Raw genomic sequence first — 56,310 nt, forward strand, 5'->3', positions numbered from 1 at the left:
ATATGAACACATTATCTAGTTTTGAAGGATCAACCTTCAACTGAATATGTCTGGTAATGATGGCGAAGAGGTCACACCCGTTCCCATACCGAACACGGAAGTTAAGCTCTTCAGCGCCGATGGTAGTTGGGGGATCTCCCCCTGTGAGAGTAGGACGTTGCCAGGCAAATTTATGGAAGACCAGTGCTTATTGCGCTGGTTTTTTTGTGCTTTCTTTGTTGGAGGTGAGGTGCCGTTTTTGTATATTTGTGTCGAATAACGGTTAAATCGTCTAACTTAGCGGATAAATCGAAAAGTTCGTGGATAAACCAAAAAGATAGCGGATAAATCGAAAAGTTCGTGGATAAACCAAAAAGATAGCGGATAAAACAAAAAGTTCGCGGATAAACCAAAACTTGAACTATAATTTTGAAACGCCCCCCTTCAACCACCCGTCCCCCCTCTAAAACTTCTTTTGAACAATTTTGACCAATTGACGTTTAAACACCTCCCAAAAGTGGAATTCTGTTTGAGAGAGGCTTCTCTGCAAGAAACTCTGCCCTCAACTTTCACCCTACATAAAGGACGCACTAAAACCAAACCACACAGAATGACAGTTTTTAGCGAAAGGTTATCTATTGAATTTTTTCGGAAGGTCTTATATATTTTACATATAGTCAAAGATAGTCAAGGTCAGATAGGAGGATAGCATGAGAAACATATCTGATGTCATTGAGCAATATTTGAAACAGGTGTTGGAGGGGAGCAGGGAGAATTCTGCTGAGATCAAACGTAGTGAGATTGCAGATAAGTTTGAATGTGTGCCCTCTCAAATTAATTATGTGATAAATACTAGATTTACGATTGAACGAGGATATTTGGTGGAGAGCAAGCGTGGGGGCGGCGGCTATATTAGGATTATTAAGATTAAGCCGCATGACCATTTGCATTTGATCGACCAGCTTATAGAACTAATAGATGTGAGAGTTTCCCAGGCTAGTGCGGAGGATGTTATCTTTCGGTTGGTGGAAGAGAAGGTGATTTCCGCTAGGGAAGCGAAGATAATGGTTAGTGTCATGGACCGCTCTGTCTTATATTTGGGCTTGCCTGAAAGAGATGAACTGCGGGCAAGGATGTTAACGGCCATGCTGACTACACTGAAGTATCGGTAGGGGGGATGAAAATGGTATGTCAAGAATGTAATGAGCGCCCAGCTGCTTTGCATTTTACAAAGATTATTAATGGTGAAAAATCCGAGATTCATATATGTGAGCAATGTGCTCAAGAAAAAGGCAGTATGTCGATGTTTACTGGTGGATCCGGTTTTTCCATCAATAACCTGATTGCCGGGTTGTTGAATACGGAACAGACAATTCCTAATCCACAACAGGAAGAACTTAATCCGCCAAAAATTTTGCAGTGCGAGCGTTGTAAGATGACGTTTCAGCAGTTTACGAAAATTGGCCGGTTTGGTTGTTCGGAGTGTTATCATACTTTTTCCGACAAAATGCAGCCCATTTTAAAAAGATTGCATAGTGGAAACACGGTGCATGCCGGGAAGATTCCGAAACGAATCGGCGGGAGCATGCATGTGAGGAAAGAAATTGATGCGCTTAGAGAAGAATTGCAAGAACTTATTTTACAGGAAGAATTCGAGAGTGCGGCGAATACTAGAGATAGAATCAGAGAATTGGAAAGGCAACTGAGTGAAAAAAGAGAGGGGGAGCAGTAAATGTCTCTTGAACACTTTTTGAATAATGCGGTCAGTTCCTGGATGAAACAGGAGGGACCTGATTCAGATATCGTCCTTAGTAGCAGAGTAAGGCTTGCCAGGAACCTTGAAAAGGTGCAGTTTCCGACAGTGTCGAGCAACGAGGAAGCGCAGCAGATTGTTGCTATTATGAAACAGCATTTTGGGGAAAAGAAGTTTCAGGATCTCGGGGAGCTGGAGTTTCTTCTTATGGAGGAATTGAATGCCCTAGAGAAGCGGGTGTTAGTAGAAAAGCACTTAATCAGTCCACAACTGGCGGAGGATTCGGCATTTGGAGCATGTTTGTTATCACCGAATGAAGAAGTGAGCATTATGATAAATGAGGAGGATCATATCAGGATTCAATGCTTGTTTCCCGGCCTGCAGTTAAATGAAGCGTTGCAGGTAGCCAATTCATTGGATGATTGGATAGAAGAAAAGATTGATTATGCGTTTGATGAAAAACGAGGATACTTAACGAGTTGCCCGACAAATGTGGGGACGGGGCTCAGAGCTTCTGTCATGATGCACTTGCCCGCACTGGTGCTGACGCAGCAGATGAACAGAATTGTTCCGGCAATTAACCAATTGGGATTAGTTGTTAGAGGAATTTATGGGGAAGGCAGCGAAGCTTTAGGGAACATCTTTCAAATTTCCAACCAAATGACACTCGGCAAGTCAGAAGAAGATATTGTTCAGGACCTTATGGGTGTGGTACAACAACTTATTTCACAAGAGCGCTCTGCCAGAGAAGCATTAGTCAAAACTTCAAACATACAATTAGAAGATAGGGTATTTCGCTCATACGGATTGTTGGCACACAGTCGTATAATGGAAACGAAAGAGGCGGCAAAATGTTTGTCGAATGTGCGGCTTGGTATAGATTTAGGCTATATCACCGACATATCTAGATCCATTTTAAATGAATTAATGATATTAACTCAACCGGGCTTCTTGCAGCAATATGCAGGAGGGCCATTAAAGCCTAATGAAAGAGATGTTCGCAGGGCCAGCTTGATTCGGGAAAGAATGCGATTAAATAGATAAAATATTCGGGAGGCGAATGGATATGATGTTTGGTCGATTTACAGAAAGAGCGCAAAAAGTATTGGCATTGGCACAGGAAGAGGCATTGCGCCTAGGCCATAATAATATTGGAACAGAGCATATCTTACTTGGACTGGTAAGAGAAGGGGAAGGAATTGCTGCAAAAGCATTGATTGCCCTTGGCTTGGGACCGGAAAAAATTCAAAAAGAAGTAGAAAACCTGATTGGAAGAGGGCAGGACAGTGGCCAATCGATTCCTCACTATACACCAAGAGCGAAGAAGGTCATTGAGCTTTCCATGGATGAAGCCCGTAAACTTGGTCATTCCTACGTAGGAACAGAGCACGTGCTGCTTGGTTTGATCCGTGAGGGAGAAGGGGTTGCGGCACGAGTATTGAACAACTTGGGAGTGAGCTTGAACAAGGCTCGCCAGCAAGTGTTGCAGTTGCTTGGAAGCAATGAGTCTTCCGGAGGACATTCAGGTGGAGCTTCTGCCAATGTAAATACCCCTACGCTTGATAGCCTGGCAAGGGACCTGACAGCGGTCGCACGTGAAGGCAGCTTGGATCCTGTTATCGGACGAAGCAAAGAAATTCAGCGTGTAATTGAAGTGCTTAGCCGCAGAACGAAAAATAACCCGGTATTGATCGGGGAGCCGGGTGTGGGTAAAACGGCCATTGCAGAAGGACTTGCACAGCAAATCGTGAGCAATGAAGTGCCGGAAATCCTTCGAGATAAGCGTGTAATGACACTTGACATGGGTACGGTTGTAGCTGGTACGAAATATCGTGGGGAGTTTGAGGACCGCTTGAAGAAGGTGATGGATGAGATCCGTCAAGCCGGTAACATCATTCTTTTCATTGACGAACTTCATACATTAATTGGTGCCGGTGGAGCTGAGGGTGCCATAGACGCATCCAATATCTTAAAACCATCCTTAGCTCGTGGAGAGTTGCAATGTATCGGTGCTACAACGCTCGATGAGTACCGTAAATATATCGAAAAAGATGCAGCACTTGAGCGCCGTTTCCAGCCGATTACAGTGGATGAGCCGACAACAGCGGAGTCCATTCAGATTCTGAGAGGACTGCGCGACCGTTATGAAGCGCACCATCGTGTATCCATCACAGATGAAGCGATTGAGCAGGCGGTTAAGCTTTCCGACCGTTACATTTCTGACCGCTTCCTGCCGGATAAAGCGATCGACTTAATTGATGAGGCAGGATCAAAAGTACGCCTTCGTTCTTTCACCACTCCTCCTAACTTGAAAGAGTTGGAAGTGAAGCTGGAGTCTGTTCGAAACGAGAAGGATGCTGCGGTGCAGAGCCAAGAGTTTGAAAAGGCTGCCTCTTTAAGAGATACAGAACAGCGTCTTCGTGAACAATTAGAAGAAACGAAGAAAACGTGGAAAGAAAAGCAGGGCCAAGAGAATTCTGAAGTGACAGTGGAAGATATTGCGATGGTTGTATCGAGCTGGACGGGAATTCCGGTTTCAAAACTTGCACAAACAGAAACAGATAAACTGTTAAACATGGAATCTTTATTGCACTCCCGTGTTATCGGACAGGATGAAGCGGTAAAAGCAGTATCAAAAGCCGTTCGTCGTGCACGTGCCGGCTTGAAAGATCCGAAGCGTCCAATTGGTTCCTTCATATTCCTTGGGCCGACTGGGGTAGGTAAAACGGAGCTTGCAAGAGCACTGGCGGAATCTATTTTCGGTGATGAGGATGCTATGATCCGTATTGATATGTCTGAGTATATGGAGAAGCATTCGACTTCCCGTCTTGTAGGTTCCCCTCCAGGATATGTCGGGTATGATGAAGGCGGCCAGTTGACGGAGAAGGTTCGCCGCAAACCGTATTCTGTTATTCTTTTAGACGAAATTGAAAAGGCACATCCTGATGTGTTCAATATTTTATTACAAGTGTTAGAGGATGGCCGTCTGACAGATTCGAAAGGTCGTACAGTGGACTTCCGCAACACGCTTGTCATTATGACATCAAACGTTGGGGCAGATGCATTGAAGCGCAACAAATACGTCGGCTTTAATGTACAGGATGAGAACCAGAACTATAAAGACATGAAAGGGAAAGTGATGGAAGAGCTGAAAAAGGCGTTCCGTCCGGAGTTCCTGAACCGTGTCGATGAAATGATTGTGTTCCACTCTTTAGAGAAAACACACTTAAAAGAAATCGTTACCTTGCTTTCCGAGCAGTTAACGAAACGTCTGAAAGAACAAGATATCGATCTGGAGCTGACAGAAGCTGCAAAAGAGAAGATATCAGAAGAAGGCTACGATCCGGAGTACGGTGCAAGACCGTTACGCCGTGCCATTCAAAAGCATGTGGAGGATAAGCTTTCGGAAGAGCTGTTAAGAGGAAACATTGAGAAAGGCAAGAAAATCTCCTTGGATGTTGTAGACGGGGAATTTGTTGTTCGTGATGTGGAAATAGTAAAATAAGGTTGCTGGTCGTTTGCATGGCTGTATAGAAGTGGAGGTAAGCTCTTGATATAAGGGCTTTCCTCCTTTCTTGTATTTTCCAATGGTTTAGATTAGCGTAATTTATGTGAAATAAGGTATCATAAAAGAAGGAAAACAATGGTATTTTTATAACACTCTTTTCATAAAGATTATTGTTCATATAGAGAGGGTTTTTGGATGGCAAAGCGTAAGACAAAGTTTATGTGTAAGGAATGCGGGTATGAGTCACCTAAGTGGATGGGGAAGTGTCCTGGGTGCAACGCGTGGAATACGATGGTGGAGGAATTAGAAGAGTCCAGGACGCCAAGGCGCGGAGGTTTTACGACATCTTCCTCAACATTGGCAAGAAAAGCAGAATCCATCACAAAAGTAGAGAATATTAAGCAGTCAAGGATTTATACAGATATGGAAGAGTGTAATAGAGTGCTTGGAGGCGGGTTGGTTCAAGGATCACTTGTACTGATCGGGGGAGATCCCGGCATTGGAAAGTCTACATTATTGCTGCAGGTGTGCAGTCAACTGGCATTAAAAAAACATCGTGTCCTATACATATCTGGAGAAGAATCTGTTCAGCAAACAAAATTGCGGGCAGATCGTTTAGGTGTACAGGCAGAAGAGTTGTTTGTTTTGTCAGAAACGGACTTTGAACTCGTTGCAAAAGCGGTGGACGATGTACAACCGACCTTGCTTGTTGTCGATTCCATCCAAACCGTTTACCATCCTGCTGTTACCTCCGCTCCTGGGAGTGTGTCACAGGTCAGAGAATGTACGGCTGAGTTGATGCGTATCGCTAAGACAAAGAATATTGCTGTCTTCATCGTAGGTCATGTCACCAAAGAAGGCTCTATTGCAGGACCCCGTCTTTTAGAACATATGGTGGATACGGTGTTATATTTTGAAGGAGAAAGACACCATACGTATCGTATTTTACGTTCGGTTAAAAATAGATTCGGTTCAACAAATGAGATTGGGATTTTTGAAATGAAAGAAGAAGGTTTGACGGAAGTGAAGAACCCGTCCGAAATCTTTTTAGAAGAACGATCAAAAGGAGCTGCAGGTTCCACCGTTGTAGCATCCATGGAAGGTACAAGACCCGTATTAGTGGAAATCCAGGCATTGATTTCTCCAACAGGGTACGGAAATCCAAGAAGAATGGCTACAGGAATCGATCACAACAGGGTATCGCTCATTATGGCGGTACTTGAAAAAAGAGTTGGGCTGTTGCTGCAAAACCAAGATGCCTATTTGAAAGTGGCAGGAGGGGTAAAACTCGATGAGCCGGCCATTGACCTTGCTGTAGCAGTCAGCATTGCCTCTAGCTTCCGTAACCAAACGTCTGAACCAACAGATGTGGTGATTGGAGAAGTGGGACTGACAGGCGAAATCAGACGGGTGTCCCGGATTGAACAACGTGTCCAAGAAGCGGCAAAGCTTGGGTTCAAACGAGTCATCATACCGGCGAAAAACCTGGGAGGATGGACCATTCCGAAAGAGGTTAATGTGATTGGTGTCAACACCATCGAACAGGCTCTTCAATATACTCTAGGGGGATAGAGATGGAAGAACAACGGCAGAAAGAAAAAATAATGGCAGATACCTTACAGTTTATCGCACCCGGAACACCTATTCGGGAAGGGATTAACAATATTCTTCGTTCTCAAACCGGCGGACTTGTGGTCGTGGGTTTTAATGATAAAGTGAAAGATATGGTAGACGGAGGCTTTTCGATCAATTGTCCATTCAGCCCGGCTTACGTATATGAATTGGCCAAAATGGATGGTGCCATCATCTTGAATGAAAAAGGAACGAAAATACTCTATGCCAACGCGCAACTAACACCTAATTCCACCATTATTTCTACGGAAACAGGAATGAGGCATCGGACGGCAGAACGTGTGGCTAAGCAGACTGGCTGTCTTGTTGTCGCCATCTCCCAGCGCCGTAATGTCATTACCTTGTATAAAGGCGACTTCCGTTATGCACTGCGGGATATCGGGGTTATTTTTACAAAGGCGAACCAAGCAATTCAAACTCTGGAAAAATATAAAACCGTGCTAGATCAAGGGATTACCAATCTTGGTGCTTTAGAATTTGAAGAACAAGTATCATTATCGGAACTTTTACAGGTGATACATCGTATAGAAATGGTACTACGCATTAAAAACGAAATACTAAGCTATATCAATGAGCTTGGAACGGAAGGCAGGCTAATCCGACTGCAAATGACGGAACTTCTTGCCCATATTGAAGAAGAAGCTATTCTCCTCATCAAAGATTATTGCGTGGATAAAGAGATGGATGCATTCATGATTTTAAGGCGTTTGCAGGAGTTGGCAAATACCGACCTATTAGACGATGCTGTTATCTTAAAGATGCTTGGGTATTCAGGGTTTATGAATCCTGACGAAATTGTCCTGCCAAGAGGATATAGAGTATTGCATAAGATTCCAAGACTTCCACCACTTGTCATCGAAAACCTTGTCTGTAGGTTCTGGAACTTAAAGCAGATTCTGAATGCGACAGTGGAGGAACTAGATGATGTAGATGGGATTGGTGAAGTACGAGCCCGGAAAATCAAAGAGGGATTGAAACGGATACAAGATCAACTACAAATAGACCGACAAATGTAAGCCGTAAAATCAGGAATGTGACAAAATCCTTACAAAAGTAAATTAAAAGTTTTTTCGACGTTTTATTTAAAGGAAACTGTTTATAATGATTAAAAGGAGGTGAGGCAATGTTAAGGCGTACGGTTCAACTATTCTTTTTAATTCTTGGCGGAACATTGGGGATCTTTTTTATTCCCGAGCTGTTTTCTCTCTTGGATCTAGGGGATATCCCTTTTCTTACGAAGCCTTATACTGTTGCTATTCTAGGAGCAATTATATTTTTCATCCTTACTTTTTGGTTAGTGGATTATGTTGTAGGATTCATTAAATGGATTGAAGAATCTTTAGTGAAAGCGCCTGTTACCGATGTGTTATTTGGTAGTTTAGGACTGATTTTTGGACTTATTGTCGCTTATCTGGCAGTTATTCCTTTAGAGAGAATCCCTTTTGTCAGCGCCATATTCCCTATTTTCATTACCATTCTATTAGGATATCTTGGTTTTCAAGTAGGTTTCAAAAAACGAGATGAATTGGTGAGTTTATTTTCTATCTCCTCAAAATTCGGGAAGAAAAAATCAGTAGAAGATGACGAGTTGGATTTATCGTCAAAGAAGCTGAAAATCTTGGATACGAGCGTTATTATTGATGGGCGGGTTGCGGATATTTGCCAAACCGGTTTTCTAGAAGGGACAATCGTCATTCCGCGATTTGTTCTGGAAGAGCTTCAGCATATCGCCGATTCTTCAGATGTATTAAAACGTAATCGTGGTCGACGCGGGTTAGATATACTAAACAGGATCCAAAAAGAATTAGCGATAAAAGTAGAGATATATGAAGGCAATTTTGAAGATATCCAGGAAGTGGATTCCAAGCTTGTGAAGCTGGCAAAATTGACCTCTGGTGTAGTCGTTACCAATGACTTTAACTTAAACAAAGTATGTGAGCTTCAAAGTGTGGAAGTGCTGAATATAAACGATCTTGCCAATGCGGTAAAGCCTGTCGTGCTTCCTGGCGAAGAGCTGACTGTACAAGTCATTAAAGACGGAAAAGAACATAATCAAGGTGTTGCGTACCTTGATGACGGAACTATGATTGTAGTAGAAGAAGGCCGTGATTACATCGGCAAGCACATCCAAGTTCTAGTCACAAGCGTCCTCCAGACATCTGCTGGACGAATGATCTTTGCCAAGCCCAAACAACTGGAACGGGCAGCGTTATAAGTAAATAGTAGTAACCTTTACCCTCTTAAGCTTTGCTTAGAGGGTATAAGTTATTTTGTGCTAAAATTCAACACTCACGGGAGAGTATATAATGAACTATCAAGTAATCGTACTAGCAGCAGGACAGGGGAAGCGGATGAAGGCAGGAAAAAACAAGCAGTTCATCGAGCTTGAGGGGAAACCTGTCATCATACATACCCTCTCCGTCTTTGAAGCGGATCCTTGGTGCAGTGAAATTAAACTAGTCATCAATGAAAAAGAAAAAGATATATTCAAAGAACTTCTACACCAATATCCCGTACAAAAAATAAAAGAAATAGTCATTGGTGGAGAAGAGCGGCAGGATAGCGTGTATAATGGGCTTACATCGCTTCAATCAGCAGAAATTGTACTTGTTCATGATGGAGCAAGGCCTTTTATTTCTCAAGAAGTCATTCATAATCTAGTGGAAAAAGCGTCCAAAGAAGGGGCAGCTATTGTAGGGGTTCCTGTTAAAGATACGATCAAACGTATCAGCAAGGCGGGAGTGGTGGAACAAACAGTGGAGCGGTCTAGCTTATGGTCCATCCAAACACCACAAGCTTTTCGTTATCCAATCCTAAAAGAAGCGCATGATAAGGCAAAAACAGAGAACTACCTAGGAACCGACGAAGCAAGCCTTGTAGAACGTATCCATGTGCCAGTACACATAGTACAAGGCGAATACGAAAACTTCAAACTCACCACACCCGAAGACCTAATCCTTGCAAAAGCTTTTCTACAAAAATAATATTCTGAAAATGTAACAGATCATATCAAACTGTAAACCCCTGTAGATTGGAGTGCAAGGTGTGAGACTCCGGAGGGAGGTAGCGGTAGGTTGAGACCCCGCAACGAAGTGAGGAGGCTCAAGCACCGCCCCTCGGAAAGCGAACACCTGGAACGGAAATCTACAGGAGTTAATCAGACTAAATACATATAAATGGAGAGGTGCACTATGTTTCGAATTGGACAAGGTTTTGACGTACATCAGTTTGCAGAAGGCAGACCACTAATAATCGGAGGCATCACCATTCCTTACGAAAAAGGGCTACTTGGACACTCCGATGCCGACGTACTTTTACATACAATCTCTGATGCATGCCTAGGCGCAATCGGAGAAGGGGATATCGGAAAACACTTCCCAGACACCGACCCGGCATTCAAAAATGCAGACTCCGCTGTTTTAATGGAACAGGTATGGGCAATAGTAAAAGAAAAAGGCTATACACTTGGAAATGTGGACTGTACCATCATTGCACAAAAACCAAAAATGGCCCCACATATCGAACCGATGCGCAAACGAATTGCGGAATTACTAGAAGCAGACATGGAACAGGTCAACGTGAAAGCGACCACCACCGAAAAACTAGGCTTCACCGGCAGAGAAGAAGGAATCGCCGCCCAAGCAGCTGTCCTTTTGATAAAGAGATAGTTTTAGTAAGATGTGATATCTAGCTGTTGATTGGAGCAAAAGGCGAAGACTCCCTTGTCCTGAGGGAGATAGCGCTAGGTGGAGACCCCGCAGGCGTAAGCCGAAGGAGGCTCACGTCAGCCCCTAGGAAAGCGAAGCCATTTGCGGAAATCAACAGCGGGGTTATAACAAAGCCATAGAAAGAAATAGCTACGGGCTTCAGCACTTTTATGTTAAAATAATGCTTAGTTTTAAAAACCGTCCGGGCCCGAAAGCCGACGGAAAATGGAGGTAACAAAACATGACAGTTCGTGTACGATATGCCCCAAGTCCAACAGGGCACTTACATATAGGAAACGCCAGAACCGCACTATTCAACTACCTGTTTGCACGCAGCCAAAACGGGAAATTCATTATCCGCATTGAAGATACAGACAAAAAGCGTAATATCGCAGGTGGAGAAGAAAGCCAGCTGAAATATTTAAAGTGGCTTGGAATGGACTGGGATGAAAGCGTCGATGTAGGTGGCGAGTATGGACCATACCGCCAATCAGAACGTAATGAAATCTACACCAAATTTTATAATGAGCTTTTAGAAAAAAATCTTGCCTATAAATGCTATTGTACGGAAGAGGAGCTGGAAGCGGAGCGGGAAGAGCAAATTGCCCGCGGAGAGAACCCGAATTACTCCGGCAAGCACAGCAACTTAACTGTAGAAGAGCAAAAAGCATTTGAAGCAGAAGGAAGAGAACCAAGCATTCGCTTCCGCGTACCAAAGGGAAAAGAAATTAAGTTCAACGACATGGTTAAAGGAGACGTATCCTTTGAATCCGATGGCATTGGTGACTTTGTTATCGTGAAAAAGGACGGAACCCCTACTTACAATTTCGCCGTGGCAGTTGATGATCATTTGATGCAGATTTCCCACGTTCTTCGTGGAGATGATCATATCTCGAACACGCCAAAACAAATCATGATCTTTGAAGCTCTAGGCTGGGATGTTCCTGTGTTCGGTCACATGACATTGATTGTGAACGAAAGCCGCAAGAAATTAAGTAAACGTGATGAGTCCATCATCCAGTTTATTGAGCAATATGAGGAGCTTGGCTATCTGCCTGAAGCTTTGTTTAACTTTATTGCCTTGCTTGGCTGGTCTCCGGTCGGCGAAGAGGAAGTCTTCTCCAAGGATCAATTCATTGAGATCTTTGATACGGCTCGTTTATCCAAATCACCAGCTGTATTTGATACAAACAAATTAACGTGGATGAACAACCAATACATCAAAACGATGGAACTGGATCGACTTGTTGATATGTCCTTGCCGCACCTAGTAAAAGCAGGTCGTCTGGAAGAGACAATGACAGAGGATCAGAAGGTTTGGGCAAAAGAACTTATCGGACTTTACCAAGAGCAGATGAGTTTCGGAGCAGAAATAGTGGAACTGACGGAAATGTTCTTCCAAACGCACATCGAATACGATGAAGAGGCAAAAGCTGTCTTAGCTGAGGAACAAGTACCGGAAGTAATGGCTGCCTTCCATCACGAATTGGAAACGATGGAGGACTTCTCTGTAGACCACATCAAAGCTGCAACGAAGGCCGTTCAAAAAGCAACCGGACATAAAGGGAAAAAGCTTTTCATGCCAATACGCGTGGCAACGACTGGCCAAACACATGGTCGTGACCTGCCGCAAACGATCCATCTATTAGGGAAAGAAACAGTTTTAGCGAGATTGTCGAAGCTAATTGGTTAACATTTTCCGTAAAACATAATATGATAGAACTACCATCTTTAAAAACGAGATAACCATTAATGAATGTTGAAGAGGAGAGTAGAAAAAGTACATCCTTTCCAGAGAGAATCGCCATGGCTGCAAGCGATTCATGTGATGCCTTTTTTGAAATGCACCTCAGAGTCTGTTACTAAAAGGCCTTATAGCCGAGTAAGTTACAGCGGCAACCTCCCGTTACGAGGCTTAAGTGGGGGTGTGGGTCCTATTATTAGCAACCCATATCCAAACAGAGTGGAACCGCGCCAAAAGCGTCTCTGTGTCAATGACACGGAGGCGTTTTTATTTTGAGAAAGTGGTGATCAAAATAGTATCACCTAATCCCCTGTTGACTGAAGAGCAGGGAGTGAGGCTCCGGCGGTAGGTAGCGGTAGGTTGAGACCCCGCAATGAAATGAGGAGGATCAAGCACCGCCCCGCGGAAAGCGAACTCCCGGAGCGAAAGGAAACAGGATGTTAATCAAATTAATAATGAATAGGAAAAAAGAAAGGAGGTTCACTCCATGTTTCGCAAACTAAAGGAAGACATTGAAGTGGTATTTGAACAAGATCCCGCTGCAAGAAATTACTTCGAAGTAATCTTAACTTACTCGGGGCTACATGCTGTATGGGCCCACCGGATCGCGCACGCTTTTTTTAAACGGAAAATGTTTTTCATCGCAAGAGCCATCTCCCAAGTGAGCCGGTTTTTCACCGGAATTGAAATACATCCAGGTGCCAAAATCGGCCGCAGATTTTTTATTGACCACGGAATGGGAGTTGTCATAGGAGAAACCTGTGAAATTGGGAATAATGTTACTGTCTTCCAAGGAGTAACCCTCGGCGGTACCGGGAAAGAAAAAGGAAAACGCCACCCAACCATTCAGGACAACGCACTGATTGCAACAGGAGCCAAAGTATTGGGATCCATTACGATTGGTGAAAACTCTAAGGTTGGAGCGGGTTCGGTTGTATTAAAAGATGTACCTGCCAACTCCACTGTTGTCGGCATTCCAGGCAAAATCGTCATTCAAGACGGAGTAAAGGTGAAAAGGGATTTAAATCATCACGAAATGCCAGATCCGACAGGTGATCGGTTTGTGGAATTGGAAAATCAGATAGCCCGCCTGCAAAATGAACTGCTACTTATAAAAGAGAGGAAGAAAATAGATGACCATTCATCTTTATAATACATTAACGCGTCAAAAGGAAAAGTTTGTCCCGCTTGAAGAGGGAAAGGTAAAGATGTATGTGTGCGGACCGACCGTATATAACTACATTCATATCGGAAATGCAAGGCCGCCAATCGTGTTTGATACGGTTAGAAGATACTTAGAATACCGTGGCTTTGAAGTTAACTATGTATCTAATTTTACAGATGTGGATGATAAGCTGATTAAGGCTGCCAAGGAATTAGGAGAAGATGTGCCGACCATTGCAGAACGTTTTATCGCGGCGTACCATGAAGATGTCTCTGCCCTGGGTTGCAAACAAGCAACTGTCCACCCAAGAGTAACGGAAAGCATGGACATTATCATTGAGTTTATTGAGGCATTGATTGAAAAAGGATATGCCTATGAGTCCGATGGAGATGTTTATTACAGAACTCGCGAGTTTAAGGAGTATGGAAAGCTTTCACATCAACCGATAGAGGACCTTCAGCTTGGAACTCGTATTGAAGTGGGAGATAAGAAACAAGATGCGCTTGATTTTGTCCTTTGGAAAGCGGCAAAAGAGGGAGAAATCCATTGGGAAAGTCCATGGGGGAAAGGTAGACCAGGCTGGCATATCGAGTGCTCGGCAATGGCGCGCAAATACCTTGGGGACACCATTGATATCCACGCAGGCGGACAGGACTTGTCCTTCCCGCATCATGAAAATGAAATCGCCCAATCCGAGGCGTTGACAGGCAAGACATTTGCTAAGTATTGGCTGCATAATGGGTATATTAATATTGATAACGAAAAAATGTCCAAATCGCTCGGTAACTTCGTGCTGGTTCATGACATTATCAAAAAGCATGACCCGCAATTATTGCGTTTCTTTATGCTTTCGGTTCACTATCGTCATCCCATCAACTATAACGAAGAGTTGCTTCAAAGCACCAATAACGGCCTTGAACGTATCCGAACAGCTTATGCTAACTTAAAGCATCGTTTGGACAATACAGTAGACCTTGCAACAGATGATACGGAGTGGGTACAAAAGGTAGAAGAGTTTAAAAATGAATTCATCAAAGTAATGGATGATGATTTTAATACAGCCAATGCGATTTCCGTTCTATTTGATATGGCGAAGCAAGCCAACCTTTACTTAAACGGGAAGAATACTTCTGAAAAAGTGTTAAAGGCTTTCATTGCACAGTTTGAAGAATTATTTTCCGTCATCGGTGTATCCCTTACTGCAGAGGAAGAACTATTGGATGAGGAAATCGAAAGCTTAATCCAGCAGCGCATTGATGCAAGGAAAAACCGTGACTTTGCAAGAGCGGATGAGATTCGTGACGAATTAAAAGCGAAAAATATCATCCTCGAAGATACTGCACAAGGCACACGATGGAAAAGAGGATAATAGTAACAATGAGCAATACACAAGTAGATGCAAAGCAATTAAACAGTCTCGCGCTTGCCTATATGGGGGATGCGGTGTATGAAGGATACATCCGCCATCACCTTTTAAAATCCGGGAAGATCCGTCCAAATCAGCTACATCGGGCTGCAACAAACTATGTGTCTGCGAAATCGCAGGCACATCTACTTCACCAGCTGATGGATCGTGAATTTTTCACGGAAGAAGAACAAGGTGTGATTAGACGGGGACGCAATGCGAAGTCCGGTTCGGTACCAAAGAATACGGACGTGCAGACATACCGCTACTCCACCGCATTTGAAGCACTGATCGGCTATCATTATTTAAGCGAAGACATAGACCGCATGGAAGAAATCGTGTTTACCTGCATAGAACTGGTAGACAGCAAGAGAGGTGAATAGAGATGACAAAAGAAAAAGAATTTATTATGGGGCGTAACCCAGTGCTAGAGGCACTAAAATCAAATCGTGAAATAAACAAGCTATGGATAGCAGAAGGTGGTCAAAAAGGCTCTATCCAACAGGTAATCGCTATGGCGAAGGAAGCGAATGTCCTCGTACAATTCGTTCCTCGGAAAAAGATTGACCAGATGGTAGAGGGAAATCATCAAGGAGTAGTCGCTTCTGTCGCTGCCTATGATTATGCAGAGCTTGACGACCTGTATAAGGCTGCAGAACAGCGAAACGAAGATCCATTCTTTCTCATTCTGGATGAGATAGAAGATCCGCATAACCTAGGTTCCATTATGCGTACAGCAGACGCAGTAGGGGCACACGGCATCATCATTCCTAAGCGCAGAGCGGTAGGTTTGACTGCAACAGTTGCTAAATCCTCCACAGGCGCCATTGAGCATATCCCGGTGGTGCGAGTAACTAATCTTGCCAGAACGGTGGACGAGCTGAAAGAGCGCGGACTTTGGATCTTCGGAACTGACGCCAAAGGAACAGTTGATTATACGAAAATGGACGGTTCCTTGCCACTTGGGCTTATTATCGGCAGTGAAGGAAAAGGAATGGCTAGACTTTTAAAAGAAAAATGCGATTTCCTTGTCTCTTTACCAATGGTAGGAAAAGTTACGTCACTAAATGCATCTGTAGCAGCAAGTCTATTAATGTATGAGGTTTTTCGTAAAAGATTGTCGGCAGGAGAGTAAGGAAGAATGGATATTCTACTGGTAGATGGATATAACATTATCGGTGCGTGGCCGGAGCTTAGGGTCCTGAAAGATCAGGATCTCGCAATGGCCCGTGATATCCTTATTTCGAGAATGGCAGAGTACCAGGCATATACAGGTTACAAGGTGATCATTGTCTTTGACGCGCATATGTCACAGGGAATAGAGACAAAGTACAAAAATCATCGAGTGGAAGTCATTTATACTCGTGAAAACGAAACAGCCGATGAAAGAATCGAAAAACTCGCCATCAGTTTAAGTGACATTCGCACACAAATCCATGTGGCAACTTCTGACTTTACAGAACAATGGGCCATTTTCGGGCAGGGGGCATTGCGAAAATCAGCTCGTGAACTTCTGAACGAGTCAGATGCTATTGAAGCAAGAATAAAAAAACGCGTAACAAAATTTACCAACGAAAAGCCATCAAAACGCATTGAACTGGACAATGAAATTTCAGCAATTTTCGAAAAATGGCGCCGAGGACAGCGATGAGTGGTTGACGGTCAATTTATGACTACTGTATAATATTTCTATCTACTGATTCAGTCGGAGGGATAGGTGTGATAGTGAGCGATCCAAGAAATGCTAACAGGATATTAGAGCTTATGGAAGACGAACAGATGGTAGAACTTGTGCATTTAGGTGACAGTGAAGCGCTGGATTATTTAATCAACAAGTATAAGAACTTCGTTCGCGCGAAGGCTAGATCCTATTTTCTTATTGGTGCAGATCGCGAGGATATCGTGCAAGAAGGGATGATAGGTCTATACAAGGCAATTCGGGACTTTAAAGAGGACAAGTTGACTTCTTTCAAGGCATTTGCTGAACTTTGTATCACAAGACAAATCATTACTGCGATTAAGACTGCTACAAGACAGAAGCATATTCCATTGAATTCGTACGTTTCATTGGACAAGCCTATCTATGACGAGGAATCAGACCGTACATTAATGGATGTCATTTCGGGGGCTAAAGTCATGGACCCTGAAGAATTGATCATAAATCAAGAGGAATTTGATGATATAGAAGTTAAGATGGGAGAGTTGCTGAGCGACCTTGAGAGAAAGGTTCTCGCTCTTTACCTGGACGGACGTTCCTATCAAGAAATTTCAGAAGATTTAAACCGGCATGTAAAATCCATCGATAACGCATTGCAAAGAGTAAAACGCAAGTTAGAAAGATACTTGGAACTGAGAGAGATTACTTTATAAGCTGTTAATTCTCTTGTGTTTATGTAAGATGGTTGCGCCTTCAAATCACATTGACTAATTATTACGCCTATGTTACATTTTTAGGGACATCTATGTTTTGGTGGTGTAACACATGCAAAGTAAGGTAGCACTTGCTTGCGCGACGTGCTCTTCCCGTAACTACTCAACAGTTAAAGGAAAGTCACAAAGCGCTGAGCGATTAGAGATAAAGAAGTTTTGTAAGGTTTGTAATGCTCACACCGTTCATCGGGAGACAAAATAGATCAGTATTTGGGGTTGGAGGTTACATGGATGGGACGTTTGACTAATTTTTTTCGTGATGTAGCTCGCGAAATGAAAAAAGTAAGCTGGCCAAAACGCCAGGAACTTACTCGCTACACAATTACAGTAGTAACAACAGTATTGTTTGTAGCAGTGTTCTTCTGGGTTATTGACTTAGGTATTTCCGAGTTAATCCGTGCTTTGATTAACTAATCATTTTAGAGCGAACAATAATTTTCACCTTATTCTTTTTGCTCTTGAATAAGTAATGTTATATCATGGTATAATGTAAATAATACTTTCTGACAAAAAGCCCGTTCAACGGGTTTTTTCATTTGGAAAAAAACACCCCGGTGTTTTGCTAGTTTCACTGATTTTAATAGGCAGTATTCTTGGTGATTAGCCAAACTTGCCCTGTTGATTGTAGTGAAGGGTGTGAGACTCCTCGAAAATGCTAACGCATTTTCTTCGTGCGATGAAATCGCTGCTGTAGCGTTCCTTGTCCTGAGGGAGATAGCGGTAGCTTGAGACCCCCGAGCGTTGTGAGGAGGCTCAAGCACCGCCCAAAGGATAAGCGAACACCCATAACGGAAATCAACAGGGAGTCCAACGGAATACTAATATTTATAGTCTCAAAAATAAAATGCTAGAAAAGGGAGGGACGGACACAAGTCCTAAACAATGGAGAAAAACTGGTACGTTGTTCATACTTATTCCGGATACGAGAATAAAGTAAAAGCAAACTTAGAAAAACGAGTAGAATCAATGGGGATGCAAGACAAGATCTTCCGTGTCGTAGTTCCTGAAGAAGAAGAAACAGACATCAAAAACGGCAAAAAGAAAGTAACCAAGAAAAAAGTATTCCCAGGTTACGTTCTAGTTGAAATCGTCATGACAGACGACTCTTGGTATGTCGTACGTAACACACCTGGCGTAACAGGTTTCGTAGGATCAAGCGGTTCCGGCTCCAAACCAACACCTCTATTGGATGATGAAATTGCATTTATCCTGAAGAGAATGGGCATGATGGAGAAGCAAGTAGAAGTAGACTTCGATCTCAAAGAATCCGTAAAAGTAACAGAAGGACCTTTTGCAAACTTCACTGGACACATTGTAGAGATGGACAAAGACAAGCATAAAGTGAAAGTTCTTGTAAATATGTTCGGCCGTGAAACCCCTGTGGAGCTTGACTTTACACAGATTGAAAAATTATAATGTAAAAAAACTTGAAATAGTTTCGTAAAAATGATATTATTTCAAAGGTCAGTATGTCTCTGAAATAGAGACTATTAATAAAAAAATATTCTTTATTAAATATATAAAGAATGAGTTGAGTGGGAGGGAGAAATCCCAGATACCACATCACGGACTTAAGGAGGTGTGTCTCGTGGCTAAAAAAAGTAATTAAAATGGTAAAGCTACAAATTCCAGCAGCGAAAGCTAACCCAGCACCACCAGTTGGACCAGCACTAGGTCAAGCAGGTGTTAACATCATGGGTTTCTGTAAAGAGTTTAACGCTCGTACAGCAGATCAAGCTGGATTGATTATCCCTGTTGAAATCACGGTTTTTGAAGACCGTTCATTTACATTTATTACGAAAACTCCACCTGCTGCAGTTTTACTTAAAAAAGCAGCTGGTATTGAGTCTGGTTCTGGTGAACCAAACCGTAATAAAGTTGCAACAGTTAAGCGTGATAAAGTACGCGAAATTGCGGAGACGAAAATGCCAGATCTAAACGCTGCAAGCGTAGAAGCTGCAATGCGCATGGTTGAAGGTACTGCTCGTAGCATGGGTATCACTATCGAAGACTAATCCCATTGCTTTTGATTTAACTGCTGTTCAGGGTTGCGGATTTTGGTTTACGGCCAATTCGCAACCTTTATTCGTGGGAGGTTATTCCGCTAAAACCACATAAGGAGGACGTTTAAAATGGCTAAAAGAGGTAAAAAGTACATCGAAGCTGCGAAACTTGTAGACCGTCAAACGGCTTACTCTGTTAACGAAGCTATCGAATTAGTAAAGAAAACAAACACTGCGAAGTTCGACGCTACTGTGGAAGTTGCATTCCGTCTTGGAGTTGACCCTCGTAAAAATGACCAACAGATCCGTGGAGCAGTAGTGCTTCCTCATGGAACTGGTAAAACTCAAAAAGTCCTAGTTTTCGCTAAAGGCGAAAAAGCGAAAGAAGCAGAAGCTGCTGGAGCTGACTATGTTGGGGATGCTGACATGATCGCGAAAATCAACCAAGGTTGGTTCGATTTCGACGTAATCGTTGCTACACCGGACATGATGGGTGAAGTTGGTAAACTAGGACGCGTATTAGGACCTAAAGGCCTAATGCCAAACCCTAAAACTGGTACAGTTACATTTGATGTAACAAAAGCTGTTAACGAGATCAAAGCTGGTAAAGTTGAATACCGCCTTGATAAATCCGGTAACATCCACGTGCCAGTAGGTAAAATCTCTTTCGAAGATGCGAAGCTTGTTGAAAACTTCACAACTATCTACGAGACTTTACTAAAAGCTAAACCGGCTGCTGCAAAAGGTACATTCATGAAGAACGTTGCCGTTACTTCTACAATGGGCCCTGGAGTAAAAGTTGACACTTCTACTTTCGTAGCTACCAAAAACTAACATATTGACACAAGATAACTAGACGGTTATAATAATCGTTGTGTTTATAAAATGATATTGTTTGTACCGTAGACAGTAGGTGCCGAATGGCTTAATTTCCTACCGAGGTGTGAATTTTTACGATTTAAAGCCTTGTGCTTTTAACGATAAAACTTCTGCCTCCACCTGCGTGGAGGCATTCTTTATGTACACCGGTCGGTATAAGTGGTAACCAACTTTTTAGGAGGTGTAACGATGAGCAAAGCAGTTGAAGTAAAAAAACAAGCTGTTGGAGAAATCGCTGACAAGTTTAAAGGTTCTGTATCTACTATCGTAGTTGACTACCGTGGACTTAACGTTGCGGAAGTAACTGAACTTCGTAAACAACTTCGTGAAGCAGGTGTTGAGTTCAAGGTTTACAAAAACTCTTTAACTCGCCGTGCGGCTGAAGCAGCAGATATCAACGGACTTAACGACGCATTAACAGGACCTAACGCTATCGCATTCTCTACTGAAGATGTAGTAGCTCCTGCTAAGATCCTTAATGACTTCGCGAAAAAACACGAAGCATTAGAAATCAAAGCTGGTGTAATCGAAGGAAATGTTGCAACGGTTGAAGAAGTGAAAGCTCTTGCTGAACTTCCATCCCGCGAAGGTCTTCTTTCCATGTTGCTTAGCGTCCTTCAAGCTCCAATCCGCAACTTGGCTCTTGTTACGAAAGCAGTTGCAGATCAAAAAGAAGAGCAAGGCGCTTAATTTCAATCTAGCAAGTTAAGTAAGAAAAACAAAAAACTTATAATATCTAAGGAGGAAATTAACAATGACACACGAACAAATCATTGAAGCGGTTAAAAATATGACTGTTTTAGAATTAAACGACCTAGTAAAAGCAATCGAAGAAGAATTTGGTGTAACTGCTGCTGCTCCTGTAGCTGCTGCTGGTGTAGCTACTGAAGCTGCTGCTGAGCAAACTGAATTCGACGTAATCCTAGCTAGCGCTGGCGGAACAAAAAATCAAGGTTATCAAAGTAGTACGTGAAATCACTGGCCTTGGTCTTAAAGAAGCTAAAGAAGTTGTAGACAACGCTCCTAAAGCTCTTAAAGAAGGTATTGCTAAAGAAGAAGCTGAAGAAATCAAAGCTAAACTTGAAGAAGTTGGAGCTTCTGTAGAAGTTAAGTAATTACAGGCTCTTAAAAAAGGAAAGCTCGCTACGTGTTAGCGGGCTTTTTTTAAACGGTGCCATACTTGATGTAAGGATCGTTTGGTTACTGTCTTTTTCAAGGGTACTAATATATGAAGTTGATTTGTTGAAAAGCAAAAGGTAGCTTTTCAGATAAGGAGACTAAATATGACGAATCATTATTATACAAACAAGCCATCTGTGGAAAGCAACCGTCAAACAATGGAAATTTGATTTAAAAAGGTAACAACTTTTCTTTCATAACGGATAGCGGTGTTTTTTCAAAAAAAGAAGTGGACTTTGGGTCAAGAGTGCTGATAGAGGCTTTTGAAGAACCGGAAGTGGAAGGTCGCATTCTAGATGTTGGCTGTGGATATGGTCCGATTGGATTGTCTCTTGCTAAATTCTATCCACATCGTCACGTGGATATGATTGATGTCAATGAAAGAGCTGTCGAGCTTGCCAAGGAAAACGGTTCTATTAACAAAGTGGAGAATATCACTGTTTTTACTAGTGATATCTATGAGAATGTCACTTCCACCGATTATGCGGCAATACTTTCTAATCCACCGATACGCGCTGGCAAAAAAAGTTGTTCATGAAATTTTTAGAAAAAGCATGGACGCACTTGGCGCCAAAAAGGTGAGCTGTGGATTGTGATCCAAAAAGAAACAGGGAGCTCCTTCTGCAATGGAGAAATTGGAATCATTGTTTGAGGAAGTGGAAGTTGTGACAAAAGAAAAAAGGCTACTCCATCATCAAATCAAAAAAGGGTTGACTTTGGTTTTTTTGTTATGGTAGCATTGTTTAATGCCAATATGTATTTTTCTGAGCACTAATAATTTTATGTATTTTGCATGTATAAAATTAGTACGCTTGGAAAAGATAGTAAAATCAATAGAGCGATTGTAAAAACGTGGTTTTCTGTATTGAAACCATTTTTTTATTTTTAACATGGATTCTTTTAGCAGTATTGTTTCCATGTTGAATGTTTTTTTATGTTTGGCTTTGAGTGGTTTATATTTTTTGAACTACTATTTAATAACGCTTGATACGAGGGGTGAATCAGTTGACAGGTCAACTAGTTCAATACGGACGACACCGCCAACGCAGAAGTTATGCTCGCATTAGTGAAGTATTAGATTTACCAAATCTAATAGAGATTCAAACATCTTCTTATCAATGGTTCCTTGATGAAGGATTAAGAGAAATGTTTCATGACATTTCCCCAATTGAAGACTTCACAGGAAATCTATCTTTAGAATTCATCGATTATAGCTTAGGGGAACCTAAATATTCTGTTGAAGAATCAAAGGAAAGAGATGTTACATACTCAGCTCCTTTACGTGTGAAGGTTCGTCTCATTAACAAAGAAACTGGTGAAGTAAAAGACCAGGATGTATTTATGGGTGATTTCCCGTTGATGACGGATACTGGTACGTTCGTTATTAATGGTGCAGAACGTGTTATTGTATCTCAGTTAGTGCGTTCTCCAAGTGTGTATTACAGCGGAAAAGTAGATAAAAATGGTAAAAAAGGCTTTTCGGCTACTGTTATTCCAAACCGTGGTGCATGGTTAGAATACGAGACTGACGCTAAAGATGTTGTATATGTTCGTATAGATCGTACTCGTAAACTACCAGTAACGGTTCTTTTGCGTGCTCTTGGATTCGGTTCCGACCAGGAAATCATTGATCTTCTGGGCGAAAACGAGTACCTTCGCAATACTTTAGATAAGGATAACACAGAAAGCACTGAAAAGGCATTACTAGAAATATATGAGCGTCTACGCCCTGGTGAACCACCAACGGTTGAAAACGCGAAAAGTTTATTAGAGTCTAGATTTTTCGATCCTAAACGCTATGATTTAGCAAGTGTTGGAAGATACAAGATTAATAAAAAGCTTCATATCAAGAACAGACTTTTCAATCAACGTATCGCTGAAACACTTGTAGACCCTGAAACTGGGGAAATCATTGTAGAAAAAGGTACACTGTTAGATCGTAGAACTTTAGACCGCATTCTACCTAACATTGAAGACGGCATCGGCCTGACTTCTTTCCATCCGCATGGTGGAGTAGTGGAAGATGAAGTGCCTATGCAATCTATTAAGATATATGCACCGAATGATGCAGAAGGTGAAAAAGAAATCGTTGTTTTAGGCAACGGTTTTATAGAAGAAAAAGTAAAGCATATCGCTCCGGCGGACATCATTGCTTCTATTAGTTACTTCTTTGACCTTTTACACGGTGTAGGCGATACAGATGATATCGATCACCTTGGTAACCGTCGTTTACGTTCTGTTGGAGAACTTCTTCAAAATCAGTTCCGTATCGGTCTATCCAGAATGGAGCGTGTGGTTCGTGAAAGAATGTCCATCCAGGACACTAACACGATCACTCCGCAACAATTGATCAATATCAGACCTGTTATTGCATCTATTAAAGAGTTCTTCGGAAGCTCTCAGTTATCTCAGTTCATGGATCAAACGAATCCATTAGCTGAATTAACACATAAACGTAGATTGTCTGCGCTTGGACCTGGTGGTTTGACGCGTGAGCGTGCCGGCTTTGAAGTGCGTGACGTTCACTACTCTCACTATGGCCGTATGTGTCCGATTGAGACTCCTGAGGGACCAAACATTGGTTTGATCAACTCCCTTTCTTCTTTTGCGAAAGTAAATAAATTTGGTTTTATCGAAACTCCTTACAGAAGAGTTGACCCTGAAACGGGCCGTGTGACAGACCAAATTGATTACTTGACTGCAGATGAAGAAGATAACTATGTAGTAGCCCAAGCGAACGCACGCCTTGGTGAAGATGGAACTTTCCTTGATGAGAATGTAGTTTCCCGTTTCCGCGGGGAGAACACGGTTGTTGTAAGTGAGAGAATCGACTATATGGACGTTTCTCCTAAGCAGGTTGTATCTGCTGCGACAGCTTGTATTCCTTTCTTGGAAAACGATGACTCCAACCGTGCCCTAATGGGAGCGAACATGCAACGTCAAGCTGTACCTTTATTACAACCGGAATCCCCGATTGTTGGTACTGGGATGGAGCACGTTTCCGCTAAAGACTCCGGAGCTGCCGTTATCTGTAAACACCCTGGTGTTGTAGAACGTGTAGAAGCCCGCGAAGTTTGGGTGCGTCGTATGGAAGAAGTCGACGGACAACAGGTAAAAGGCAACCTTGATAAGTACAGAATGCTTAAGTTCATTCGTTCTAACCAAGGAACTTGCTATAACCAACGTCCAATCGTTTCTGTCGGTGACGTTGTAACAAAAGGAGAAATCCTTGCAGACGGACCATCCATGGAAAAAGGTGAATTGGCACTTGGCCGTAACGTAATGGTCGGTTTCATGACATGGGACGGATATAACTATGAGGATGCTATCATCATGAGTGAGCGTCTGGTAAAAGATGATGTGTACACTTCCATTCATATTGAAGAATATGAGTCAGAAGCACGTGACACTAAACTTGGACCAGAAGAAATCACACGTGATATCCCGAATGTCGGGGAAGAAGCACTTAAAAACCTTGACGACCGCGGAATTATCCGAGTGGGTGCGGAAGTAAAAGACGGAGACCTATTAGTAGGAAAAGTAACACCTAAAGGGGTTACGGAACTTACTGCAGAAGAACGTCTATTACACGCAATCTTCGGTGAGAAAGCAAGAGAAGTACGTGATACATCACTAAGAGTTCCACATGGTGGTGGCGGTATCGTACTTGATGTAAAAGTATTCAACCGTGAAGATGGTGACGAATTGCCACCAGGAGTTAACCAATTGGTTCGTGCATACATCGTTCAGAAACGAAAAATCTCTGAAGGTGACAAAATGGCCGGACGACATGGTAACAAAGGGGTAATCTCTCGTATCTTACCGGAAGAAGATATGCCTTACTTGCCAGATGGAACACCAATTGACATCATGTTAAACCCACTAGGGGTACCTTCTCGTATGAACATCGGGCAGGTATTGGAGCTTCACCTAGGAATGGCAGCAAGAACATTGGGCATCCACGTTGCTTCCGCCGTATTTGATGGCGCGCGTGAAGAAGACGTTTGGAGCACGCTTGAAGAGGCTGGCATGGCAAGAGATGCAAAAACAGTATTGTATGACGGAAGAACGGGTGAGCCGTTCGACAGCCGTGTATCTGTAGGGATCATGTATATGATTAAACTTGCGCACATGGTTGATGATAAGCTTCACGCACGTTCCACTGGACCATACTCACTTGTTACGCAACAACCACTTGGTGGTAAAGCGCAATTTGGTGGACAACGTTTCGGTGAGATGGAGGTTTGGGCACTTGAGGCTTACGGTGCCGCTTATACACTACAAGAAATCCTTACAGTTAAATCTGATGACGTAGTAGGACGTGTGAAAACGTACGAGGCGATCGTTAAAGGTGAAAATGTACCTGAACCAGGTGTACCTGAATCCTTCAAAGTATTGATCAAAGAACTTCAAAGTTTAGGTATGGATGTAAAAATCCTATCAGGCGATGAAGAAGAGATCGAAATGAGAGATCTTGAGGAAGATGAAGAACAAGCTTCCGAAGGTATTTCCATTGATTCAGATAAAGTAGAAGAAGTAAAAGAAACTGTCGCTAAAGACTGATGGCCAACAGTACTTTAAAGATAAGCATTTGGGTAGAACCTGTAGATTATAAGGGAGGTAGGCCCCTTGCTAGATGTTAATAATTTTGAATATATGAAAATAGGCCTTGCTTCACCCGACAAGATCAGATCCTGGTCTTTCGGGGAAGTCAAGAAGCCTGAGACAATTAACTATCGTACATTAAAGCCAGAAAAAGATGGGTTATTCTGCGAAAGAATTTTCGGTCCTACAAAGGACTGGGAATGTCACTGTGGTAAATACAAGCGCGTCCGTTATAAGGGCGTTGTCTGTGACCGCTGTGGTGTAGAAGTAACAAGGGCGAAAGTACGTCGTGAACGCATGGGTCACATCGAGCTTGCTGCTCCTGTATCCCACATCTGGTACTTCAAAGGAATCCCAAGCCGCATGGGTCTTGTTCTTGACATGTCCCCACGTGCGCTTGAGGAAGTAATTTATTTTGCATCTTACGTGGTAACAGAAACAGGCGATACTCCTTTGGAGAAGAAGCAACTGCTTTCTGAAAAGGAATTCCGTGCATACCGTGAAAAGTATGGTCAAACATTCCAAGCAGCCATGGGTGCAGAAGCAATCAAGAAACTTCTTTTTGACATCGACTTGGAAAAAGAAGTAGATACGCTAAAAGAAGAGCTAAAAACTGCTCAAGGTCAACGCCGTACAAGAGCAATTAAGCGTCTGGAAGTATTGGAATCCTTCAGAGGATCCGGCAATGAACCATCTTGGATGATCCTTGATGTGCTACCGGTTATCCCTCCTGAATTACGTCCAATGGTTCAATTGGACGGTGGTCGTTTTGCGACTTCCGACTTAAATGACTTGTATCGCCGTGTAATCAACCGTAACAACCGTTTAAAACGCCTTCTTGACCTTGGTGCTCCAAGCATCATCGTACAGAACGAAAAACGTATGTTACAAGAAGCTGTTGACGCACTTATCGACAATGGTCGCCGTGGCCGTCCGGTAACAGGACCTGGTAACCGTCCATTGAAATCTCTTTCTCATATGCTGAAAGGGAAGCAAGGTCGTTTCCGTCAGAACTTACTAGGAAAACGTGTTGACTACTCTGGTCGTTCCGTTATCGTAGTAGGACCTAACCTGAAAATGTATCAATGTGGATTACCGAAAGAAATGGCCCTTGAGCTATTCAAGCCTTTCGTCATGAAAGAACTTGTAGAACGCGGGCTTGCACATAACATTAAGAGTGCGAAGCGTAAGATCGAACGCGTACAACCAGAGGTTTGGGACGTATTGGAATCCGTTATCAGGGAACATCCGGTATTACTAAACCGCGCACCAACTCTACACAGACTAGGTATTCAAGCATTTGAACCTACACTTGTAGAAGGCCGTGCTATCCGCCTTCACCCACTTGTATGTACTGCATACAACGCGGACTTTGACGGAGACCAAATGGCTGTTCACGTACCTCTTTCTGCTGAAGCACAGGCTGAAGCACGCATCTTGATGCTTGCTGCACAAAACATCCTTAACCCTAAGGATGGAAAACCTGTAGTAACACCTTCCCAGGATATGGTGCTTGGTAACTACTACTTAACACTAGAGCGAGAAAATGCTGTAGGTGAAGGAATGGTATTCAAGGATACGAATGAAGCGCTAATCGCTTATTCAAATGGCTATGTACATCTGCACACTCGTGTAGCGGTATATGCAGGATCCTTAAATAACGAAACATTTACCGAAGAGCAGAAACAAAAGCTTCTAATTACGACAGTAGGAAAGTTGATCTTCAACGAAATCCTGCCGCCGTCATTCCCTTACATTAACGAACCGACGAAGTTCAACTTAGAAGTAAACACTCCTGAGAAGTACTTTGTGGAAAAAGGTGCGAATGTAAGAGAAGCGATACAAGCACAAGAACTAATCGATCCATTTAAGAAGAAAATCCTTGGTAACATCATTGCAGAAGTGTTCAAACGCTTCAAGATCACGCAAACATCCGAAATGCTTGACCGCATGAAAAACCTTGGATTCCGTTACTCTACTAAAGCTGGTATCACAGTTGGTGTAGCAGACATCGTAGTTCTTAAAGAGAAAGATGAAATCTTGGTAGAAGCACAAACAAAAGTTGATACCGTTCTTAAGCAGTTCCGCCGTGGTCTAATCACAGAGGAAGAACGTTATGACCGCGTTATCTCCATCTGGAGTGCTGCTAAGGATAAGATCCAAGGGTTGCTAATGGAGTCCTTGCCACGCCTGAACCACATCTTCATGATGAGTGATTCCGGTGCCCGTGGTAACGCATCTAACTTTACACAGTTAGCTGGTATGCGTGGACTAATGGCGAATCCATCTGGACGTATCATTGAATTACCGATCAAATCCAGTTTCCGTGAAGGTCTTACGGTATTGGAATACTTTATCTCTACTCACGGTGCGCGTAAAGGTCTTGCCGATACAGCACTGAAAACTGCCGATTCCGGTTACTTGACTCGTCGTCTTGTAGACGTGGCACAAGATGTTATCGTTCGTGAGATAGATTGTGGAACAGACCGCGGTCTACACATCACTGCTCTGAAAGATGGCACAGAAGTGGTAGAGAAATTAGAAGAACGTTTAATCGGCCGTTATGCAAGAAAAGCTGTGAAGCACCCTGAAACTGGGGAAGTTCTTGTTGCGGGTAACGATTTAATTACTGAAGACCTTGCTACAACCATTGTAGAAGCAGGCGTGGAAGATGTTTGGATTCGCTCTGTATTTACATGTGACACTCGTCATGGTGTATGTAAAAAATGTTACGGCCGCAACCTTGCGACTGGCTTAGAAGTAGAAGTGGGAGAAGCAGTTGGTATTATTGCTGCCCAATCTATTGGTGAGCCGGGAACTCAGTTGACGATGCGTACATTCCATACAGGTGGGGTTGCAGGAGACGATATTACACAAGGTTTACCGCGTATCCAAGAGATCTTTGAAGCGCGTAATCCTAAAGGTCAAGCGGTCATCTCTGAAATTGATGGTGTTGTTACTTCCATCAACGAAGGTCGCGATCGTCAGCAAGAAATCACTGTCCAAGGTGAAGTGGAAACGAGAAACTACACAGTACCATACACTGGCCGCCTTAAAGTCGGCGTAAATTCAGAAGTTTTACGTGGTCAGGAACTAACAGAAGGTTCCATCGATCCGAAAGAACTACTGAAAGTCAAAGATATGGTATCTGTACAGGAGTATCTATTGCTTGAAGTTCAAAAAGTATACCGTATGCAAGGGGTAGAAATCGGTGACAAGCACGTAGAGGTTATGGTTCGCCAGATGCTACGTAAGGTACGTGTTATTGATGCTGGTGATACAGATGTACTACCAGGAACACTGCTTGATGTTCACCAATTCACTGATGCAAACGAACGTGTACTTCTTGATGGCAGAACACCTGCAACTGGACGTCCAGTATTACTAGGTATCACGAAAGCTTCTCTTGAAACGGATTCCTTCTTATCTGCAGCTTCCTTCCAGGAAACAACTAGAGTCCTGACAGACGCTGCGATTAAAGGAAAACGCGACGAGTTACTAGGTCTGAAAGAGAATGTTATCATCGGTAAACTAGTTCCAGCTGGTACAGGTATGAACCGCTACCGCAAATTCGATCTAACGAAAGAAGTGGGCAAGGAAGAGCCTGTAACGGTAGAATAAAAGAAAGATTGTCGGGTATCCCCCGACAATCTTTTCAATGTTATTCGATAAAGTGTTGACATTCAAAAATAGAGATGGTAATATAGCAAAGGTGCTTATATAACCTGTTGCTTTGGAGGATATGTTAATGTCTTATGAAAAAGTGATGCAGGCAAACACCTTCATTGTTGGTACAAAACAAACGGTGAAGGCGCTGAAATCCGGAACAGTAAAAGAGGTTGTCATTGCAGAGGACGCAGATGTGATTGTCACACAGAAAGTTGTCCAAACTGCCAATGAGCACAACATACCAGTCTTAAAAGTAGATTCGATGAAAAAACTCGGAAAAGCTTGCGGGATTGAAGTGGGTGCCTCCGCTGTTGCGATCATTCATTAAAAACTGTTTTTGTGAGTGCAGATTCGCAAAGACTTTGTTTTTTACCTAAAAATGAACCACCTGGATATGTGGTCTTAAAACATTAGGAAGGAGGAAATATTAATGCCTACTATTAACCAGTTAGTCCGCAAAGGACGTACAAGTAAAGTTGTAAAGTCAAAATCTCCAGCTTTGAACAAAGGTTATAACAGTTTCAAGAAGGCTCAAACTGATGTGTCTTCACCTCAAAAACGTGGTGTGTGTACTCGTGTTGGTACAATGACTCCAAAGAAACCGAACTCCGCATTACGTAAATATGCTCGTGTTCGTTTAACTAACCAAATTGAGGTAACTGCTTATATCCCAGGTATCGGTCACAACCTACAAGAGCACAGCGTAGTATTAATTCGCGGCGGTCGTGTAAAAGATTTACCAGGGGTACGTTACCACATCGTTCGTGGAGCTCTTGATACGGCGGGAGTTAACAACCGTATGCAAGGTCGTTCTAAATATGGTACTAAGAGACCAAAAGCACCTAAGAAGTAATAAACTTCAAACTGCTTAACATTAAGTTACCCGAAAGGAGGAAAATATTATGCCACGTAAAGGCCCTGTTGCAAAAAGAGACGTATTACCAGATCCGTTATACAACTCTAAATTAGTAACTCGTCTTGTAAATAAATTAATGATCGATGGTAAGAGAGGAAAATCTCAAGCTATCATCTATAACGCATTCAAACTAGTTGGTGAGCGTTCCGGACAAGAACCTATGGAAGTGTTCGAACAAGCTATGAAAAACATCATGCCTGTTCTTGAAGTTAGAGCACGCCGTGTAGGTGGAGCAAACTACCAAGTACCTGTAGAGGTGCGCCCAGATCGTCGTACAACTCTTGGACTTCGCTATTTAGTTAACTACTCTCGTCTTCGTGGAGAGAAAACGATGGAAGAGCGTTTAGCTAACGAAATCCTTGATGCTGCTAACAACACTGGAGCTTCAGTTAAGAAGCGTGAAGATATGCACAAAATGGCAGAAGCAAACAAAGCGTTTGCTCACTACCGCTGGTAAGATCACATACTATCTGGAGCTGTTAAGACAAGTACTTAACAGCTTTAGGTATAAATTAAATCTAGTTACTTAGGAAGGAGAAATACACTATGGCAAGAGAGTTCTCCTTAGATAAAACACGTAATATCGGTATCATGGCTCACATCGATGCTGGTAAAACAACGACAACTGAGCGTGTTTTGTTCTACACAGGACGTATTCACAAAATTGGTGAAACTCACGAAGGTGCTTCTCAAATGGACTGGATGGAGCAGGAGCAAGAGCGTGGAATCACGATCACATCTGCTGCGACAACAGCTCAATGGAAAGGCCACCGCGTAAACATTATCGATACACCTGGTCACGTAGACTTCACTGTTGAAGTTGAACGTTCCCTACGTGTACTTGATGGTGCGGTAGCAGTTCTTGATGCACAATCTGGAGTTGAGCCTCAAACTGAAACAGTTTGGCGCCAAGCTACAACTTATGGTGTTCCACGTATCGTGTTCGTTAACAAAATGGACAAGATCGGTGCAGACTTCTTATACTCTGTAGGAACTATCCATGACCGCCTTCAAGCTAACGCTCATCCAATTCAACTTCCTATCGGAAGTGAAGATGAGTTTGAAGGTATCATCGACCTAGTAGAAATGCAAGCTTACTTCTACGAGGACGACCTAGGTACTCGTTCTGAAGCGAAAGAAATTCCGGCTGAGTACAAAGACCAAGCTGACGAATATCGTCAACGCTTAGTTGAAGCAGTAGCAGAATTAGATGAAGAATTAATGATGAAATACCTAGAAGGAGAAGAGCTAACTACTGAAGAGTTAAAAGCTACTATCCGTAAAGGTACTTGTGATGTTAACTTCTACCCAGTAATCTGTGGTTCTGCTTTCAAAAACAAAGGTGTTCAGTTAATGCTTGACGCTGTTATCGACTACCTTCCAGCGCCAACAGATGTACCTTCAATCAAAGGTACTATTCCTGACACTGAAGAAGAAGTAACTCGTGAACCTGGAGACGACAACCCGTTTGCTGCTCTAGCGTTTAAAGTTATGACAGACCCTTATGTAGGAAAATTAACGTTCTTCCGTGTGTACTCTGGTACATTAAACTCGGGTTCTTACGTTATCAACTCTACAAAAGGTAAGCGTGAGCGTGTAGGACGTATCCTGCAAATGCACGCAAACAGCCGTGAAGAGATTCCTGTTGTATATTCTGGAGATATCGCTGCTGCAGTTGGTCTTAAAGACACAACTACTGGTGACACTCTATGTGACGACAAAAACCAAGTTATCTTGGAGTCCATGGAATTCCCAGAGCCGGTTATCCAACTATCTGTTGAGCCTAAATCTAAGGCTGACCAAGACAAAATGACAACTGCTCTTCAAAAATTGCAAGAAGAAGATCCTACTTTCCGTGCACATACAGATCAGGAAACTGGTCAAACAATCATCGCAGGTATGGGTGAGCTTCACCTTGATATCCTAGTTGACCGTATGAAGCGCGAATTCAAAGTAGAAGCAAACGTTGGTGCACCTCAGGTTGCTTACCGTGAAACGTTCCGCGGATCTGCTAAGGTTGAAGGTAAATTTGCTCGTCAATCTGGTGGACGTGGTCAATTCGGACACGTTTGGATCGAATTCGAACCAAACGAAGAAGGAAAAGGCTTCGAATTTGAAAACAAAATCGTAGGTGGAGTAGTACCTCGTGAATACGTACCTGCTGTTCAAGCTGGTCTGGAAGATTCCATGAAAAACGGTGTACTTGCTGGTTACCAATTAATTGATGTTAAAGCTGCATTGGTTGATGGTTCTTACCATGACGTTGACTCCTCGGAGATGGCGTTTAAAGTAGCTGCATCTTTAGCTCTTAAAAATGCAGTATCCAAATGTAACCCTGTAATCCTTGAGCCTGTCATGAAAGTTGAAGTAGTGACACCTGAAGAGTACATGGGAGACATCATGGGTGGTATCACTTCCCGTCGTGGTCGTGTAGAAGGTATGGAAGCTCGCGGTAACGCTCAAGTTGTTCGCGCTATGGTTCCACTATCTGAAATGTTTGGTTATGCAACATCCCTACGTTCTAACACACAAGGACGCGGAGTGTTCACAATGCATTTCGATCACTATGAAGAAGTACCAAAGTCAATTTCTGAAGAAATCATCAAAAAAAATAAAGGTGAATAATTGATTTTCACCTAATCTTGTTTTATAAATAGTATGTAGGTTAATAAGTGGAAATCACTTATTAATAACATATAAAATAAAAACTAATGAAATTCCAAGGAGGATATAACAATGGGTAAAGAGAAATTCGATAGATCCAAGACTCATGCTAATATCGGTACAATCGGTCACGTTGACCACGGTAAAACAACTTTAACAGCTGCAATCACAACTGTTCTTGCTAAGAAGAGCGGTAAAGGTGCTGCAATGGCATACGACATGATCGATGCTGCTCCAGAAGAAAGAGAGCGTGGAATCACAATTTCTACAGCTCACGTTGAGTACGAAACTGACAACCGTCACTATGCACACGTTGACTGCCCAGGACATGCTGACTATGTTAAAAACATGATCACTGGTGCTGCTCAAATGGACGGCGGAATCCTAGTAGTATCTGCTGCTGACGGCCCAATGCCACAAACTCGTGAGCACATTCTTCTTTCTCGTCAAGTAGGTGTACCTTACCTAGTAGTATTCTTAAACAAATGCGACATGGTAGACGACGAAGAATTATTAGAATTAGTTGAAATGGAAGTTCGTGACCTTCTTTCTGAGTACGATTTCCCTGGAGACGATGTTCCTGTAATCAAAGGTTCTGCTCTTAAAGCTCTTGAAGGAGACGCTGAGTGGGAAGAAAGAATCGTTGAGCTTATGGCTGCAGTTGATGACTACATCCCAACACCAGCTCGTGACACTGAAAAGCCATTCATGATGCCAGTTGAGGACGTATTCTCTATCACTGGTCGTGGAACAGTTGCTACTGGACGTGTTGAGCGTGGACAAGTTAAAGTTGGTGACACTATCGAAATCATCGGTTTAACTGAAGAGCCTAAATCTACTACTGTAACTGGAGTAGAAATGTTCCGTAAGCTTCTTGACTATGCTGAAGCTGGAGACAACATCGGTGCACTTCTTCGTGGGGTTGCTCGTGACGACATCCAACGTGGACAAGTATTAGCTAAGCCTGGTACAATCACTCCACACACAAAGTTCAAAGCTGAAGTTTACGTACTATCTAAAGAAGAGGGTGGACGTCACACTCCATTCTTCACAAACTACCGTCCTCAGTTCTACTTCCGTACAACTGACGTAACTGGTATTTGTAACCTACCTGAAGGCATCGAAATGGTTATGCCTGGCGACAACGTTGAGATGACTGTTGAACTTATCTCTCCAATCGCTATCGAAGAAGGAACTAAGTTCTCTATTCGTGAAGGTGGACGTACTGTAGGCGCTGGCGTAGTAGCGACTATCCAAGAGTAATCTTTGGATCTATAATGATCTTTTAATAGACCGGCATCCCGATTGAGGGGTGCCGGTTTTTTTGTTTTGATTTTGGAGAGCTAGGGACGTAGTCGAGGAGGTTGAATGGAATACTGTTTGCGTTGCGCTACCGGTAAAAACTAGTCATTAAGACAATACCTACTGGATTATAGATAGTTATTTATAAAAAATGCCTCTATTTATGTGCCGCAAAATTAGTTCGGTCACTTTCCGCTTGCCTTCGGACAAAAACTACCGAATTATAAAGGAGGTTTGGACAATCTATAATGCTCTTCAGACAACTCATGCTAAACGTTCGGTCAATTCATTTTTTGGTTCGGTCAAATTCTGAAAAACTTCGGACAACTTTCGAAAAACTTCAGTCAACTCATCGAAAACTTCGGACATTTGATAAGAGCAGCAGTATTGTCCCGCTAATATGGACTCCCCAACCACACCCACGAGTATCCTTCGGTCCAATCGTCAAATACAACCACGCATATCATCCATAATAATCTTCAAAATAAACCTCTTTCTTCTATATAATTATTCACCATCTCACACTGGAAAAAACTGAAACAAATAAATTCCCTGCCCACCGGTTGCAATAACTCTCACTTCTCGTTATAATATGAAAAGTGCTCAGAGATATTTTTGAAATATAGTTGCATTGTCTATTAACACCATGTATAATAGGTAATGTTGGTCTTTGACTGCGATGATGTGAAAGGTTGCTGGCACACCCGGCCGCTTTGCCATGGCGAGTGTGACAGGTTAATTTTCACGGAGAATGTCTATCAATAATATAGGCGAAAAAAGGAGGGAAAAATAATGGCAAAAGAAAAGATTCGCATTCGTTTAAAAGCTTATGATCACAGAATTCTAGATCAATCTTCTGAGAAGATCGTTGAAACTGCAAAACGTTCAGGTGCAACTGTTTCTGGTCCTATTCCGTTACCAACGGAAAGATCTGTATACACAATCTTACGTGCGGTACACAAATATAAAGATTCTCGTGAGCAATTCGAAATGCGCACTCATAAGCGCTTAATCGACATCATTAATCCAACACCACAAACGGTTGACAGCTTAATGCGTTTAGACCTACCATCTGGTGTAGATATCGAAATCAAGCTTTAATCAATAAATTACTTAATTAATCTAGGAGGTGTGACTGATGACCAAAGGAATCTTAGGAAGAAAAGTTGGTATGACTCAAGTTTTTGCTGAAAACGGCGATCTTATCCCTGTAACAGTAATTGAAGCTACACCAAACGTTGTACTTCAAGTTAAAACTGTTGAAACAGACGGATACGAAGCGATTCAGATTGGTTTTGCTGACAAACGCGATAAATTAGCGAACAAGCCTTTAAAAGGACACGTTGCTAAAGCGAACACAGCACCTAAGCGCTTCATTCGTGAAATCAGTGGAGCTAACTTAGAAGTTGGTCAAGAAGTCAAAGTTGATATTTTCGCAGAAGGCGATGTAGTAGATGTAACAGGAATTTCAAAGGGTAAAGGTTTCCAAGGCTCAATTAAGCGCCACAACCAATCTCGCGGCCCAATGACTCACGGTTCCCGTTATCACCGTCGTCCTGGTTCTATGGGACCTGTTGCTCCAAACCGTGTATTCAAAGGTAAACTATTACCTGGACGTATGGGTGGAGAGCGCATTACTATCCAGAACCTTGAGATCGTGAAAGTAGACGCAGAGCGTAACCTATTACTTGTTAAAGGTAACGTACCTGGTCCAAAAAAATCTTTAATCACAATTAAAAGTGCTATAAAAGCAAACTAATTGTTTAGGAAAGGAGGAACTACAAATGCCTAAAGTAGCATTATACAACCAAGCTGGCGCTAACGTTGGTGAAGTTGAATTAGCAGATGCTGTATTCGGTATTGAGCCAAATAACAGCGTATTGTTCGATGCGATCGTTATGCAAAGAGCATCTTTACGTCAAGGTACTGCAAAAGTAAAAGGACGTTCTGAAGTAGCAGGTGGTGGACGCAAACCATGGCGTCAAAAGGGTACTGGTCGTGCTCGTCAAGGGTCTATCCGCTCTCCACAATGGCGTGGTGGTGGTATCGTATTCGGTCCTACACCAAGAAGCTACAGCTACAAACTTCCTAAGAAAGTTCGTCGCTTAGCTATCAAATCTGCATTATCATCTAAGGTATTAGAAAACGAACTTTTAGTATTAGAAGGATTAGCTTTTGATGCACCAAAAACAAAAGAAATGACTTCTGTATTAAAAGGTTTAGAAATCAATCGTAAAGCGTTGATCGTAACAGCTGACGCTGACGAAAACGTTGCTTTATCTGCTCGTAACATCCCTGGAGTAACAGTTGTTACAGTAACTGGTGTGAACGTTTTAGACGTTGTAAACCACGATAAAGTAATCTTTACGAAAGACGCTGTTCAAAAATTAGAGGAGGTGCTTGCATAATGAGAGATCATCGTGATGTTCTTAAGCGCCCCGTGATTACTGAGCGTTCTACAGATTTAATGACTGAAAAGAAATACACTTTTGAAGTAGATGTTAGAGCTAATAAAACTGAAGTTAAAGATGCTGTTGAAGCGATCTTTGGCGTAGACGTTGAAAAAGTAAACATCATGAACTACAAAGGTAAATTCCGTCGTGTAGGTCGTCATAGCGGATTAACTAACCGTCGTAGAAAAGCTATCGTAACTTTAAAAGCTGATAGCAAAGAAATCGAATTCTTCGAGGTTTAATACAAAAAATAAAAACATCATCGAAAAGGAGGGAACATGATGGCGATTAAAAAATACAAACCAACCTCTAATGGACGTCGTGGCATGACAGTTTCTGATTTTGCTGAGATCACTACAGACAAACCAGAAAAAAGCTTGCTTGCACCGTTACACAGAAAAGGTGGTCGTAATAACCAAGGTAAATTGACTGTACGTCACCAAGGTGGTGGACACAAACGTCAATACCGCGTCATCGACTTTAAACGTGATAAAGATGGTATACCAGGACGCGTTGCTACAATCGAGTACGATCCTAACCGTTCCGCTAATATCGCGTTAATCAACTATGCAGATGGGGAAAAGCGTTACATCCTTGCTCCTAAGAACTTAGAAGTAGGAATGACTATAATGGCTGGTCCTGAAGCAGACATCAAAGTAGGAAATGCATTACCACTAATCAACATCCCAGTTGGTACTGTAATCCACAACATCGAGTTAAAACCAGGTAAAGGTGGACAATTAGTTCGCTCTGCAGGAACTTCTGCTCAAGTACTTGGTAAAGAAGGTAAATACGTACTTGTACGTTTAACTTCTGGTGAAACTCGTATGATTCTTTCCACTTGCCGCGCTACAGTAGGTCAAGTTGGTAACGAACAACACGAACTTATCAACATTGGTAAAGCAGGACGTTCTCGTTGGATGGGTATTCGCCCAACTGTACGTGGTTCTGTAATGAACCCTAACGATCACCCACACGGTGGTGGTGAAGGACGTTCTCCAATCGGACGCAAGTCACCTATGACTCCTTGGGGCAAACCGACTCTTGGATTCAAAACTCGTAAGAAAAAGAACAAGTCTGACAAATTTATCGTTCGTCGTCGTAAAAAATAACGGGGTTGTACTACGGTTCAACGGAGCCGTAGAGCAATCACGAAGGGAGGTTTCCACATGGGTCGCAGCTTGAAAAAAGGGCCTTTTGTAGATGATCATTTAATGGCTAAGGTTGAAAAGTTAAATGAAACTGATGGTAAGCAAGTTGTTAAAACTTGGTCTCGTCGTTCTACTATTTTCCCACAATTTATCGGACATACAATCGCTGTATATGATGGCCGTAAACACGTACCTGTATATGTGACAGAAGACATGGTAGGTCACAAGCTTGGAGAATTTGCTCCATCTCGTGCTTACAAAGGTCACGGAAATGATGATAAGAAAACAAAACGCTAATTAGAGAGGAGGCTTTTACATGCAAGCTAAAGCTGTTGCAAGAACAGTTCGTATTGCTCCTCGTAAAGCTCGTCTAGTTATGGATTTAATTCGAGGCAAGCAAGTAGGCGAAGCGGTAGCTATTTTGGCATTAACTCCAAAAGCTGCTTCACCAGTAATCGAAAAGGTTCTAAAGTCCGCTATTGCAAATGCAGAGCACAATTTTGAAATGGACGCAAACTCACTAGTTGTAACTGAGGCATACGTTAACGAAGGTCCAACCTTGAAACGTTTCCGCCCTCGTGCAATGGGTCGTGCGAGCCAAATTAACAAACGTACTAGCCACATTACAATCGTGGTATCAGAAAAGAAGGAGGGATAACCAGTGGGTCAAAAGGTAAATCCGATCGGTCTTCGTGTAGGAGTCATTCGTGACTGGGAGTCCAAGTGGTACGCAGGCAAAGATTATGCTAACCTGCTACATGAAGACATCAAAGTTCGCGAATACATCGCAAAACGTCTAAATGACGCATCTGTTTCTAAAGTAGAAATCGAACGTGCTGCAAACCGTTTGAACGTTACTGTTCACACTGCTAAGCCAGGTATGGTTATTGGTAAAGGTGGTACGGAAGTTGAAGCATTACGTAAAGCACTTAACCAACTAACTGGTAAACGTGTACACATTAACATCCTTGAAATTAAGAGAGCAGATTTGGATGCTAAATTGGTAGCTGAAAACATCGCTCGTCAATTAGAAAACCGTGTATCTTTCCGTCGTGCTCAAAAGCAATCACTTCAACGTGCAATGCGCGCTGGTGCGAAAGGTATTAAAACGATGGTTTCTGGTCGCCTAGGCGGAGCAGATATCGCTCGTTCTGAACATTATAGTGAGGGTACAGTTCCACTTCATACTCTTCGCGCTGATATTGACTATGGTACAGCAGAAGCTGATACAACTTACGGTAAATTAGGTGTGAAAGTATGGATCTACCGTGGAGAGGTCCTTCCTACAAAGAAGAAAAATGAGGAAGGAGGAAAATAATTATGTTATTACCAAAACGCGTAAAATATCGCCGCGAACATCGTGGAAAAATGCGTGGTAAAGCGAAAGGCGGTACAGAAGTACATTTCGGAGAGTTCGGATTACAATCTCTTGAAGCTTCTTGGATCACTAACCGTCAAATCGAAGCTGCGCGACGTGCGATGACTCGTTATATGAAACGTGGCGGTAAAGTTTGGATTAAAATTTTCCCTTCAAAACCATACACTGCAAAACCTCTAGAGGTCCGAATGGGTTCCGGTAAAGGTGCTCCAGAAGGATGGGTAGCAGTTGTTAAACCTGGAAAGGTTATGTTTGAAATTTCAGGTGTATCTGAAGAAGTAGCTCGTGAAGCATTACGTTTAGCTATGCACAAGTTGCCAGTTAAATGTAAGTTCGTAAAACGTGAAGAAATTGGTGGTGAATCTAATGAAAGCTAATGAACTACGCGACTTAACCACTGCCGAGATTGAACAAAAAGTGAAATCTTTAAAAGAAGAGTTATTTAACCTACGCTTTCAATTAGCGACTGGTCAATTAGAAAACACTGCTCGTATTCGCGAAGTACGTAAGTCAATCGCTCGTATGAAAACAGTAGTTCGCGAGAGAGAGATCGCTTCTAACAAATAATCAAGAGGAGGTTCGCGAAAATGAGTGAACGTAACCAACGTAAAGTTTACACTGGTCGTGTTGTGTCTGATAAAATGGACAAAACAATCACAGTCCTTGTAGAAACTTATAAAACTCACGCACTCTACGGCAAACGTGTTAAGTACTCTAAAAAGTACAAAGCGCATGATGAGAATAGCATGGCTAAAACTGGCGACATCGTAAAAATCATGGAGACTCGTCCATTATCTTCTACGAAGCGTTTCCGTTTGCTAGAGGTTGTAGAGAAAGCTGTAATTATCTAATATATAAGTTCGGATATCTAATTCCGAAGGGAGGTACCATGCATGATTCAACAAGAATCTCGTTTGAAAGTTGCTGATAACTCAGGTGCTCGTGAAGTGCTTGCTATTAAAGTACTAGGTGGATCTGGTCGTCGCTACGCTAACATTGGTGATGTAATCGTTTGTACAGTGAAACAAGCAACACCAGGAGGCGTTGTTAAAAAAGGTGACGTAGTGAAAGCTGTTGTTGTACGTACAAAGCGCGGAGTTCGTCGTAATGACGGTTCATACATCCGTTTCGATGAGAACGCATGCGTAATCATCAAGGATGATAAGAGCCCTCGTGGAACTCGTATCTTCGGACCAGTTGCACGTGAACTACGTGATAACAACTACATGAAGATTGTATCTTTAGCTCCAGAAGTTCTGTAATAAATCGAAAAGATGTTTGTCAAGGAGGTGCGAAAGGATGCATGTCAAAAAAGGTGATAAAGTTGTAGTTATCTCTGGTAAGGATAAAGGTAAACAAGGAGTAATTCTTGAATCTTATCCTAAGAAAGACCGTGTTCTTGTAGAAGGTATCAACGTGATCAAAAAGCACGCTAAACCATCACAAGAAAATCCTCAAGGTGGAATCATCAACCGTGAGGCACCTATTCATGTATCAAACGTTATGCCTTTAGATCCTAAGTCCGGTGAACCGACTCGTGTAGGATACAAGGTAGTAGACGGTAAAAAAGTACGTGTTGCAACAAAATCAGGTGAACAATTAGATAAATAGAACGTTGAAGAAAGGAGGTACTTTTGATGAACCGCCTAAAAGAAAAGTATCAAAGCGAAATTATTCCTGCTCTAATGGGCAAGTTTAACTATAAATCCGTGATGCAAGCTCCAAAGCTTGAGAAAATCGTTATCAACATGGGTGTTGGTGATGCAGTTTCAAACTCTAAGGCTTTAGACACAGCTGTTGAAGAATTAGCTTCAATTACTGGTCAAAAACCTGTGGTTACAAAAGCAAAGAAATCTATCGCTGGTTTCCGTCTTCGTGAAGGAATGCCTATCGGTGCGAAAGTTACATTACGCGGCGAGCGTATGTACGAATTCCTAGATAAGTTAGTATCTGTTTCCCTACCACGTGTACGTGACTTCCGTGGAATCTCCAAGAAGTCTTTCGACGGTCGTGGAAACTACACTCTTGGAGTGAAAGAGCAACTTATCTTCCCTGAAATTGATTACGATAAAGTTAGCAAGGTTCGTGGTATGGATATCGTTATCGTTACTACTGCTAACACTGATGAAGAAGCTCGTGAGCTTTTAACATCATTCGGAATGCCATTCCAAAAATAATACCAGCGTGTGGTAGAGGGAGGCGAAAATGTGGCTAAAAAATCAATGATTGCGAAACAAAAACGCACACCTAAACATAATGTGCAAGCTTATACTCGTTGCGAACGTTGTGGACGTCCCCACTCTGTAATCCGTAAATTTAAGCTTTGCCGTATTTGTTTCCGTGAATTAGCTTATAAAGGCCAAATTCCTGGCGTTAAAAAAGCAAGTTGGTAAAACCCGATAATTGGGAAGGAGGTAAATTAAATGGTTATGACAGATCCTATTGCAGATATGCTTACTCGCATCCGCAATGCGAATATGGTACGTCACGAGAAGCTAGAACTTCCTGCTTCTAAAATCAAAAAAGAAGTTGCTGAAATCTTAAAGCGTGAAGGTTTCGTACGTGACGTAGAATTTATCGAAGACAACAAACAAGGTATCATTCGTATTTTCTTGAAATACGGTGCAAACAACGAGCGTGTAATTACTGGTCTTAAACGTATCAGTAAGCCTGGTCTTCGTGTATATGCAAAAGCAAATGAAGTACCTCGTGTATTAAACGGTTTAGGTATTGCGATCATCTCTACTTCTCAAGGTGTTATCACTGATAAAGAAGCTCGTCAAAAACAAGCTGGTGGAGAAGTATTAGCGTACGTTTGGTAATATATTTCTTTAAATGAACGGAGGTGTAACTATGTCACGTGTAGGTAAAAAACCTATTGAAATCCCAACTGGGGTTACAATCACAAACGACAACAACACAGTTACCGTAAAAGGTCCTAAAGGTGAATTAACTCGTACATTCAGCCAAGAAATGGCTATTACAGTGGAAGAGAACGTATTAACAGTAGTACGTCCTTCCGATAGCAAAGAACACCGTACAATCCACGGAACAACTCGTGCACTTTTAAACAACATGGTTCAAGGTGTTACAGCTGGTTTCGAAAGAGGATTGGAACTAATCGGGGTAGGTTACCGTGCATCTAAGCAAGGTAACAAACTAGTTCTTAACGTTGGTTACTCTCATCCAGTTGAAATCACTCCTGAACAGGGGATTGAAGTGGAAGTACCGGCAAACACAAAGATCGTTATTAAAGGTATTGATAAAGAGCGCGTAGGTGCTTTAGCAGCTAACATTCGTGACGTTCGCCCACCAGAGCCTTACAAAGGTAAAGGTATTCGTTATGAAGGTGAACAAGTACGTCGTAAAGAAGGTAAAACTGCTAAGTAATACGGCATAAGCAGATAGAAAGGAGTGACTGCACGATGATTACAAAACCTGATAAGAATTCTACTCGTAAGAAAAGACACACTCGTGTTCGTGCTAAGTTATCAGGAACTGCAACTCGTCCACGTTTAAATGTGTTCCGTTCAAACCAACACATCTACGCTCAAGTGATTGACGATGCTAACGCTGTAACAATCGCAAGTGCTTCTACACTTGATAAAGATGTAACAGCAAACGGTAGCAACGTTGAGTCCGCGAAAGCAGTTGGAGAACTTGTTGCAAAGCGCGCAATTGAAAAAGGAATCAAATCAGTAGTATTCGACCGCGGTGGATACTTATATCACGGCCGTGTGAAAGCATTAGCAGATGCTGCACGTGAGGCTGGTCTAGAATTTTAATCGGAAAAGGAGGGACACTGATGCGTCGTAGTATTGACCCAAACAAATTAGAACTTGAAGAACGCGTTGTTACGGTTAACCGTGTTGCGAAAGTAGTAAAAGGTGGACGTCGTTTCCGCTTTGCTGCTCTTGTAGTAGTTGGAGATAAAAACGGTAATGTTGGTTTTGGTACTGGTAAAGCTCAAGAGGTACCTGAAGCAATCCGTAAAGCAATTGAAGATGCGAAAAAGAACTTAGTTGCTGTGCCAATCGTTGGTACAACAATTCCTCACCAAGTACTTGGAGAATTCGGTTCTGGAGAAATCCTATTGAAACCTGCTTCTGAGGGTACTGGGGTTATCGCTGGAGGACCAGTTCGTGCGGTACTTGAGTTAGCGGGTGTTCAAGACATCCTTTCTAAATCTTTAGGATCTAACACACCAATCAACATGATCCGTGCAACACTTAACGGATTAAAGCAATTGAAACGTGCAGAGGACGTTGCTAAATTGCGTGGTAAAACGGTAGAAGAACTGTTAGGATAAGGAGGGAAACAAAATGGCGAACAAATTGGAAATCACCCTCACTCGCAGTGTAATCGGTCGTCCACAAGATCAACGTGCGACTGTTCAAACTCTTGGTTTGAAAAAGATGCACCAAACAGTTGTCCATGAGGATAACGCAGCTATCCGTGGAATGATTAACAAGGTATCTCACCTTGTTACTGTGAAAGAGCAATAAATAGATACGGTTTTTTAAATAAGGAGGTGCCACAATGAAACTTCATGAGTTAAAACCTAACGAAGGATCTCGTAAAGAGCGCAACCGTGTAGGTCGCGGAACTGGTTCTGGTAACGGAAAAACTTCTGGTAAAGGTCATAAAGGTCAAAATGCACGCTCAGGCGGTGGCGTTCGTCCTGGATTCGAAGGTGGTCAAACACCTCTATTCCAACGCTTACCAAAGCGCGGATTCACGAACATCAATCGCAAAGAGTATGCAATCATCAACCTTGATACTTTAAACCGCTTTGACGAAGGAACTGAAGTTACTCCTGAATTACTTCTTGAAACAGGTTTAGTTAGCAAATTAAACGCTGGTCTTAAAGTATTGGGTAACGGTTCTATCGAGAAAAAGCTTACAGTTCGTGCTCATAAATTTTCCTCAGCAGCTAAGGAAGCTATCGAAGCAGCTGGCGGTTCAGTTGAGGTGATTTAATGTTCCAGACATTCTCCAATTTTATGCGCGTGGGTGATATAAGAAAGAAAATTGTCTTCACCCTATTAATGTTAGTAATATTCCGTATCGGTACGTTTATCCCAGTACCAGGGGTGAACTCTGACATTTTGAAATTCCAGGATGAACTTAGTGTTTTTGGTATCCTGAATACTTTTGGTGGTGGAGCTCTTCAGAACTTCTCTATTCTAGCCATGGGTGTAATGCCATACATCACAGCGTCCATCATCGTGCAATTATTGCAAATGGATGTTGTTCCGAAGTTTACGGAGTGGTCAAAACAAGGAGAAGCTGGACGTCGCAAACTAGCTCAATTCACTAGGTATTTTACCATTGTACTTGGTTTCATCCAGGCAATTGGTATGTCAATCGGGTTTAACACAATGGCCAATGGTCAATTGATTATGAATCCGACTTTCACTACTTATCTGCTAATAGCATTAGTGTTAACAGCAGGAACTGCATTCTTGATGTGGCTTGGTGAGCAAATCACGGCACATGGCGTAGGAAACGGAATCTCCATTCTAATCTTCGCTGGTATCGTATCTGCAATCCCAACCGGCGCAAATCAGATTTACGCTTCTTTGATCCAGGATGCTGGTGATCAGTTGTTCTTGAATCTTGTTATTGTTGCACTCATCGTTCTTGCAATCTTAGCTGTTATCGTAGGTGTAATCTTCATTCAGCAAGCGTTACGTAAAATTCCGATTCAGTATGCGAAGAAGATGGCAGGTCGCGCTCCTACTGGTGGAGGACACACTACACACTTACCTTTAAAGGTTAATGCAGCAGGGGTAATTCCGGTTATCTTTGCAGTATCCTTTATCATTACACCACCGACAATTGCTTCATTCTTTAACGAGAATGCTGTGACAAGATGGATTATTAGTTCTTTTGACTACACGAATCCAATCGGTATGGTTGTATATGTAGCTCTTATAATTGCCTTCACTTACTTCTATACATTTGTTCAGTCTAATCCTGAACAGATGGCAGAAAACTTAAAGAAACAAGGCGGATATATTCCAGGAATTCGTCCTGGTATGAATACACAGGAATATTTGACAAAGATTATCTACCGACTAACATTTGTTGGTGCTTTATTCTTAGCAGCTATTTCTATCCTACCTATTATCTTTATGAGCTTTGCCGGTCTTCCTGCAGCAGTGCAGATTGGCGGTACTAGTCTACTGATCGTCGTAGGTGTTGCACTTGAGACGATGAAGCAGCTAGAAAGCCAGTTAGTGAAGCGTCATTATAAAGGTTTTATCAAGTAATGAAGTAATTGGGATAAATTTATCCCAATATACTTCACAAGATACTGAGGGGGCAAAAAGATGAATTTAGTTCTAATGGGACTTCCGGGTGCCGGTAAAGGTACTCAAGCAGAACGAATTGTCGAAAAGTACAATATCCCTCATATCTCTACTGGAGATATGTTTCGTGCTGCTATGAAGGAAGAAACTGAACTAGGCATGAAAGCTAAGTCTTTCATGGATCAAGGTCAGCTTGTTCCGGATGAAGTGACGATCGGTATCGTTCGTGAAAGATTAGAAAAAGAAGATTGCAAAGACGGCTTTCTATTAGATGGTTTCCCAAGAACGGTTCCTCAAGCAGATGCTCTTGAGCAAATCCTAGAAGAACTAGGTCGTAAAATTGACTATGTCATCAATGTCAATGTCGATCAAAGCATTCTTATGGAGCGTTTAACTGGACGTCGTATTTGTAAAGATTGTGGATCTACTTACCACTTGGTATTCAACCCGCCTGCAAAGGATGGCGTTTGTGACAAGTGTGGAGGAGAACTTTATCAACGTGCTGATGACAACGAAGAGACTGTGGGTAACCGTCTTGAAGTGAACGTTAAACAATCTAAGCCATTGTTAGACTTCTACGAGTCCAAAGGCTATCTTCGCAATATCAATGGCCAACAAGCGATCGATAAAGTATTCGCTGATATAGAAGAACTTCTTGGAGGTCAGGCGTAATGATTATCTGTAAAACTCCTCGTGAACTTGAGATCATGAGAGAAGCAGGTAGAATTGTCGCTCTAACACACCAAGAATTAAAAAAGCACATTGTACCTGGTGTAACAACGAAGCAATTGGATGATATTGCTGAGAAATTCATCCGCAAACATGATGCAATTCCTTCGTTTAAGGGGTATAATGGTTTTCGCGGAAGCATCTGCGCTTCTGTCAATGAAGAACTTGTTCATGGTATTCCCGGCGATCGTGTACTGAAAGACGGAGATATCATTAGCATAGATATTGGTGCTAAGTATAATGGCTACCACGGTGACTCCGCTTGGACGTATGCTGTTGGTAACATATCCGATGAAACAAAGCGATTACTTGAAGTCACGGAACAATCATTGTATGAAGGCATCAAGGAAGTAAAACCGGGCGCTCGTCTCTCTGATGTTTCCCATGCGATTCAAACGTATGCGGAAGCTCACGATTTTTCAATTGTGAGAGAGTATGTAGGGCATGGAATTGGTCAAGACTTACATGAAGACCCACAAATTCCTCATTACGGACCTCCTAACAAAGGTCCACGGTTAAAACCTGGTATGGTTCTTGCAATTGAACCAATGGTCAATGCAGGCACCCGCTACGTAAAAACGCTAGCAGATGACTGGACTGTTGTTACTGTTGACGGTAAAATGTGTGCTCATTTTGAACATACGGTCGCTATTACAGAAACAGGCTACGAGATCTTAACAAAAGCCTAAGAGGTGATATTGCTTGATCGAATCTGATTCGACTTTGCAAGTAGGCCAAATTGTTTCGATTACTCAAGGCAGAGATGCCGGACAGTATGCCGTAATTATTAAAATTCTTGATGAGCGTTTTGTCGTCCTAGCGGATGGAGACAAGCGGAAGTTTGACCGCCCAAAGAAAAAGAACATTCATCATCTTGAATTTTTTGATTACGTGTCTCCAGAAGTTCAGAACAGTATGAAGGAAACAGGCCGTGTGACAAATGGAAAGCTGCGCTTTGCAGTGACCAAGTTTGTCAATGAGCTTGTTACTGATTTGAAGAAGGGAGAACTTAATTAATGGCGAAAGACGATGTAATTGAAGTAGAAGGTACGGTCATTGAGACTTTACCAAATGCTATGTTTAAAGTAGAATTGGAAAATGGTCATACTGTGTTGGCCCATGTATCTGGGAAAATACGTATGCACTTTATTCGAATCCTACCAGGAGATAAAGTAACGGTGGAGCTTTCTCCATACGATTTAACACGCGGTAGAATTACGTATCGTTTTAAATAAACCTATTTTAGCACTCCGTACTATCAGGGAGGTAATATAAGATGAAAGTGAGACCATCTGTTAAGCCAATCTGCGAAAAATGTAAAGTTATTCGTAGAAAAGGCAAAGTCATGGTTATTTGTGAAAACCCGAAACACAAACAAAAACAAGGATAACTTGAGGGAGGTGCGCATATATGGCACGTATTGCTGGTGTTGATGTTCCTCGCGACAAGCGCGTTGTAATTTCATTAACATATGTTTTCGGTATCGGTCGTTCTACAGCTGAGAAAGTCTTAGCTGAAGCAGGTGTTTCTGAAGACACTCGCGTTCGCGACTTAACGGAAGAAGAATTAGGAAAAATTCGTGATGTTGTAGATAAAATTAAAGTTGAGGGTGATCTTCGTCGTGAAGTATCTCTTAACATTAAACGTCTAATCGAGATCGGTTGCTACCGTGGTCTTCGTCACCGTCGTGGTTTACCGGTTCGCGGTCAAAACACTAAAAACAATGCTCGTACACGTAAAGGACCTCGTCGTACTGTAGCGAACAAAAAGAAATAATTTTAAGTAAGTAAGGAGGTAAGTTAAATATGGCACGCAAAACTAATACACGTAAACGCCGTGTGAAAAAGAATATTGAGCAAGGTATCGCGCATATCCGTTCAACATTCAATAACACAATCGTAACGATTACTGACTCTCACGGAAATGCAATTGGGTGGTCTAGTGCAGGTGCTCTTGGCTTCAGAGGTTCTCGTAAATCTACTCCATTCGCAGCGCAAATGGCAGCTGAAACAGCAGCTAAAGCTTGCATGGAGCACGGTTTAAAAACTCTTGAAGTTACAGTTAAAGGCCCTGGAGCTGGTCGTGAAGCAGCAATCCGTGCTTTACAAGCAGCTGGTCTTGAAGTAACTGCTATCAGAGACGTAACCCCAGTACCTCATAACGGTTGCCGTCCACCAAAACGTCGCCGTGTTTAATTTGTCTGTATAGATTTTGTATACATGTCAATAATGGCTGATGATACAGTTTAAAAATATACAGAGATAATTAAATGTTGTTGTTGTGCACAATCGGGACATACCTATGGGGAATTTCGGTAAGACATTCTATGTCTTTCCGGGGTTTCGACGTTTTGAAGGAGGGTTATGAATGTTAGAAATCGAAAAACCAAAAATCGAAACGGTTGAAATCAGCGATGACGCCAACTATGGTAAATTCGTCGTCGAGCCACTTGAGCGTGGATATGGAACAACTTTGGGTAACTCCTTACGTCGTATTCTTTTATCCTCACTTCCTGGTGCCGCTGTAACATCTATCCAAATAGATGGTGTACTGCATGAGTTCTCAACAATTGAAGGCGTCGTTGAAGATGTTACAACAGTTATTTTGAACGTTAAGAAGCTAGCATTAAAAATCTATTCAGATGATGAGAAGACGTTAGAGATTGATGTTCAAGGAGAAGGAGCTGTAACAGCTGCTGACATTACACATGACAGCGATGTGGAAGTTCTTAACCCTGACCTTCATATCGCAACGTTGGCGAAGGACGCTCACTTGCGTATCCGTTTCACTGCTAAACGCGGTCGCGGATATGTAACGGCGGACGGAAACAAACGTGAAGATCAACCGATCGGTGTTATTCCGATTGATTCTATTTTCACTCCAGTTTCTCGCGTTTCTTATTATGTTGAAAATACACGTGTAGGCCAAGTCTCTAACTATGACAAGCTTACATTAGATGTATGGACAGATGGTAGTAACGGTCCACAAGAAGCAGTAGCACTTGGGGCAAAGATTTTAACTGAACACTTAAATATATTTGTAGGTCTGACAGATGAAGCGCAAAACGCGGAAATCATGGTAGAAAAAGAAGAAGATCAGAAAGAGAAAGTTCTAGAGATGACTATCGAAGAATTGGATCTATCTGTTCGTTCTTACAACTGCTTGAAGCGTGCTGGCATCAACACTGTTCAAGAACTTGCAAATAAGACAGAAGAAGATATGATGAAAGTTCGCAACTTAGGCCGTAAGTCCTTAGAGGAAGTCAAGCACAAATTAGAAGAGCTTGGTCTTGGCCTGCGTAAAGATGACTAGTTTTTATTCGTAAAACTAGGCATCTTTATGTATTTGAACGTTTCATTACTTTCTACAGAAGGAGGGAACATCAACATGGGTTACAGAAAATTAGGTCGTACTAGCGCACAGCGTAAAGCAATGTTACGTGACTTAACTACTGACTTGATCATCAGTGAGCGCATTGAAACTACAGAAGCACGTGCGAAAGAATTACGTTCTTTAGTAGAAAAAATGATCACTCTTGGTAAGCGTGGTGACTTGCATGCTCGTCGTCAAGCAGCTTCTTACGTTCGTCATGAAGTAGCGAACGCAGAAACTGGTCAAGACGCAGTTCAAAAGTTATTCGCTGATATCGCTCCACGTTATGAAGAGCGTCAAGGTGGATACACTCGTATCATGAAACTTGGACCTCGTCGTGGAGACGGAGCTCCAATGGTTATCATTGAACTTGTATAATATATATTAGATGATAGTGGGTTGAAGAGGAGGCAACGAATCTTTTAACTTGCTATAGTCAGTCATAAATAAGGGCGGACAGTTGTAATGACTGATCTATGCCCTTTATTTTTTTGTCCATTTTATTAGAAGACTGTTTGATACATCGCTGGTGATCTCCGCAAAAGGCTGCGCTTTCCGCGGGGCGACCTTGAGCCTCCTCGGGCTGCGCCCTGCGGGGTCTCAACATTGTCGCTACTCCCCTGCAGGAGTCTACGCCTTTTGCTCCAATCACCAGCTGCAAATTTCATTGAATATAGATTTGGAGATCAAGAAGGGGTTAAAGTCTCGACTATCTATGAATTGTAACCAGTAACCCCCGGTTGCTTGGAGTGCAAGGTGTGAGACTCCAGCGGGGGAGAAAAGGTTGGTTGAGACCCCGCAACGAAGTGAGGAGGCTCAAGCACCTTCCCGCGGAAAGCGAACACCTGGAACGCAAAGCAACAGGGAGTATATCCTAAACCCTTTGCTTTTACATTTTTGGAGCAGAACAGTACTTATTTTCTTTTTTAGAAGGTTATGTCTATAGTAGAGAGAGTTAGTTAAGCGGAGAAGAGAGGAGTGTATTTCGATGGTCATCTTAGAAGTGAAGGGTTTGTCCTTCCGCTACGCAAACCAAGAAGAGGATACGTTAAAGAATATTAATCTGAAAGTGGAGCAAGGAGAATGGACTGCAATTGTTTGGCCATAACGGCTCCGGCAAGTCCACGTTGGCTAGAATCCTGAACGGCTTGCAGCTTCCAACAGATGGATCTGTATCAGTGCAAGGAACAGAGTTAACGGAGGAGACTATTTGGGATATTAGAAGACAGGTAGGAATGGTCTTTTCAGAATCCTGATAATCAATTCGTGGGTTCGACGGTAGAGGACGATGTTGCGTTTGGTTTTAGAAAATATTGGCGTCCCCCGCGAAGAAATGCTTACGCGTGTGGCAGAGGGAATTGAAAAAGTCGGGATGGAATCTTTTTTTAACCCAAGAACCACATCAGCTCTCGGGAGGCCAAAAGCAGCGTGTGGCTATTGCTGGCTTAATTGCTTTAAGGCCGTCCATTATTATTTTAGATGAAGCTACAAGTATGCTCGATCCTATCGGACGGAAGGAAGTAATCGACACAATAGAAGAGCTCAGGCAGCAGGTGGGGGTAACGGTAATTTCTATTACTCATGACCTGGAAGAAGCAGCAAGAGCAGATCGAATTATAGTGTTAAACGGCGGAGAAGTATACGGCGAGGGAACCCCGGAAGAAGTTTTCCGTATGGGAGACAAGCTTGTGGAGATAGGTCTTGATTTGCCTTTTCCTATCATCTTGGCGAATAAACTGAAGCAGTTGGGTGTGGAGTTTGAAACAGATCCGACCAATAGGGAAAGGCTGATGGATGAGTTATGCAAATTACAATCAAAGATTTAGAACATCGCTATCAGCTGAATACTCCTTTTGAAAGGATCGCCCTTTTTGATGTGGACATGTTGATTCCTGAGAACTCCTATACCGCCATTATTGGTCATACAGGTTCCGGGAAGTCTACCTTGTTGCAACACCTTAATGGACTGTTACGACCTACAAACGGCAGTATTCAAGTGGGCGACATCACGTTGCACGCTAATAAGAAGGAAAAGAACATCAAGGCATTGCGCAAAAAGGTAGGGATTGTTTTTCAATTTCCTGAGCATCAGCTGTTTGATGAAACGGTGGAGAAGGATGTTTGTTTTGGTCCGCTTAATTTTGGTGTTCCGGAAGAGGAAGCAAAAAGGCGGGCAAGAGAGGCACTTAAGCTTGTTGGTCTGCCTGATAGATATTTGGAGTCTTCCCCGTTTGACTTAAGTGGTGGCCAGATGCGCCGTGTGGCCATTGCCGGAGTACTTGCGATGCAGCCGGAGGTCCTAGTACTGGACGAGCCGACAGCAGGGCTGGATCCACGAGGCCGAAAAGAAATCATGGACCTTTTTTATAAATTGCACAAAGAGCAGAACCTCACCACCATCTTAGTCACCCACAGCATGGAGGATGCGGCAAAGTACGCAGATTCCATTGTGGTCATGAACAAAGGGACTGTTGGGTTAAAAGGGACACCAAGGGAGATTTTTAGTCAGGCGGAGGAAATAAAGAAGCTTGGATTGGACGTTCCGGAGACGGTTCTGTTTATGAAAGAGCTGGGCTCCCGTTTGAATCTAGAATTCAGGGAAGTATGTCTGACTGTGGAAGAAGTGGCAGAAGCGATCTCCTCCCGTTTGAAAAAGGGGGATGAGGGATTTGAATAACTTGATTATCGGCCGTTATGTGCCGGGAACCTCTCTTATTCACCGGATGGACCCGAGGGCAAAACTGCTGCTTGTCTTTATTTTCGTCATGGTTGTGTTTCTTGCCAATAATGTGTGGGGATATGCGCTACTTGCGGCCTTTACGTTGACGATTGTGTTGCTTACCAGAATACCAGTCCCCTTTATATTAAAAGGACTCAAACCGATTATCTGGATCATTATTTTTACGATGCTATTTCATGTTTTTTTGACGAAAGAAGGAACGCTGCTCTTTGAAGTAAGCTTTATTCAGGTGTACGAAGAAGGCATCATACAGGCTATATTTATATCCTTACGCTTTTTATTCTTGATCACAATCACTACCATCCTTACCTTGACCACTACACCAATTGAGGTGACAGACGGGATGGAGACGTTATTTGGTCCGTTTAAAAAGGTGGGTGTACCTGTCCATGAGCTTGCCCTGATGATGTCAATTTCCTTGCGATTCATCCCGACATTGATGCAGGAGACCGACAAGATTATGAAAGCGCAGAGTGCAAGGGGAGCAGACTTTACTGTAGGGCCTCTGAAGGAGCGTGTAAAGGCGTTGATCCCTTTGCTTGTCCCTTTGTTCATCAGTGCGTTTAAACGCGCTGAGGAGCTTGCTACGGCGATGGAAGCACGCGGGTACAAAGGCGGCGAAGGGAGAACGAAATTCCGTTTGCTGGAATGGCAGTTGAAAGATACCTTATTGATGGTAACCTTAGCTGTCCTTACGTTTATCTTAGTTCTTATCCGAACATAATGGAGTTAGATATGATGAATAGATTAAAATGTATCCTAACCTATGACGGCGCAGGGTTTGAAGGCTACCAGATTCAAAAAGAGAAGCGTACAGTCCAGCTGGAGGTCCAGAGGGCTTTATCCAGAATCCATAAGGGGACAGAGGTAAAGGTTTCCGCTTCTGGCCGCACGGATGCAGGTGTTCATGCGGTCGGACAGGTCCTGCACTTTGACTCGCCTCTGAGTATTCCTGTGGCTGCCTGGCAGAATGCGCTGAATGCCCATCTGCCTAAAGATATTTGGGTGAAGAAAGTGGAGTCTGTCTCAGGGGACTTCCACGCGCGTTTTGATGTGGTAAAAAAAGAGTATCGTTACAAGGTGAGCTTGGCAAAGGACTTTAATGTATTCGATCGAGATCAGGTGTATCACTATCCGTACCCGTTGGATTTGGAAGCTGTGAAGGAGGCGTGTGGGCATTTAATTGGCGAACACGACTTCACGAGCTTTTGTTCAGCCAAAACAGAGGTAGAGGACAAGGTGAGGACCATTTACTCGTTGGAAGTTGTGAGGAACGGCGAGGAGCTGGAGTTTCGCATAATCGGCAACGGTTTTTTATACAATATGGTCCGGATCATTGTTGGTACTTTACTTGAAATTGGACAAGGTAAAAAATTACCAAGAGATATTTTTTCTATCCTGGAAGCAAGAGATAGGGGAGCGGCAGGAAAAACGGCACCAGCACACGGTTTATACTTATGGAACGTGGTTTATGATGACAACTAATCCTGGTGTAACATCTTCTTGACAATCTCGCGAAAAAGAGATAAGATATCACATGGTATGTATTTTAACCCCACGATCAAGCCCCGGAAGAGTTTCATCGTGATGAATAAAATATATTAAGAAATGAAAAATAAAAGCTTTATTTTTTTAGGAGGGAAATTTAATGCGTACAACGTTTATGGCGAAAGCTAGCGAAATTAATCGTAAATGGTACGTGGTTGACGCTGAAGGTCAAACTTTAGGTCGTCTTGCAAGTGAAGTTGCATCCATTTTACGTGGTAAACATAAACCAACTTTTACTCCAAACGTAGACACTGGAGATCATGTAATCATTATCAATGCAGAAAAAATCCACTTAACAGGTAACAAGTTGAACGGTAAGATTTACTACCGTCACACAATGCACCCAGGTGGACTTAAACAAAGAACGGCTTTGGAAATGCGTACTAACTATCCTACAAAGATGTTAGAACTAGCAATCAAAGGCATGCTTCCAAAAGGAAGTCTTGGCCGCCAACAAGCTAAAAAATTGAACGTGTATGCTGGAAGCGAGCATCCACACCAAGCACAACAACCTGAAGTTTACGAACTTCGCGGTTAATTAATAAGGAGGGTATAACTTTGGCACAAGTACAATACTACGGCACAGGTCGTCGTAAAAGCTCCGTTGCACGTGTACGTCTAGTTCCTGGTAACGGACAAATCGTGATCAACGATCGTGATATCGAAAACTACATCCCATTCGAAGCTCTACGTAACGTTGTTAAACAACCATTGGCAGTTACTGAAACAGAAGGTAACTACGATGTATTAGTAAACGTTGACGGTGGAGGATACACTGGTCAAGCTGGTGCGATCCGTCACGGAATCGCTCGTGCATTATTGCAAGCTGATCCTGAGTTCCGTGCTACTTTAAAGCGTGCAGGGTTCCTAACTCGTGACGCGCGTATGAAAGAGCGTAAAAAATACGGACTTAAGGGCGCTCGTCGTGCACCTCAGTTCTCAAAACGTTAATCTTCGGATTCCAATATGGAAAACCCCCGACCCTTTGTGGTTGGGGGTTTTTTGGTATTTTGGCGGACTTGTGAGGGGTGTTATTGTGAAGACATGAGTTGGCTGTTTTTTGTGCGAGAGGGGTCCTCATACGAAGGATGAAGACGTGAGAGGGGTGTATTTTGTGCAAGAGGGGTCCTCATAAGGCTGATGAAGACGTGAGTTGGTTGAATTTTGTGCGAGAGGGGTCCTCATAAGGCTGATGAAGACATGAGTTGGTTGAATTTTGTGCGAGAGGGGTTCTCATACGCCAGATGAACACATGAGTTGGTTGAATTTTGTGCAAGAGGGGTCCTCATAAGGCTGATGAAGACATGAGTTGGTTGAATTTTGTGCGAGAAGGGTCCTCATACAGCTGATGAAGCCGTGTCCGCATTGATTTCCTTTGAAATTAACGACTAAACACCAAGCCACCCCCCGCCATTCTACCTAAGCAGTATTTCACATATAAACCTGGAAACTAAGTAAAAATTAGGAAAAAACAACCAAATCCGCCTGTTCTATATAATGAATAAAATAGGCACTATGCAACTTAATAAATTTTAGAACTTGCTTTATCATTAGTTCTTAATAAAGAAGAAAAGGAGGTAACTCGTCATAAGACATAAATTAACGGTTCCAATTCTGATTCTGGCCTGTTTTTTCTTTGCTAGCACCCAAGTTCAAGCTACTAGCTGGCACGGCCTTAAAGATTGGATGACAGATAATATCAAAGGCTATCTTGACCATAAAAGCTTCAACAACATCTTTTCAGAATCACTCCAAGAAATAGACAACTCCCAACACTCCTTAGAAATTAAAGAGTTCTTCAAGTCCACCACCACCTCAACAAAGAGCAATATACAAAACCACCAAGCAGATTACATACAACAGCTCACACAAGCGAAAACACAATTAAAACAGAATACTCTTGACAGTTATTTCGATGAACGCCAATCCAGGCTGGACGAAGAATTGACCCAGGAACTTGAGCAATATCTCGCGGAATTATTAGATGAAAATAATAAACCTTAAAAGGAGAGATAGAGGATGACTTGGAAAAAGAAATTAGTAGCAGGTACAGTAGCGGTAGGTTTAGTGTCCGGAGTGGGTATG

At 42.5% G+C, this 56,310-nt stretch carries 68 protein-coding genes, 1 rRNA gene, 3 pseudogenes and 2 other annotated features (1 of these 74 only partly in view); all 72 genes and pseudogenes read left to right on the top strand.

The window, feature by feature from the left end; all coding sequences use genetic code 11:
* Nucleotides 1-49: 49 nt before the first annotated feature.
* Nucleotides 50-166: ribosomal RNA gene (gene rrf, locus M313_RS0100405) — 5S ribosomal RNA — on the top strand.
* A gap of 523 nt (nt 167-689) precedes the next feature.
* On the top strand, nt 690-1,151 hold the full coding sequence (locus M313_RS0100415) for a CtsR family transcriptional regulator (RefSeq protein ID WP_010191446.1): 462 nt from the start codon (nt 690-692) through the stop codon (nt 1,149-1,151).
* 11 nt (nt 1,152-1,162) lie between these two features.
* Nucleotides 1,163-1,711: a protein-arginine kinase activator protein McsA gene (gene mcsA / locus M313_RS0100420; protein ID WP_010191447.1), complete on the top strand. Its 549-nt coding sequence runs from the start codon at nt 1,163-1,165 to the stop codon at nt 1,709-1,711.
* The gene (gene mcsB, locus M313_RS0100425) at nt 1,712-2,776 is read left to right on the top strand and encodes a protein-arginine kinase McsB (RefSeq protein WP_010191448.1); all 1,065 of its coding nucleotides are present in this window, start codon (nt 1,712-1,714) and stop codon (nt 2,774-2,776) included.
* 22 nt (nt 2,777-2,798) lie between these two features.
* Nucleotides 2,799-5,237 (top strand): ATP-dependent protease ATP-binding subunit ClpC, encoded by a 2,439-nt coding sequence (gene clpC / locus M313_RS0100430; RefSeq protein WP_010191449.1) that lies wholly within the window; start codon nt 2,799-2,801, stop codon nt 5,235-5,237.
* A gap of 198 nt (nt 5,238-5,435) precedes the next feature.
* The gene (gene radA, locus M313_RS0100435) at nt 5,436-6,812 is read left to right on the top strand and encodes a DNA repair protein RadA (RefSeq protein ID WP_010191450.1); all 1,377 of its coding nucleotides are present in this window, start codon (nt 5,436-5,438) and stop codon (nt 6,810-6,812) included.
* Nucleotides 6,813-6,814: 2 nt separating this feature from the next.
* Complete coding sequence (gene disA / locus M313_RS0100440; protein WP_010191451.1) at nt 6,815-7,888, top strand: DNA integrity scanning diadenylate cyclase DisA; 1,074 nt, start codon at nt 6,815-6,817, stop codon at nt 7,886-7,888.
* 107 nt (nt 7,889-7,995) lie between these two features.
* Nucleotides 7,996-9,087 carry a PIN/TRAM domain-containing protein gene (locus M313_RS0100445; RefSeq protein WP_010191453.1) on the top strand — a complete coding sequence of 364 codons (1,092 nt, stop codon included), beginning with the start codon at nt 7,996-7,998 and terminating at the stop codon, nt 9,085-9,087.
* 91 nt (nt 9,088-9,178) lie between these two features.
* A complete protein-coding gene (gene ispD / locus M313_RS0100450) occupies nt 9,179-9,856 on the top strand; it encodes a 2-C-methyl-D-erythritol 4-phosphate cytidylyltransferase (protein WP_010191455.1) in 678 nt (225 codons plus the stop codon).
* 207 nt (nt 9,857-10,063) lie between these two features.
* Entirely contained in the window at nt 10,064-10,540 is a 477-nt protein-coding gene (gene ispF / locus M313_RS0100455; protein ID WP_010191456.1) for a 2-C-methyl-D-erythritol 2,4-cyclodiphosphate synthase, read from the top strand.
* A 280-nt stretch (nt 10,541-10,820) separates the two neighbouring features.
* Complete coding sequence (gene gltX / locus M313_RS0100460) at nt 10,821-12,272, top strand: glutamate--tRNA ligase (protein WP_010191457.1); 1,452 nt, start codon at nt 10,821-10,823, stop codon at nt 12,270-12,272.
* A 57-nt stretch (nt 12,273-12,329) separates the two neighbouring features.
* Nucleotides 12,330-12,570: a binding site (T-box leader), on the top strand.
* Between the two features lie 240 nt (nt 12,571-12,810).
* A complete protein-coding gene (gene cysE / locus M313_RS0100465; protein WP_010191458.1) occupies nt 12,811-13,476 on the top strand; it encodes a serine O-acetyltransferase in 666 nt (221 codons plus the stop codon).
* Entirely contained in the window at nt 13,457-14,857 is a 1,401-nt protein-coding gene (gene cysS, locus M313_RS0100470; protein WP_010191459.1) for a cysteine--tRNA ligase, read from the top strand. Before cysE ends, cysS begins: the two co-directional genes overlap by 20 nt.
* Nucleotides 14,858-14,865: 8 nt before the next feature.
* On the top strand, nt 14,866-15,276 hold the full coding sequence (locus tag M313_RS0100475; protein ID WP_010191460.1) for a Mini-ribonuclease 3: 411 nt from the start codon (nt 14,866-14,868) through the stop codon (nt 15,274-15,276).
* Nucleotides 15,277-15,278: 2 nt separating this feature from the next.
* Nucleotides 15,279-16,028, top strand: coding sequence for a 23S rRNA (guanosine(2251)-2'-O)-methyltransferase RlmB (rlmB, locus tag M313_RS0100480; RefSeq protein WP_010191461.1), 750 nt, complete (start codon nt 15,279-15,281; stop codon nt 16,026-16,028).
* A 6-nt stretch (nt 16,029-16,034) separates the two neighbouring features.
* A complete protein-coding gene (locus M313_RS0100485) occupies nt 16,035-16,544 on the top strand; it encodes an NYN domain-containing protein (protein ID WP_010191462.1) in 510 nt (169 codons plus the stop codon).
* Nucleotides 16,545-16,606: 62 nt separating this feature from the next.
* Nucleotides 16,607-17,263: an RNA polymerase sporulation sigma factor SigH gene (sigH, locus tag M313_RS0100490; protein ID WP_442778094.1), complete on the top strand. Its 657-nt coding sequence runs from the start codon at nt 16,607-16,609 to the stop codon at nt 17,261-17,263.
* Between the two features lie 112 nt (nt 17,264-17,375).
* Nucleotides 17,376-17,525 carry a 50S ribosomal protein L33 gene (rpmG, locus tag M313_RS24855; RefSeq protein WP_010191464.1) on the top strand — a complete coding sequence of 50 codons (150 nt, stop codon included), beginning with the start codon at nt 17,376-17,378 and terminating at the stop codon, nt 17,523-17,525.
* A 29-nt stretch (nt 17,526-17,554) separates the two neighbouring features.
* Complete coding sequence (gene secE, locus M313_RS0100495; RefSeq protein ID WP_010191465.1) at nt 17,555-17,737, top strand: preprotein translocase subunit SecE; 183 nt, start codon at nt 17,555-17,557, stop codon at nt 17,735-17,737.
* A gap of 468 nt (nt 17,738-18,205) precedes the next feature.
* A complete protein-coding gene (gene nusG, locus M313_RS0100500; RefSeq protein WP_010191466.1) occupies nt 18,206-18,739 on the top strand; it encodes a transcription termination/antitermination protein NusG in 534 nt (177 codons plus the stop codon).
* Between the two features lie 146 nt (nt 18,740-18,885).
* The gene (rplK, locus tag M313_RS0100505; protein ID WP_268741871.1) at nt 18,886-19,338 is read left to right on the top strand and encodes a 50S ribosomal protein L11; all 453 of its coding nucleotides are present in this window, start codon (nt 18,886-18,888) and stop codon (nt 19,336-19,338) included.
* A gap of 117 nt (nt 19,339-19,455) precedes the next feature.
* The gene (gene rplA, locus M313_RS0100510) at nt 19,456-20,160 is read left to right on the top strand and encodes a 50S ribosomal protein L1 (protein WP_010191468.1); all 705 of its coding nucleotides are present in this window, start codon (nt 19,456-19,458) and stop codon (nt 20,158-20,160) included.
* A 48-nt stretch (nt 20,161-20,208) separates the two neighbouring features.
* Nucleotides 20,209-20,354 (top strand) — a sequence feature (ribosomal protein L10 leader region).
* 40 nt (nt 20,355-20,394) lie between these two features.
* Nucleotides 20,395-20,895 carry a 50S ribosomal protein L10 gene (rplJ, locus tag M313_RS0100515; protein WP_010191469.1) on the top strand — a complete coding sequence of 167 codons (501 nt, stop codon included), beginning with the start codon at nt 20,395-20,397 and terminating at the stop codon, nt 20,893-20,895.
* 64 nt (nt 20,896-20,959) lie between these two features.
* A pseudogene (rplL, locus tag M313_RS22275) lies at nt 20,960-21,320 on the top strand (50S ribosomal protein L7/L12).
* A 168-nt stretch (nt 21,321-21,488) separates the two neighbouring features.
* Nucleotides 21,489-22,098, top strand: a pseudogene (locus M313_RS22280) (class I SAM-dependent methyltransferase).
* Nucleotides 22,099-22,389: 291 nt separating this feature from the next.
* Nucleotides 22,390-25,947, top strand: a complete 3,558-nt coding sequence (gene rpoB / locus M313_RS0100530) for a DNA-directed RNA polymerase subunit beta (RefSeq protein ID WP_010191476.1) — start codon at nt 22,390-22,392, stop codon at nt 25,945-25,947.
* Nucleotides 25,948-26,013: 66 nt separating this feature from the next.
* Entirely contained in the window at nt 26,014-29,610 is a 3,597-nt protein-coding gene (rpoC, locus tag M313_RS0100535; protein ID WP_010191477.1) for a DNA-directed RNA polymerase subunit beta', read from the top strand.
* A 127-nt stretch (nt 29,611-29,737) separates the two neighbouring features.
* The gene (locus M313_RS0100540; RefSeq protein ID WP_010191478.1) at nt 29,738-29,986 is read left to right on the top strand and encodes a 50S ribosomal protein L7ae-like protein; all 249 of its coding nucleotides are present in this window, start codon (nt 29,738-29,740) and stop codon (nt 29,984-29,986) included.
* Nucleotides 29,987-30,088: 102 nt separating this feature from the next.
* Nucleotides 30,089-30,511, top strand: a complete 423-nt coding sequence (gene rpsL / locus M313_RS0100545; RefSeq protein WP_010191479.1) for a 30S ribosomal protein S12 — start codon at nt 30,089-30,091, stop codon at nt 30,509-30,511.
* Between the two features lie 49 nt (nt 30,512-30,560).
* On the top strand, nt 30,561-31,031 hold the full coding sequence (gene rpsG / locus M313_RS0100550) for a 30S ribosomal protein S7 (protein WP_010191480.1): 471 nt from the start codon (nt 30,561-30,563) through the stop codon (nt 31,029-31,031).
* Between the two features lie 89 nt (nt 31,032-31,120).
* Nucleotides 31,121-33,199 carry an elongation factor G gene (gene fusA / locus M313_RS0100555; protein WP_010191481.1) on the top strand — a complete coding sequence of 693 codons (2,079 nt, stop codon included), beginning with the start codon at nt 31,121-31,123 and terminating at the stop codon, nt 33,197-33,199.
* Nucleotides 33,200-33,310: 111 nt separating this feature from the next.
* Nucleotides 33,311-34,501: an elongation factor Tu gene (tuf, locus tag M313_RS0100560; protein ID WP_010191482.1), complete on the top strand. Its 1,191-nt coding sequence runs from the start codon at nt 33,311-33,313 to the stop codon at nt 34,499-34,501.
* Between the two features lie 831 nt (nt 34,502-35,332).
* A complete protein-coding gene (gene rpsJ, locus M313_RS0100565) occupies nt 35,333-35,641 on the top strand; it encodes a 30S ribosomal protein S10 (protein WP_010191483.1) in 309 nt (102 codons plus the stop codon).
* 37 nt (nt 35,642-35,678) lie between these two features.
* Nucleotides 35,679-36,299 (top strand): 50S ribosomal protein L3, encoded by a 621-nt coding sequence (rplC, locus tag M313_RS0100570; RefSeq protein ID WP_010191485.1) that lies wholly within the window; start codon nt 35,679-35,681, stop codon nt 36,297-36,299.
* A gap of 25 nt (nt 36,300-36,324) precedes the next feature.
* Nucleotides 36,325-36,948, top strand: a complete 624-nt coding sequence (rplD, locus tag M313_RS0100575) for a 50S ribosomal protein L4 (RefSeq protein WP_010191489.1) — start codon at nt 36,325-36,327, stop codon at nt 36,946-36,948.
* Nucleotides 36,948-37,235 (top strand): 50S ribosomal protein L23, encoded by a 288-nt coding sequence (gene rplW / locus M313_RS0100580; RefSeq protein WP_010191491.1) that lies wholly within the window; start codon nt 36,948-36,950, stop codon nt 37,233-37,235. The genes rplD and rplW overlap by 1 nt, the downstream gene beginning before the upstream one ends.
* A gap of 39 nt (nt 37,236-37,274) precedes the next feature.
* Nucleotides 37,275-38,105, top strand: a complete 831-nt coding sequence (gene rplB / locus M313_RS0100585) for a 50S ribosomal protein L2 (RefSeq protein ID WP_010191493.1) — start codon at nt 37,275-37,277, stop codon at nt 38,103-38,105.
* Between the two features lie 57 nt (nt 38,106-38,162).
* Nucleotides 38,163-38,441 (top strand): 30S ribosomal protein S19, encoded by a 279-nt coding sequence (rpsS, locus tag M313_RS0100590; RefSeq protein ID WP_010191495.1) that lies wholly within the window; start codon nt 38,163-38,165, stop codon nt 38,439-38,441.
* 19 nt (nt 38,442-38,460) lie between these two features.
* Entirely contained in the window at nt 38,461-38,802 is a 342-nt protein-coding gene (rplV, locus tag M313_RS0100595; protein WP_010191496.1) for a 50S ribosomal protein L22, read from the top strand.
* 3 nt (nt 38,803-38,805) lie between these two features.
* Complete coding sequence (gene rpsC / locus M313_RS0100600) at nt 38,806-39,462, top strand: 30S ribosomal protein S3 (protein ID WP_010191497.1); 657 nt, start codon at nt 38,806-38,808, stop codon at nt 39,460-39,462.
* 2 nt (nt 39,463-39,464) lie between these two features.
* Complete coding sequence (gene rplP / locus M313_RS0100605) at nt 39,465-39,899, top strand: 50S ribosomal protein L16 (RefSeq protein ID WP_010191498.1); 435 nt, start codon at nt 39,465-39,467, stop codon at nt 39,897-39,899.
* The gene (gene rpmC, locus M313_RS0100610; RefSeq protein ID WP_010191499.1) at nt 39,889-40,089 is read left to right on the top strand and encodes a 50S ribosomal protein L29; all 201 of its coding nucleotides are present in this window, start codon (nt 39,889-39,891) and stop codon (nt 40,087-40,089) included. Before rplP ends, rpmC begins: the two co-directional genes overlap by 11 nt.
* Before the next feature lie 20 nt (nt 40,090-40,109).
* A complete protein-coding gene (gene rpsQ / locus M313_RS0100615; protein ID WP_010191500.1) occupies nt 40,110-40,373 on the top strand; it encodes a 30S ribosomal protein S17 in 264 nt (87 codons plus the stop codon).
* 42 nt (nt 40,374-40,415) lie between these two features.
* Nucleotides 40,416-40,784 carry a 50S ribosomal protein L14 gene (gene rplN / locus M313_RS0100620; RefSeq protein ID WP_010191501.1) on the top strand — a complete coding sequence of 123 codons (369 nt, stop codon included), beginning with the start codon at nt 40,416-40,418 and terminating at the stop codon, nt 40,782-40,784.
* A gap of 37 nt (nt 40,785-40,821) precedes the next feature.
* Nucleotides 40,822-41,133 (top strand): 50S ribosomal protein L24, encoded by a 312-nt coding sequence (gene rplX / locus M313_RS0100625; RefSeq protein WP_010191502.1) that lies wholly within the window; start codon nt 40,822-40,824, stop codon nt 41,131-41,133.
* A gap of 26 nt (nt 41,134-41,159) precedes the next feature.
* On the top strand, nt 41,160-41,699 hold the full coding sequence (rplE, locus tag M313_RS0100630; RefSeq protein WP_010191503.1) for a 50S ribosomal protein L5: 540 nt from the start codon (nt 41,160-41,162) through the stop codon (nt 41,697-41,699).
* Nucleotides 41,700-41,729: 30 nt separating this feature from the next.
* Entirely contained in the window at nt 41,730-41,915 is a 186-nt protein-coding gene (locus M313_RS0100635) for a type Z 30S ribosomal protein S14 (RefSeq protein ID WP_010191505.1), read from the top strand.
* A 30-nt stretch (nt 41,916-41,945) separates the two neighbouring features.
* Nucleotides 41,946-42,344 (top strand): 30S ribosomal protein S8, encoded by a 399-nt coding sequence (gene rpsH / locus M313_RS0100640; RefSeq protein ID WP_010191507.1) that lies wholly within the window; start codon nt 41,946-41,948, stop codon nt 42,342-42,344.
* Between the two features lie 31 nt (nt 42,345-42,375).
* Nucleotides 42,376-42,912, top strand: a complete 537-nt coding sequence (gene rplF / locus M313_RS0100645; protein ID WP_010191508.1) for a 50S ribosomal protein L6 — start codon at nt 42,376-42,378, stop codon at nt 42,910-42,912.
* A gap of 35 nt (nt 42,913-42,947) precedes the next feature.
* Nucleotides 42,948-43,307: a 50S ribosomal protein L18 gene (gene rplR / locus M313_RS0100650; RefSeq protein WP_010191509.1), complete on the top strand. Its 360-nt coding sequence runs from the start codon at nt 42,948-42,950 to the stop codon at nt 43,305-43,307.
* Nucleotides 43,308-43,327: 20 nt separating this feature from the next.
* A complete protein-coding gene (gene rpsE / locus M313_RS0100655) occupies nt 43,328-43,831 on the top strand; it encodes a 30S ribosomal protein S5 (protein WP_010191510.1) in 504 nt (167 codons plus the stop codon).
* A gap of 13 nt (nt 43,832-43,844) precedes the next feature.
* Nucleotides 43,845-44,027, top strand: a complete 183-nt coding sequence (gene rpmD, locus M313_RS0100660; protein ID WP_010191511.1) for a 50S ribosomal protein L30 — start codon at nt 43,845-43,847, stop codon at nt 44,025-44,027.
* Between the two features lie 34 nt (nt 44,028-44,061).
* Nucleotides 44,062-44,502, top strand: coding sequence for a 50S ribosomal protein L15 (rplO, locus tag M313_RS0100665; protein ID WP_010191512.1), 441 nt, complete (start codon nt 44,062-44,064; stop codon nt 44,500-44,502).
* The gene (gene secY / locus M313_RS0100670; protein WP_010191513.1) at nt 44,502-45,797 is read left to right on the top strand and encodes a preprotein translocase subunit SecY; all 1,296 of its coding nucleotides are present in this window, start codon (nt 44,502-44,504) and stop codon (nt 45,795-45,797) included. Before rplO ends, secY begins: the two co-directional genes overlap by 1 nt.
* 60 nt (nt 45,798-45,857) lie before the next feature.
* Complete coding sequence (locus M313_RS0100675) at nt 45,858-46,508, top strand: adenylate kinase (RefSeq protein ID WP_010191514.1); 651 nt, start codon at nt 45,858-45,860, stop codon at nt 46,506-46,508.
* A complete protein-coding gene (gene map / locus M313_RS0100680; protein WP_010191515.1) occupies nt 46,508-47,254 on the top strand; it encodes a type I methionyl aminopeptidase in 747 nt (248 codons plus the stop codon). Before M313_RS0100675 ends, map begins: the two co-directional genes overlap by 1 nt.
* 13 nt (nt 47,255-47,267) lie before the next feature.
* Nucleotides 47,268-47,582, top strand: a complete 315-nt coding sequence (locus M313_RS22285) for a KOW domain-containing RNA-binding protein (protein ID WP_010191516.1) — start codon at nt 47,268-47,270, stop codon at nt 47,580-47,582.
* Complete coding sequence (gene infA / locus M313_RS0100690; RefSeq protein ID WP_010191517.1) at nt 47,582-47,800, top strand: translation initiation factor IF-1; 219 nt, start codon at nt 47,582-47,584, stop codon at nt 47,798-47,800. The genes M313_RS22285 and infA overlap by 1 nt, the downstream gene beginning before the upstream one ends.
* A gap of 41 nt (nt 47,801-47,841) precedes the next feature.
* The gene (rpmJ, locus tag M313_RS0100695; protein WP_003156543.1) at nt 47,842-47,955 is read left to right on the top strand and encodes a 50S ribosomal protein L36; all 114 of its coding nucleotides are present in this window, start codon (nt 47,842-47,844) and stop codon (nt 47,953-47,955) included.
* A gap of 20 nt (nt 47,956-47,975) precedes the next feature.
* Nucleotides 47,976-48,341, top strand: a complete 366-nt coding sequence (gene rpsM, locus M313_RS0100700; RefSeq protein ID WP_010191536.1) for a 30S ribosomal protein S13 — start codon at nt 47,976-47,978, stop codon at nt 48,339-48,341.
* A gap of 29 nt (nt 48,342-48,370) precedes the next feature.
* Nucleotides 48,371-48,760: a 30S ribosomal protein S11 gene (gene rpsK, locus M313_RS0100705; RefSeq protein ID WP_010191537.1), complete on the top strand. Its 390-nt coding sequence runs from the start codon at nt 48,371-48,373 to the stop codon at nt 48,758-48,760.
* 172 nt (nt 48,761-48,932) lie between these two features.
* Entirely contained in the window at nt 48,933-49,877 is a 945-nt protein-coding gene (locus tag M313_RS0100710) for a DNA-directed RNA polymerase subunit alpha (RefSeq protein ID WP_010191539.1), read from the top strand.
* Nucleotides 49,878-49,952: 75 nt separating this feature from the next.
* Nucleotides 49,953-50,315, top strand: coding sequence for a 50S ribosomal protein L17 (gene rplQ, locus M313_RS0100715; protein ID WP_010191541.1), 363 nt, complete (start codon nt 49,953-49,955; stop codon nt 50,313-50,315).
* Nucleotides 50,316-51,064: 749 nt separating this feature from the next.
* Nucleotides 51,065-51,370, top strand: a pseudogene (locus M313_RS27115) (ATP-binding cassette domain-containing protein); the annotation flags it as partial.
* A gap of 240 nt (nt 51,371-51,610) precedes the next feature.
* The gene (locus M313_RS27120) at nt 51,611-51,763 is read left to right on the top strand and encodes a hypothetical protein (protein ID WP_503487495.1); all 153 of its coding nucleotides are present in this window, start codon (nt 51,611-51,613) and stop codon (nt 51,761-51,763) included.
* Nucleotides 51,739-52,614 carry an energy-coupling factor ABC transporter ATP-binding protein gene (locus M313_RS0100730; protein ID WP_010191547.1) on the top strand — a complete coding sequence of 292 codons (876 nt, stop codon included), beginning with the start codon at nt 51,739-51,741 and terminating at the stop codon, nt 52,612-52,614. Before M313_RS27120 ends, M313_RS0100730 begins: the two co-directional genes overlap by 25 nt.
* The gene (locus M313_RS0100735; protein WP_034773978.1) at nt 52,598-53,401 is read left to right on the top strand and encodes an energy-coupling factor transporter transmembrane component T family protein; all 804 of its coding nucleotides are present in this window, start codon (nt 52,598-52,600) and stop codon (nt 53,399-53,401) included. Before M313_RS0100730 ends, M313_RS0100735 begins: the two co-directional genes overlap by 17 nt.
* Nucleotides 53,402-53,415: 14 nt before the next feature.
* The gene (gene truA / locus M313_RS0100740; protein ID WP_010191549.1) at nt 53,416-54,162 is read left to right on the top strand and encodes a tRNA pseudouridine(38-40) synthase TruA; all 747 of its coding nucleotides are present in this window, start codon (nt 53,416-53,418) and stop codon (nt 54,160-54,162) included.
* A gap of 163 nt (nt 54,163-54,325) precedes the next feature.
* Nucleotides 54,326-54,763 (top strand): 50S ribosomal protein L13, encoded by a 438-nt coding sequence (gene rplM / locus M313_RS0100745; RefSeq protein ID WP_010191550.1) that lies wholly within the window; start codon nt 54,326-54,328, stop codon nt 54,761-54,763.
* 20 nt (nt 54,764-54,783) lie between these two features.
* Nucleotides 54,784-55,176: a 30S ribosomal protein S9 gene (gene rpsI / locus M313_RS0100750; protein ID WP_010191551.1), complete on the top strand. Its 393-nt coding sequence runs from the start codon at nt 54,784-54,786 to the stop codon at nt 55,174-55,176.
* Nucleotides 55,177-55,911: 735 nt separating this feature from the next.
* Nucleotides 55,912-56,229, top strand: coding sequence for a hypothetical protein (locus M313_RS0100755; RefSeq protein WP_010191553.1), 318 nt, complete (start codon nt 55,912-55,914; stop codon nt 56,227-56,229).
* 15 nt (nt 56,230-56,244) lie between these two features.
* On the top strand, nt 56,245-56,310 hold the beginning of the coding sequence (locus M313_RS0100760; RefSeq protein WP_010191555.1) for a hypothetical protein. The gene runs 705 nt beyond the window's last position; only the first 66 of its 771 coding nucleotides appear in the window; it begins with the start codon at nt 56,245-56,247; its stop codon lies off the right edge, out of view.

Source organism: Bacillus sp. m3-13 (assembly GCF_000175075.1).
In the GTDB taxonomy this organism is placed as follows: domain Bacteria; phylum Bacillota; class Bacilli; order Bacillales; family Bacillaceae_I; genus Sutcliffiella_A; species Sutcliffiella_A horikoshii_C.

Bases quoted from the DNA above. Each gene is read 5' to 3' on its own strand.
- rplE (WP_010191503.1), top strand. From the start codon at position 41,160: ATGAACCGCCTAAAAGAAAAGTATCAAAGCGAAATTATTCCTGCTCTA.
- infA (WP_010191517.1), top strand. From the start codon at position 47,582: ATGGCGAAAGACGATGTAATTGAAGTAGAAGGTACGGTCATTGAGACT.
- M313_RS0100735 (WP_034773978.1), top strand. From the start codon at position 52,598: ATGAGGGATTTGAATAACTTGATTATCGGCCGTTATGTGCCGGGAACC.
- rpmC (WP_010191499.1), top strand. From the start codon at position 39,889: ATGAAAGCTAATGAACTACGCGACTTAACCACTGCCGAGATTGAACAA.
- rpsG (WP_010191480.1), top strand. From the start codon at position 30,561: ATGCCACGTAAAGGCCCTGTTGCAAAAAGAGACGTATTACCAGATCCG.
- rplN (WP_010191501.1), top strand. From the start codon at position 40,416: ATGATTCAACAAGAATCTCGTTTGAAAGTTGCTGATAACTCAGGTGCT.
- rplR (WP_010191509.1), top strand. From the start codon at position 42,948: ATGATTACAAAACCTGATAAGAATTCTACTCGTAAGAAAAGACACACT.
- rpmG (WP_010191464.1), top strand. From the start codon at position 17,376: ATGCAAAGTAAGGTAGCACTTGCTTGCGCGACGTGCTCTTCCCGTAAC.
- map (WP_010191515.1), top strand. From the start codon at position 46,508: ATGATTATCTGTAAAACTCCTCGTGAACTTGAGATCATGAGAGAAGCA.
- radA (WP_010191450.1), top strand. From the start codon at position 5,436: ATGGCAAAGCGTAAGACAAAGTTTATGTGTAAGGAATGCGGGTATGAG.
- rpmD (WP_010191511.1), top strand. From the start codon at position 43,845: ATGGCGAACAAATTGGAAATCACCCTCACTCGCAGTGTAATCGGTCGT.
- rplX (WP_010191502.1), top strand. From the start codon at position 40,822: ATGCATGTCAAAAAAGGTGATAAAGTTGTAGTTATCTCTGGTAAGGAT.
- rplF (WP_010191508.1), top strand. From the start codon at position 42,376: ATGTCACGTGTAGGTAAAAAACCTATTGAAATCCCAACTGGGGTTACA.
- rplC (WP_010191485.1), top strand. From the start codon at position 35,679: ATGACCAAAGGAATCTTAGGAAGAAAAGTTGGTATGACTCAAGTTTTT.
- M313_RS0100485 (WP_010191462.1), top strand. From the start codon at position 16,035: ATGGATATTCTACTGGTAGATGGATATAACATTATCGGTGCGTGGCCG.
- M313_RS0100755 (WP_010191553.1), top strand. From the start codon at position 55,912: ATGACAGATAATATCAAAGGCTATCTTGACCATAAAAGCTTCAACAAC.
- secE (WP_010191465.1), top strand. From the start codon at position 17,555: ATGGGACGTTTGACTAATTTTTTTCGTGATGTAGCTCGCGAAATGAAA.
- rpsJ (WP_010191483.1), top strand. From the start codon at position 35,333: ATGGCAAAAGAAAAGATTCGCATTCGTTTAAAAGCTTATGATCACAGA.
- M313_RS27120 (WP_503487495.1), top strand. From the start codon at position 51,611: ATGGGAGACAAGCTTGTGGAGATAGGTCTTGATTTGCCTTTTCCTATC.
- rpsM (WP_010191536.1), top strand. From the start codon at position 47,976: ATGGCACGTATTGCTGGTGTTGATGTTCCTCGCGACAAGCGCGTTGTA.
- M313_RS0100730 (WP_010191547.1), top strand. From the start codon at position 51,739: ATGCAAATTACAATCAAAGATTTAGAACATCGCTATCAGCTGAATACT.
- rplV (WP_010191496.1), top strand. From the start codon at position 38,461: ATGCAAGCTAAAGCTGTTGCAAGAACAGTTCGTATTGCTCCTCGTAAA.
- rpsL (WP_010191479.1), top strand. From the start codon at position 30,089: ATGCCTACTATTAACCAGTTAGTCCGCAAAGGACGTACAAGTAAAGTT.
- fusA (WP_010191481.1), top strand. From the start codon at position 31,121: ATGGCAAGAGAGTTCTCCTTAGATAAAACACGTAATATCGGTATCATG.
- nusG (WP_010191466.1), top strand. From the start codon at position 18,206: ATGGAGAAAAACTGGTACGTTGTTCATACTTATTCCGGATACGAGAAT.
- gltX (WP_010191457.1), top strand. From the start codon at position 10,821: ATGACAGTTCGTGTACGATATGCCCCAAGTCCAACAGGGCACTTACAT.
- rpsE (WP_010191510.1), top strand. From the start codon at position 43,328: ATGCGTCGTAGTATTGACCCAAACAAATTAGAACTTGAAGAACGCGTT.
- disA (WP_010191451.1), top strand. From the start codon at position 6,815: ATGGAAGAACAACGGCAGAAAGAAAAAATAATGGCAGATACCTTACAG.
- rplJ (WP_010191469.1), top strand. From the start codon at position 20,395: ATGAGCAAAGCAGTTGAAGTAAAAAAACAAGCTGTTGGAGAAATCGCT.
- rplD (WP_010191489.1), top strand. From the start codon at position 36,325: ATGCCTAAAGTAGCATTATACAACCAAGCTGGCGCTAACGTTGGTGAA.
- M313_RS0100540 (WP_010191478.1), top strand. From the start codon at position 29,738: ATGTCTTATGAAAAAGTGATGCAGGCAAACACCTTCATTGTTGGTACA.
- rpsS (WP_010191495.1), top strand. From the start codon at position 38,163: ATGGGTCGCAGCTTGAAAAAAGGGCCTTTTGTAGATGATCATTTAATG.
- rpsQ (WP_010191500.1), top strand. From the start codon at position 40,110: ATGAGTGAACGTAACCAACGTAAAGTTTACACTGGTCGTGTTGTGTCT.
- M313_RS0100475 (WP_010191460.1), top strand. From the start codon at position 14,866: ATGAGCAATACACAAGTAGATGCAAAGCAATTAAACAGTCTCGCGCTT.
- rplQ (WP_010191541.1), top strand. From the start codon at position 49,953: ATGGGTTACAGAAAATTAGGTCGTACTAGCGCACAGCGTAAAGCAATG.
- truA (WP_010191549.1), top strand. From the start codon at position 53,416: ATGAATAGATTAAAATGTATCCTAACCTATGACGGCGCAGGGTTTGAA.
- cysS (WP_010191459.1), top strand. From the start codon at position 13,457: ATGACCATTCATCTTTATAATACATTAACGCGTCAAAAGGAAAAGTTT.
- ispD (WP_010191455.1), top strand. From the start codon at position 9,179: ATGAACTATCAAGTAATCGTACTAGCAGCAGGACAGGGGAAGCGGATG.
- secY (WP_010191513.1), top strand. From the start codon at position 44,502: ATGTTCCAGACATTCTCCAATTTTATGCGCGTGGGTGATATAAGAAAG.
- rplW (WP_010191491.1), top strand. From the start codon at position 36,948: ATGAGAGATCATCGTGATGTTCTTAAGCGCCCCGTGATTACTGAGCGT.
- rpmJ (WP_003156543.1), top strand. From the start codon at position 47,842: ATGAAAGTGAGACCATCTGTTAAGCCAATCTGCGAAAAATGTAAAGTT.
- mcsB (WP_010191448.1), top strand. From the start codon at position 1,712: ATGTCTCTTGAACACTTTTTGAATAATGCGGTCAGTTCCTGGATGAAA.
- cysE (WP_010191458.1), top strand. From the start codon at position 12,811: ATGTTTCGCAAACTAAAGGAAGACATTGAAGTGGTATTTGAACAAGAT.
- rplP (WP_010191498.1), top strand. From the start codon at position 39,465: ATGTTATTACCAAAACGCGTAAAATATCGCCGCGAACATCGTGGAAAA.
- rplA (WP_010191468.1), top strand. From the start codon at position 19,456: ATGGCTAAAAGAGGTAAAAAGTACATCGAAGCTGCGAAACTTGTAGAC.
- rpsK (WP_010191537.1), top strand. From the start codon at position 48,371: ATGGCACGCAAAACTAATACACGTAAACGCCGTGTGAAAAAGAATATT.
- rplB (WP_010191493.1), top strand. From the start codon at position 37,275: ATGGCGATTAAAAAATACAAACCAACCTCTAATGGACGTCGTGGCATG.
- ispF (WP_010191456.1), top strand. From the start codon at position 10,064: ATGTTTCGAATTGGACAAGGTTTTGACGTACATCAGTTTGCAGAAGGC.
- rplM (WP_010191550.1), top strand. From the start codon at position 54,326: ATGCGTACAACGTTTATGGCGAAAGCTAGCGAAATTAATCGTAAATGG.
- rlmB (WP_010191461.1), top strand. From the start codon at position 15,279: ATGACAAAAGAAAAAGAATTTATTATGGGGCGTAACCCAGTGCTAGAG.
- rpsH (WP_010191507.1), top strand. From the start codon at position 41,946: ATGGTTATGACAGATCCTATTGCAGATATGCTTACTCGCATCCGCAAT.
- M313_RS0100445 (WP_010191453.1), top strand. From the start codon at position 7,996: ATGTTAAGGCGTACGGTTCAACTATTCTTTTTAATTCTTGGCGGAACA.
- tuf (WP_010191482.1), top strand. From the start codon at position 33,311: ATGGGTAAAGAGAAATTCGATAGATCCAAGACTCATGCTAATATCGGT.
- clpC (WP_010191449.1), top strand. From the start codon at position 2,799: ATGATGTTTGGTCGATTTACAGAAAGAGCGCAAAAAGTATTGGCATTG.
- M313_RS0100675 (WP_010191514.1), top strand. From the start codon at position 45,858: ATGAATTTAGTTCTAATGGGACTTCCGGGTGCCGGTAAAGGTACTCAA.
- rplO (WP_010191512.1), top strand. From the start codon at position 44,062: ATGAAACTTCATGAGTTAAAACCTAACGAAGGATCTCGTAAAGAGCGC.
- mcsA (WP_010191447.1), top strand. From the start codon at position 1,163: ATGGTATGTCAAGAATGTAATGAGCGCCCAGCTGCTTTGCATTTTACA.
- M313_RS0100415 (WP_010191446.1), top strand. From the start codon at position 690: ATGAGAAACATATCTGATGTCATTGAGCAATATTTGAAACAGGTGTTG.
- M313_RS0100710 (WP_010191539.1), top strand. From the start codon at position 48,933: ATGTTAGAAATCGAAAAACCAAAAATCGAAACGGTTGAAATCAGCGAT.